Genomic DNA, 55,880 nt, shown 5'->3' on the forward strand with positions numbered 1-55,880 from the left:
GCCCAGGTGCTCAGTCAGCTCAGCGTCCAAAGCTCGCTCGACCAGCAGCTTGGTCAGTTGCTTGAGCAGGCCGTTCTCGCCGATGAGGTCTTCAGGCTTCTTGTAGTTAGCCAGCAGGCCAGACAGCAGTTCTTCGGGTACGTCGTGTTTCTTGGTGCTCATTGTGCTTACGGACAGGCCGGCTTGCGCCGGCGGTGGATTGTCCGTTTACACAAAATTCTGCACACCCTCTGCCCCGGGGATCACCGGAAGGCAGATAAATCTGAATGGTTTGCGGGCGAAGCATTATTTGCCCCAGCTGTCCTTCAACCCCACCGCCAAGTTAAACACCGGCTTCTCTGCTTTGTGGTCCACCCGGTCCGCCACAAAGTACCCATGCCGTTCAAACTGAAACTTATCGTCCGGCTTGGCATTGGCCAATGAAGGCTCCACGATGGCCGTCACCACCTTCAGGCTGTTCGGGTTCAGGCTGTCCAGGAAGTTTTTGCCGCCTGCGTCGGGGTGGGCGTCGCTGAACAGGCGGTCGTACATGCGCACTTCGGCGTTCACGCCGTCGGCCACGCCTACCCAGGTGATGGCGGCCTTGACCTTGACGCTGTCGGCGCCGGGGGTGCCGCTCTTGGTGTCGGGCACCACGGTGGCCAGCACTTCGGTGATGTTGCCGTCAGCGTCCTTGGTGCAGCCGGTGCATTCGATGACGTAGCCGCCCTTCAGGCGCACCTTGTTGCCGGGGAAGAGGCGCTTGTAGCCCTTGGGCGGCACTTCGGCGAAGTCTTCGCGCTCGATCCACACTTCCTTGCCGATGGTGAAGTGGCGGATGGGCGATTCGGTGCCTTCGGGTGGGTGGGGCAGGGCGGGCAGTTGGCAGGGCTCCAGGTGGCCGGGGCCCATCACTTCGTCCCAGTTGGTCAGCACGAGCTTGACGGGGTCGAGCACTGCCATGCCGCGGTGGGCTTTGGCTTCCAGGTCTTCGCGCAGGCAGCCTTCCAGGGTGCCGTAGTCGATCCAGCTGTCGGACTTGGTGACGCCAATGCGCTCAGCAAACATCTGGATGGCGGCGGGCGTGTAGCCGCGGCGGCGCAGGCCGACGATAGTGGGCATGCGGGGGTCGTCCCAGCCGTTGACCTTGCCTTCGTTGACCAGTTGCGCCAGCTTGCGCTTGCTGGTGATGACGTAGGTGAGGTTCAGGCGCGCAAATTCGTACTGCTTGGGCGCGGGGGCGGCGAGCAGGCCGCCTTCGCACAGGCGGTCCATCAGCCAGTCGTAGAAGGGGCGCTGGTCTTCAAATTCGAGGGTGCAGATGGAGTGGGTGATTTGCTCCAGCGCATCTTCAATGGGGTGCGCGAAGGTGTACATGGGGTAGATGCACCAGGCATCGCCCGTGTTGTGGTGGGTGGCGCGGCGAATGCGGTAGATGGCCGGGTCGCGCATGTTGATGTTGGGCGAGGCCATGTCGATCTTGGCGCGCAGCACGGCGGCGCCGTCGGCCAGCTTGCCGTCGCGCATTTCGCGAAAGCGCGCCAGGTTTTCGGCCGGGGTGCGGCTGCGGTACGGGCTGTCCACACCAGGTTTGCCGAAGTCGCCTCGGTTGGCGCGCATTTCTTCGGGGGTTTGCTCGTCAACGTAGGCGTGGCCGGCTTCGATCAGGTACTCCGCCGCGCGGTACATGAAATCGAAGTAGTTGCTGGCGTAGTACAGATGGCTTTCGTTTTTGTCGCCAAAGTGGCTGTCCCAGCCAAAGCCGAGCCATTGCACGGCGTCGAGGATGGAATCGACGTATTCCTTTTCCTCTTTTTCGGGGTTGGTGTCGTCAAAGCGCATGTGGCACACGCCGGCATAGTCGCGAGCCAGGCCGAAGTTCAGGCAGATGCTTTTGGCGTGGCCCACGTGCAGGTAGCCGTTGGGCTCGGGCGGGAAGCGGGTGCGGATTTTGGCTGGGTCGGGCTCGCCTGCCGCATGGTGGGCTGCGTCACCCGGGCCGCCCCCCCAGCGGCGGCTGGCGTAGGTGCCTGCGGCAAGATCGGACTCGATGATCTGGCGCAGGAAGTTGCTGGGGCGGATGGCGTCTTTGGCGTTTTCGATGGGGGTGGTGGAGCTCATGCAGCAATTTTAGGCCGGGGGCTGCGTACGTCCGGAAACAAGCGTAAAGCCGTTTTCTGACATCCTTTCGGGCATGTCGCGCGTTATGCGTGGTGTGGGCGTGGCACCCAGCCTTCTGGGGCCCACGCTTTTACCCTTTGCAAGGAGACTTTCATGACACGTACCCGTTCTCTGTTCGCCATGGCCGCTGCCGCGGGCGTGGCTTTGGCTGCTCTGGGCGGTGCACCTGTTGCGCATGCCCGTGGCGATGTGACTTGGAGCGTCGGAGTCGGCGTGCCAGGTGTGGTCGTTGGTGCGACCAATGGTTACCCAGCCTACGTGGCGCCCCCCCCGGTGTATTACGCACCGCCGCCCCGTGTGGTGTACACGCCGCCCCCGCCGGTGTACTACACGCCGCCGCCCCCGCCAGTGGTCTACGGGCCAGGCTACGGTTATTACAACCGCGGCCATCGCCACCATCACCACCACGGTCATGGCCATGGCCATGGTCACGGTGGTGGGCGCCACCGGGATTGATGGGGCTTCCCGGAGCTAGTGAGCGTCTTGTAAAGAGCGGTGCTGGACCAGAGCTGCGGTTAGCGCAGCACCAGCACCGGAATGTGCGAGTGCGTGAGCACGTGCTGCGTTTCGCTGCCCAGCAGCAGGCGTTTCAGGCCTTTGCGTCCGTGCGAGGCCATGACGATCAGGTCGCACTTGTGCTTCTTGGCCGCAGCGATGATGGCCTCGGCCACCAGGTCTGATTTGGCGAGTACAGCCTTGACTTCCACGCCCTCGCCTTCGCCCATGTCGCGGACCTTGTCCACCAGTGTCTGGGCGGCATCGCTCCACTGTTTTTCAACCCGCTCGATGTCGGCGCTGTCGATGGGCAGGCCGCCCTCGAAGTAGTTGCGCGGGTAGCGGGGGATTACTTTCAAGGCCACCACTTTGGCGCTGCTGAGCCGGGCCAGCGCCAAGCCACTGGCCACGGCTTTGTCGGACAGGGGCGAGCCATCGGTGGCGATCAGAATGCGCTTGTACATGGTGTGCTCCTTGTGTGCGATGGGGGAAGCGGTGGCTAAAACCAACGGCTAACTTTCCCATAGCTTAAGCGCGAGTGAATTGGTCGTCTTAATACACATCAATTTTGGGAACAGAATGTCACGGGAGCTACACTCCGCGCATGTCCCAAGTCAAAGCCGATCCGCCCGCAGCAATGCCGGTGGGAGACTCCTCTGCGCCAGTGTCGTCCGCGGCGTTGCTGGACGATCCGCAGGAGTGGGGCTCGTTTGGGCGTCCGGCGGGTGAAGTGCCTCAGGACCCTGCTCAGGCAACTGTCTGGGATTCGCAGGTGGTGCTTGAGGGAATGCACTGCGCTGCCTGCGCCCTCACTATTGAAGAAACCTTGCGCGCCGTGCCAGGTGTGGAGCGTGTCGAGGTTAGCGCTGCCACGCGCCGTGCGCGCGTAGTCTGGCGCCCCTCCCAGGTGCGGCCATCGCAGTGGATGGCGGCGGTGCAGAAGGCCGGTTACCAAGCTTTACCCGCCATGGATGCCCACGCGCGTGATCGGCGCGTGGCTGAGAACCGCAAAATGCTGTGGCGCTGGCTGGTAGCGGGCTTTTGCATGATGCAAGTCATGATGTATGCGTGGCCTGCATATGTGGCGCAGCCGGGCGATCTTTCTTTGGAAATGGAGACCTTGCTGCGCTGGGCCTCCTGGGTGATCTCGCTGCCGGTGGTGTTGTTCGCCTGTGGGCCATTCTTTACCAGTGCGCTACGCGATATCCGCTTGCGCCGCGTCAGCATGGATTTGCCCGTAGCGCTGGGCATGCTCATCACCTTTGCCGTCAGCACGGCAGGTACTTTCGAGCCAGCCGGGCTTTTTGGCCACGAGGTGTTCTTCGACTCGTTGACCATGTTCGTCTTTTTCCTGCTCACGGGGCGTTGGCTTGAGTTGCGTTTGCGCGACCGTACGGCGGGTGCGCTGGAGTCGGTGATGAACCGCCTGCCCGATAGCGTGGAACGGTTGGTGGCTGACGGCCGGTTCGAGCGCGTGGCTGTGCGCCGTCTGGTCGTTGGTGACGTGGTGCGCGTTTTGCCTGGCGAAGCTTTCCCTGCCGATGGCTGCATTACACGCGGCAGTACCCAAGTCGACGAAGCCCTGCTAACGGGTGAGTCGACACCGGTGGCAAGGGCCGAGGGCGCCAGCGTGACGGCGGGCAGCTACAACCTGCAGGCAGCCGTCGAGGTGCTCGTGCAGGGGGTGGGGGAGGGAACACGCTTTGCGCAAATCGTGGCGCTGATGGAAAGCGCTTCGCTGCAGAAACCCCGCTTGGCCCAACTGGCTGATCGCATCGCGCGGCCATTCCTGGTGGGGGTGCTGGTGGCTGCAGGCTTGGCGGCCGTCTGGTGGTGGCCTACCGATCCGGGCCACGCACTCATGGTGGCGGTCGCTGTGCTGATCGTCACCTGCCCATGTGCCTTGTCGTTGGCAACGCCGGTGGCCATGCTTACTGCTGCGGGCACACTGGCCCGTCATGGTGTGTTGGTGCGCAACCTGCAGGGCCTTGAGGCCTTGGCTGCGGTGGATACCCTGGTTTTTGATAAAACCGGCACGCTCACCCGCGATGGCATGGCGCTGCAGGCCGTGCATCCTGCGCAAGGTTTGGCGGCGCAGCAGGCTTTGGCCTGGGCTGCGGCGTTGGCTAGCCATTCCATTCACCCTGTCTCGCGTGCTGTGACTGCAGCCTGGGACGCCTTAGGGGTGGAGAAGCCTGTGGTGACAGCAGAAGCCGTTCAGGAACTGTCCGGAAGGGGGCTGGAGGGCCTGGTCAAAGACGCTTCCGGTACGCTGCGCAAGTTGCGGTTGGGTTCGCCTCAGTACACGGATGCAGAGTTGTCTGGAGACAGTGTGCAGCAGCAGGTGGTGCTGGCCGAAGAGCGTGTGGATGGTTGGCATACGCTGGCGCACTTTGATTTGCACGAGGACGTGCGCCCTGAAGCTGCCGCCGTAGTGCGCCAGCTGCAGCAAGACGGTGTCCAGGTTTTGCTCTTGTCTGGAGACCGTTCCTTGGCGGTGCAGCGCGTAGCGCAGCAGGTAGGCATCGTCGAGGCCCACGGTGGCTGTACGCCGGGAGATAAGCTGGCGCGCATGCAGGCGGCCCAGGCCCAGGGGCGGCATGTGGCGATGGTGGGTGATGGCCTGAATGACGGTCCTGTGTTGGCTGGCGCCCATGTTTCCTTCGCCTTTGGGCGTGCGGTTCCGTTGGCGCAAGCACGCTCTGATTTTGTTGTGCTCGGCGATCAACTGGCTTTGGTGCCGCAGACCTTGCTGCTGGCGCGTCGTACCTTGCGCATCGTGCGGCAAAACCTGTGGTGGGCTGCCTGCTACAACGCCCTCAGTGTTCCGCTGGCCGTGGTGGGGTGGATGCCGGCTTGGCTGGCGGGGCTGGGCATGGCGGCCAGTTCTCTGTTGGTCGTTCTCAATGCTGCGCGCTTGTCGCGGCGCCTGCCTGAAATCAATGTGTCGCCTGTGGGGGGCGCGTCAGCGGCCCCTGCTCAACCTGTCTGGGAGATGGCCTGATGGACATCCTGTATCTGTTGGTTCCCCTGTCCGTGGTGCTGGTGCTTTTGATCCTCTTGGCCCTGTGGTGGGCCGTTTACCGAGGGCAATTCGAAGGCGTCGAGCAAGAGGGGGAGCGCATTTTGCGAGACGGTTGACGTGCGTCAACCCGGTCTTGCCCTGGCTCAATAACATTTTTGCTGCAATCAAAGAGGTACCAGATGGATTCACCAAGTACAAATGTAGCTGCGCATTACAACGACACGGTAGTGCGCCAGTTTTCTATCATGGCCGTGGTATGGGGGGTGGTTGGCATGCTGGTGGGCGTATTTATCGCCGCACAGCTTGCATGGCCCGAGCTCAACTTCGGCATTCCATGGCTAAGTTATGGCCGACTGCGTCCGTTGCACACGAATGCGGTGATCTTTGCCTTCGGCGGTAGCGCGCTGTTTGCCACGAGCTACTACGTGGTTCAGCGTACCTGCCAGACGCGCCTGTTCGCAGGCCCCCTGGCGGCCTTTACGTTCTGGGGCTGGCAGCTCGTCATTGTGGCGGCCGCCGTCAGCCTTCCGCTGGGCTACACCACCGGCAAAGAGTACGCAGAACTCGAGTGGCCCATTGATATCCTGATCGCGCTGGTCTGGGTGTCGTACGCCATCGTGTTCTTCGGCACGGTGGGCACCCGCAAGGTGAAGCACATCTATGTGGCTAACTGGTTCTATGGCGGCTTCATCTTGGCGGTGGCTTTGCTGCACATCGTCAACAGCGCAGCCATCCCGGTGAGCTTCATGAAGAGCTACTCGGCATACGCTGGTGTGCAGGACGCCATGGTGCAGTGGTGGTATGGCCACAACGCTGTGGGCTTCTTCCTGACCGCAGGCTTCCTGGGCATGATGTACTACTTCATCCCCAAGCAGGCTGGTCGCCCGGTGTACTCGTACCGTCTGTCGATCGTGCACTTCTGGGCGCTGATTTTCACGTACATGTGGGCCGGTCCTCACCACCTGCACTACACCGCATTGCCTGACTGGACCCAGTCGGTGGGCATGGTCTTCTCGCTGATCCTGCTGGCACCCAGCTGGGGTGGCATGATCAACGGCATCATGACCCTGTCGGGTGCATGGCACAAGCTGCGTGACGACCCCATCCTGCGCTTCCTGATCGTGTCCCTGTCGTTCTACGGCATGTCTACGTTCGAAGGCCCGATGATGTCCATCAAGACGGTGAACGCACTGAGCCACTACACCGACTGGACCGTCGGTCACGTGCACTCCGGTGCCCTGGGCTGGGTGGGTCTGATCACCATGGGTTCGCTGTACTACCTCGTACCGCGTCTGTTCGGCCGCGAGAAGATGCACTCCATCAAGGCTATCGAGCTGCACTTCTGGCTGGCGACGATCGGTATCGTGCTCTACATCGCCGCGATGTGGATTGCCGGTGTGATGCAAGGCCTGATGTGGCGCGCCATCAACCCCGATGGCACCTTGACCTACACCTTCGTTGAGAGCGTGAAGGCAACTTATCCCTTCTACGTAATCCGTGCGCTGGGTGGCCTGTTGTTCCTGGGCGGCATGTGCATCATGGCCTGGAACGTCTGGATGACTGCCATTTCTGGCCGTTCGGTCAAGGTCGCCATCCCGGCAGTGAATCCGGCCCACGCCTGAACCCGAGGAGCATTACATGTCCCAAAATAACAACACTGCGACCGGCTTTAGCCATGAGAAGGTGGAAACCAGCAACTTTCTCATGATCGTTTTGATCGTGCTGGTGGTGGCTGTCGGCGGTTTGGCCGAGATCGTGCCGCTGTTCTTCCAGAAGTCCACCACCGAGCCCGTCCAGGGACTGAAACCCTACACGGCGCTTCAGCTCGCTGGCCGTGACGTGTATCTGCGCGAGGGCTGCTACAACTGCCACTCGCAGATGATTCGTCCCTTCCGTGCCGAGACTCTGCGCTATGGCCACTACTCGGTTGCGGGGGAGTTCGTTTATGACCACCCGTTCCAGTGGGGCTCGAAGCGTACCGGTCCTGATCTGCACCGTGTTGGCGGCAAGTACAGCGATGAATGGCATCGTATCCACCTGATCAATCCGCGTGATGTGGTGCCTGAGTCCAACATGCCTGCTTACCCCTGGCTGGAGAAGGCCACGGTGGATGCCGCCGGAATGGCTCCGCGCATGAGTGCGCTGCGCACCGTGGGTGTGCCCTATACCGACGAGCAGATCGCCGCCGCAGCCGAAGAGGTCAAGGGCAAGACGGAACTCGAAGCCCTGATTGCCTACCTCCAGAGCATGGGCCGTGCGCTCAAGTAACAGGAGCGGCCATGGACATCACCACCATGCGCATCACGGTCACCCTCGTCTCGTTTGCCTGCTTCGTGGGCATCTGGGTGTGGGCGTACTCGCGCCGCAACAAGGCACGTTTTGACGAAGCCGCGCAACTGCCTTTCGAGCAGGACTGAGTTCAACCGGAATGAGAACACCCCATGAGTGACTTCACTAGCAATTTCTGGTCGATTTATGTGACCGCGCTGACCCTTCTTGGCATCTTTGGTTGTCTGCTGCTGCTGTGGATCACAGCGCGCAAGAAAGTCGAGTCGACCGCCGACAACACCACAGGCCACGTCTGGGATGGCGACTTGATGGAAATGAACAACCCCATGCCCCGTTGGTGGATGTGGCTGTTTGTCATTACCTCCATTTTCGGCCTGGGCTACTTGGCGATTTACCCTGGATTGGGTAACTATGGCGGCCAGCTCGGCTGGTCTCAGCGTGCCCAGTACGACACCGAGGTCAACAAGGCCAACAAGGAACTCGAGCCGATGTATGCGCGCTTTGCGAGCATGAAGCCAGAGGATATGGCAGGCGATGCCCAGGCTATGGCCATCGGTGAGCGCTTGTTCATGAACAACTGCGCACAGTGCCATGGCTCTGATGCGCGTGGCAGCAAGGGCTTCCCGAACCTGAGTGATGGCGATTGGCTGCATGGCGGTACGCCCGACAAGATCCATGAAACCATCACCAAGGGCCGTGTCGGTGTCATGCCTCCCATGGCTGCTGCGGTAGGTTCTCCCGAGGATGTTCGCAACTTGGCCCAGTATGTGCTGAGCTTGTCTGGCAGCCCGCATGACTCGCTGCGTGCCTCGCTTGGCAAAGAGAAGTTCGGCGCTTGCGCGGCCTGTCATGGCATGGACGGCAAGGGCAATCAAGCCTTGGGTGCCCCTAACCTGACCGATGACATTTGGCTGCATGGCTGGGGTGAAAACGCTATCATCGCAATGATCAACAACGGCAAAACCAACGAAATGCCGGCGCAGGAAGGTAAGTTAACCGATGCGCAGATCAATGTCCTGACGGCCTACGTTTGGGGCCTGTCAAACAAACCGGGCGCAGCCCGGTAAACAAAAAGGCGGCACCCAGGTGCCGCCTTTTTGTTTCGCCCGACGATTTCTTCTGAGTTCATGACAAAGCCTTCCGGGAAGCATCGCAAAGTTATTCCCATAGCCCCCGCGGCCCCCAACAAGGAGGGAATGGCTGCTTCTTTTTATGAGGCACAGAAAAAGGTCTATCCGCGCTCCATCAGCGGCGTGTTTGCACGCTGGCGGTGGATCTTGGTGTTCCTGACGCAGCTGGTGTTCTATGGCCTGCCATGGCTTCAGTGGGGACAGCGGCAGTCGGTGTTATTCGATCTGGATGCAAAGCGCTTCTATCTTTTTGGTCTGGTTCTTTATCCGCAGGATTTCATCTACCTGACGGGTCTGCTGATCATTTCAGCGCTGGCGCTTTTCTTGTTCACAGCGGTGGCCGGGCGCTTGTGGTGTGGTTTCTCATGCCCACAGACGGTCTACACAGAGATATTCATGTGGATCGAGCACAAGGTCGAGGGCGACCGCAGTGCCCGCATGCGCCTTGACAATGGCGGCTGGACGTTCGAAAAAGTCCGCAAAAAGTCACTGAAGCAATTTCTTTGGGTAGCGGTTTCGTTGTGGACGGGTTTTACCTTCGTAGGCTACTTTGTCCCGATTCGTCAGCTTGCCGGGGAGCTTCTGGCGTTACAAGGTTCCTGGCAGATTTTTTGGGTGTTGTTCTACGGATTTGCCACGTACGGCAATGCTGGTTTCCTGCGGGAGCAGGTGTGCAAGTACATGTGCCCCTATGCGCGCTTCCAGAGTGCGATGTTCGACAAAGACACGCTGGTAGTGAGCTATGACCCTGTTCGCGGGGAGCCTCGCGCGCCACGCAACAAGAGTGTTGATCACAAGGCGCAAGGCTTGGGCGATTGCATTGACTGCTCTCTGTGTGTGCAGGTGTGTCCTACGGGCATCGACATTCGCCATGGCCTGCAATACGACTGCATAGGCTGCGGCTTGTGTGTCGATGCATGTAATACCGTGATGGACAAGATGAAGTACCCTCGTGGCTTGATACGCTACACCACGCAGAACGGAGTCGCGCAAGGGTGGACGAGTCGCCAGATGCTACGGCGTGTGCTGCGGCCCAGGGTGTTGATCTATTCCACGGTGCTGCTGGGCATCAGCGTAGCCATGGTCTTTAGTCTCATGGCACGCACTCCGCTGAAAGTGGATGTGGTGCGTGACCGTGCAGCGCTCTCGCGTATCGTTGCAGGTGGGCGGTTGGAGAATGTCTACCGTCTACAGATCATGAACGCGACCGAAACGTCTCAGCGCTATCGCATCAGTGCGCAGGGCCTCGATAGCCTCGAGGTGGTGTCGGAATCGGAGATCGTGATCGAGCCTGCGCAGTCGCGCTGGGTCGCTGTGCGCTTGCAGATTCCTTATGGCACTGCTCCGGCAGGCTCGCATACGGTGCATTTCGATATTGAATCGATGGGCGAGAAGCCTGCACATGTTCAGGAAAAAGCGGTGTTCCTTGTGCCTCGTTGAGGCGAGGGATGCCCTGGATTGCAAAGGAGCTTATGCATATGACTACAACAGCCTCTTCCGGTAAAACTCCCCAGGCGCAGCCATGGTGGAAGTTTGGCCATGTATGGATGCTCATTGCCGGGCCTGCCATTGTGGTGGTTGCAGGGTTTGTAACCCTGTGGCTTGCCATGAGCCGCCCCGACCCCGTGGTGGCCGAGGACTACTATCGCCGCGGAGTCGAAATTAATAAGACCCTGGCCCAACCAGAGCAGAGCCTTGCTCCAGCCATTGCTGGGCGCAACCATGCGGCCACTCCGGCAGAAGATCAGCCTCGTTCGCGTTGAGGGAAGGGGCTCTCTCCGGTGCTTACCGGAGAGCCATCACTGGCAGGGTTGCTGGTTGTTCACCAGGCGCCGGAGGGCGTCGGTATTGAGAATCTTCACGTGCCGTTGCTTGACTTCCACGGTTCCATCCTCGACGAATTTAGAGAACGTGCGGCTTACGGTTTCAAGCTTCAGCCCGAGGTAGCTGCCGATCTCCTCGCGAGTCATGCGCAGTACCAGTTCGGACTGGGAGAATCCACGGGCGTGCAGCCGCTGGACGAGGTTCAGCAGGAATGCCGCCAAGCGCTCCTCCGCGCGCATGCTCCCAAGCAGTAGCATCACGCCGTGCTCGCGCACGATTTCGCGGCTCATGATCCGGTGCACGTGGTTTTGCAGCGCGGTGACCTCGCGTGACAGCTCCTCAATTCGGTCGAAGGGCATGACGCAGACTTCCGCGTCTTCCAGAGCCACTGCGTCACAGGTATGGTGGTCGTTAACGATGCCATCCAAACCAATGATTTCTCCCGCCATCTGAAATCCCGTCACCTGATCGCGTCCATCCTCGGTGGCGACGCAGGTTTTGAAAAAACCTGTACGGATTGCGTAGAGCGAGGCGAATGCTTCACCGTTACGGAACAATGTGCCGCCTCGTTTGATTTTGCGCCGTGTCGCGACGATGTCATCAATGCGCTGCAACTGTTGGTCGTTCAAGCCCATGGGCATGCACAACTCTCGCAGATTGCAATTGGAACAGGCAACTTTGATGGTGGATTGAAAATTCATGTCGACAAAGACCAATTTTTGGCCTTGGGCGTAATCGTTTCAGCGTAAGCCCAGGATTGTCGGCCGCCAGAAAATGACTGACGTGCGTCAAATTGTCCCAGGGGACGTTGAAGGTTTAAATTGATTGAGGTCAAGATGTTGCGCCTGAGGGTACGGCATATTACCCTCGCACGCAAGGAATCCCGCTATGACCGCTGTCACCCCCGAGTTGCTGCGTCGTTTCGACGTATCCGGGCCTCGTTATACCTCATATCCCACCGCAGACAGGTTCGTTGAGGCCTTTGGCCAGGACGAGTACACCCTGGCGCTGCAGCAGCGCAAGTTGGGTACGTCGGCCAAGGCATTGCCCTTGTCGCTGTATGTGCATATCCCGTTTTGCGAATCGTTGTGCTACTACTGCGCGTGCAACAAAATCATCACCAAGCACCATGACCGTGCGGAGGTTTATCTTCGCTATCTGGCTCGGGAGATCGATTTGCACACAGCCCACTGCGGCCATGGGCAGGTGGTGAGTCAGTTGCACTTTGGCGGCGGCACGCCCACGTTTCTTTCCGATGAGGGCCTGCGGGAACTGATGGGAATGCTGCGCCGCAGCTTCTCTCTGGCACCAGGTGGCGAGTACTCGATCGAGGTCGACCCGCGCACCGTCACGGTCGAGCGCCTCGGGCTGTTGGCGGAGCTGGGCTTCAATCGCCTGAGTTTTGGCGTACAGGATTTCGATCCGGAAGTGCAGAAGGCCGTGCACCGTATTCAGCCCGCTGAACAGGTGTTTGATCTGGTTGCTGCAGCACGTCGACTGGGTTTTGAGTCGGTCAATGTCGATTTGATTTATGGTCTGCCGCGCCAGACGCCCGAGTCTTTCGATCGCACGCTGGCCCAGGTGGCAGAGCTGCGGCCGGATCGCATAGCGTTGTATGCATACGCCCACCTGCCAGAGCGCTTCAAGGCCCAGCGGCGCATCATCACGGCGGAGTTGCCTGGTGCATCGGCGAAAGTGAGCATGCTCGCACGCTCCCTGGATGCCTTCATGAATGCGGGCTACGTCTATGTGGGCATGGATCACTTCGCCTTGCCGGAAGATGCGCTTGCCGTCGCCAAACGGCAGGGGCGCCTGCATCGCAACTTCCAGGGCTACAGCACGCAGCCCGACTGCGACCTGATTGGATTGGGCGTCTCCGCGATTGGCCGTGTTGGCGCGACCTACAGCCAAAATGCGAAGACCCTGGAGGAGTACTACGACTTCATCGACCAAGGGCGTTTGCCTGTCGTGCGGGGGCTGGCGTTGTCGCGTGACGATCTGGTGCGGCGCACCGTCATCATGGCACTCATGTGCCAAGGGGAAGTCCTGTTTGAGCCGGTGGATCAGGCCTGGCTGATCGACTTTCGCACGTATTTTGCTGCCGAGTTGGAGCAGTTGCGTGAGATGCAAGGCCAGGGCCTGGTGCGTGTCAACGACGATGGCATCGAGGTCACGGCCCTGGGCTGGTTCTTCGTGCGGGGGGTCGCCATGGTGTTTGATCGCTACCTTCAGGCCGACCGCAATCGCGCACGTTTCTCGCGGATCATCTGAAGTCTGTGGACACGGCGTTTGTTTGGACGGCCCTGCTCATGGGGCTTACGGGTGGGCCCCATTGCCTCGCCATGTGCGCGGCGCCATGCCATGCCGTGGTTTCTGGCGGAAGCTCCTCCAAAGACGCCGTAGTCGCTGAGCAGGTGGTTCAGTGGCATGGGCGCAGTCGTGATGCCTTTAGCGGGCGGATGGTCTGGTTCCACGCAGGGCGGCTTCTCGGCTACGCCTTGGCCGGGGCGTTGGCTGCTTTTGCCATGGAGGGACTGGCTTGGGCGACGCAACAGGCGTGGTCACTGCGCCCGATCTGGACACTGACGCATGTGGCCATGCTGGCCTGGGGGCTTTTGATGATGCTGCAGGCGCGCCAGCCAGCCTGGGTGGAGCGGGCAGGCAGGGCCGTATGGCGAAGGGCGCAACCACTGGTGGCCATGCCTGGCGGCGTGCTCGCGGTTGGTGTCGGCTGGGCCCTTATGCCGTGCGGCCTGCTTTACTCGGCACTGCTCGTTGCCGCGTTGAGCAATGGCCCGGTGCAGGGCGCCTTGTCGATGCTGGGCTTTGCCGTGGGCAGTGGCCTGTGGCTCGTGGCGGGGCCATTGCTGTGGGGGCAGTTGCGTGCACGCCTGAACCGCTGGCGCGGAAGCTGGGGTACGCGCATTGCAGGTTTTTTGCTTTTTGGTATTGCTGCGTGGGCGTTGTGGATGGATTTGGTTTACAAGCCTTCGTTGTGGTGTCGTTGAGAACCCCGTACAAAACTGATGTTGCAAGCTCACACACTTGCAAGCAGTTTGCCTTTTGCACCGAGGGAAGTAGAGATAATCTGGCGAACTATTTCCAGCCGTCCGGAAGGCGACCCCAGGCGCGCATCCAGTGAGCCACTCTGTTCTTATCGATATCAGCCAACTGCGTATTGGCATGTACATCCAGCTGGACGTAGGCTGGATGCACCATCCTTTTCCCGTCAGCAGTTTTCGGGTGGCTTCGCTGGAACAAATCGAGGCGCTGCGCGCCTTGAATCTGGCCCAGGTTCGGTACTTTCCCTCCAAGAGCGATCCCGTAGTTGCCGAAGGTGCTGGCGAGCCCGATTTGGCGCACGAGTCTGCCGTGGTGGCAGACGCCAGTGTTCAGGCGCTCCGCCAGACGTTTGAGTTGCAGTGCCAAGAGCTGCAAACTTGTGAGCGTAGCTTTGGTGAGGCCACGCGCAGCTACCAGCAGATTAGCCAAGCCGTCGCCCAGCAGCCCGACCTGGCGCGCGACTTGACGGCCGCGCTTATAGGCAGTTGCGTGGATGAGCTATTCAGCCACGGAGATTCCGTGATCCGCCTGTTGTCCGAGGATGTCGGCGTGCGCAGTGCGCAGCATCCGGTGAATGTGATGGTGCTGTGCCTGCTGCTGGGGCGGGCGCTGGCGTTGCCGAACCAGGCGCTGCGTGAATTGGGCACTGCGGCACTCCTGCATGACCTGGGCAAGCAAGCGCTGCCATTGCATGTCAGTGAGCCTTATGCCCACCTGTCCGCAGGCGATCTGCAGCGCTATCGCAGCCACGTGGGCGAGTCCGTGGCGTTGGCGGAGCGCATGCGGCTGCCGGTGTCGGTGGTCACCGCCATTGCCCAGCACCACGAGCGAACCGATGGCTCCGGGTTCCCGTTAAGCCTGTTGGGCGAAGACCTTGGCCAGCACGGGCAAATACTTGCCTTGGTCAACCATTACGACCGCCTGTGCAACCCATCGCATGGGGGCGAGGCCCTCACGCCGCATGAAGCGCTGTCGGTCATGTTTGCACAGTGCCAGTCCAAGTTCGATCCCGTGCTGCTGGGGGCCTTTATTCGCATGATGGGGGTGTACCCCCCTGGATCCGTGGTGCAGCTCGTGAATGATGGGTACGCCATCGTCGTGTCCGTGAACTCCTCGCGCCCGCTGCGACCACGGATCGTGTTGCACGATCCGCAGGTGCCCAAGGAGCAAGCGCTGGTCTTGGATTTGGAGCGCGCCCCCGAGTTGGCGATTCGCCGCAGCCTGCGCCCGGCGCAGCTGCCACGCGATGTGCTGGACTATTTGTCGCCGCGCAAGCGGGTGTGCTATTTCTTTGAGCGCGCTGTAGGCCTGGGCGCCACCGAGGTGGGTGCCTGATGTTGCCCCTCAGCGCCTCCGCCTGGCAGACGGCCCTGGATGCGTTGTTTGAGGCGGTATGGCTGGTGCATGAACCCTCGCTGACGATAACGCTGGTCAACCGCGCGGCCTGCAAGCTCACGGGGCTGCCGTCCGACGCAATGCTGGGCCAATCGATGCAGCACATGGCTGCAACGCCGCAGGACCAGGCACTGTGGAGCACGGAAACCGCTACGGCACGCGATGGCTTTCAGTCCTTTACGCAGGTTTTGCGCAGCGACGGCAAGCTCGTGCCGGTGGAGCAGCGTGTGCTGCGCATCGCGCTTCCCGAGGGGCCGGCGCTGATGGTGACCATGCTCGACCGCAGCGAACAGCAGGCCAGCGAGCGGGAGCTGGAAACCCTGCTCTCAGAGCTGCGCGCCACGCTGGATTCCGCTGCGGACGGCCTGCTGGTGTGTGGCATGGATGGTGGTGTGCGCGCTTTCAACCAGCGCCTGGCCGCGCTGTGGAGCATGCCGAGCGAACTGCTCGTGCACCGTGACGATGCTGCGGTACAGCAACATATGGCAGAGCAGGTGATGGACGCCGCACTGTACCGCGAGCAGCTCGAGGCGATTGCCCGCGATCCCATGCATGAGAGCACAGACATCCTGACCTTGCGCTCCGGCTTGGTTGTGGAGCGTCGCTGCGTGCCGCAGCTTAGCCGTGGCTTGCCTATAGGCAGGGTATTCTCCTTTCGCGACATCACACGCCAGGCCGAGATTCAGGCGGGACTGCGCTTGGCCGCACGGGTTTTTGAGTCGAGCCTGGATGCCATCTTTATTGCCGATGGCCAGCACCGCCTCATGCGCATGAACCCCGGGTGCGAGCGCTTGGTGGGGAGGGGGGGCGTAGCCCTCAGCGGCCAGCCCGCAGCCGCCTTGTTTGATGCCGGTGCCGGCACGGATGTCATGGCCCAAGTGCTCGCCGGCTGGGAGCGCGAGGGCTTCTGGGAGGGCGAACTGCGCCTGCCGCGCGCCGCGGGGGAGGCCTGTGCAGTGCACTTGTCGTGGGTTGCCTTGCGCGACGACGGTGGGGCCATCGTGCAGAGCATTGGCTTCATGCGCGACCTTACGGCACAGCATGCGGCGCAAAAGCGCATCGAGGAACTGGCCTACAGCGACGCGCTCACAGGTTTGCCCAACCGCCTGATGCTGGCCCAGCGCGTCGAGCATGCGATTGACGAGGCGCGGCGCACGGGGGGCGGCTTTGCCATCCTGTTCTTGGATTTGGATCGGTTCAAGATCATCAATGATTCGCTGGGCCACCCGTTCGGTGACCGCGTGCTGCGGCTGGTGGCGCAGCGCTTGCAGGCATGCCTGCGTCAGGCGGACATGCTGTCACGCCTGGGCGGGGATGAATTCGTCGTCTACCTGGATGGCGGCGACGCCGCCGTGGCCGAAGGCGTAGCGCAGCGCATGATCGATGACTTGGGGCGCCCCTTTGCGCTCGATGGCATGGGGTTGTCCATCCAGTGCAGCATCGGCATGGCCCTGTTCCCGCAGGATGGCGACACACTTGATGACTTGATCAAGCAGGCGGACACGGCGATGTACCGTGTCAAGGAGCGGGGGCGCGGTGCCTACGGCTTCTACCAGCCGCAGATGAACGCGGGCCTGCTGTCGCACATGCAGCTGGAACATGCCATGCGCCAGGCGTTGCCGCATGGGCGCATGGCGGTGCATTACCAGCCCTTGGTGTGTATCGACACGGGCTGCATCGTCGGGGCAGAGGCGCTGCTGCGCTGGAATGACCCGGAGTTCGGGGCCGTATCGCCCACGGTCTTCATCCCCTTGGCTGAGGAGTCAGGCTATATCGTCACGCTAGGCGCCTGGGTGCTGGAGCAATCGGTGCGCGAGGCGGTGCAGTGGATGCGTGCGGGTCGCCCGGTGCGCCTGTCCGTCAACGTTTCTGCGCTGGAGTTTCGCCAGCCCGACTTTGTCGAGCGCCTGATGCGCCTGCTCGAGGCCGAGGGGCTGCCGCCTGCCTGGCTGGAGCTGGAAATCACCGAGACTATCTTGCTGCAGGATGCGCAGGAGATGGCCCAGCGGCTTGGCGCCCTGGCCGCTCTGGGCGTGGGGTTGGTGCTGGACGACTTCGGCACCGGCTACTCCAGCCTGGCCTATCTGAAGAAGCTGCCGATCCACAAACTCAAGATCGACCAGTCCTTCGTGCGCGGGCTGCCCGATGACGAGGGCGACCGGGCCATTGTCAGCGCCATCGTTAGCATGGGGCAGGCCCTGGGTATTGACGTCATCGCCGAGGGCGTGGAAACCGAGGCGCAGCGTGCTGCGCTCATCGGCATGCATTGCCAGCAGTACCAGGGCTATCTGTGTGCGCCGGCGCTGGAGGCTGGGGCGTTCCGTGCGTTCTTGGCGCAGCGGCAGGTCAAGGCGCTGCCCTTACTGCCGAGATAACTCTCTTTTTGATAGCTGCTAGCGCTTTCCTGCTAAGGCTTAGAGCCTATTTTTGCTAAAAGTACAGGATCAGGCTGCGGTCCAGCCCTTCCAAAGCATGTAGAGCGCCAGGCACATTAGCAGGCCGGCGAATACACGCTTGAGCTGCTGCACCGGCAGCGCGTGGGCGGCGCGTGCGCCCAGCGGCGCGGTGAGTACGCTGCAGGCAGCAATGGCCGCGAGGCCGGGCAGCCACACATACCCTAGCGATGCAGGGGGCAGGCCCGACACCGATTGTCCGCCGAGCACGTAGCCGATGACGTTGGCCAGCGCAATCGGAAAACCCAACGCCGCGCTGGTTGCCACGGCGGTGTGGATGGGCACGTTGCACCACGTCATAAATGGCACGCTGACGAAGCCGCCGCCGGCACCCACCAGCCCGGAGAGAAAGCCGATAACGCCCCCTGCCGCCGCTTGGCCGGCCGTGCCAGGCATCTGGCGCGCTGGCGCTGGCTTGCTGCCCTTGTACATCTGGAAGGCCGAGAAGCCCACGAACAGGCCAAAGAACAGCGCCAGAAAGCGGCCCTTGAGCAAGGCGAACACCCCCAGGCTGGCCAGCAGTCCGCCCAGTGCGATACCAGGCGCCAGGCGCAGCACCAGATCCCAGCGCACGGCGCCACGCTTGTGGTGCGCGCGCACACTGGAAATAGAGGTGAACATGATCGTCGCCATTGAGGTGGCGATCGCCATCTTCACGGCCAGATCCGGTGCCACCATGCGCTGGCCGAGGAAGTACGTGAGGAAAGGCACCAGCAGCATGCCGCCGCCGATGCCCAGCAGGCCAGCCAGGAAGCCAGTGCAAAGCCCGAGCGCCGCCAGTTGCGCAAGCAGGAGTGGGTCGATCATGGGAGGAGGATGTGCGTGCAGCCGCGCATTTGGGGCGGGCTGGAAAGAAAGGTGTCCGTGAATGCCACCGAGCCGGCATCCTGAACCGGGGGTTCAGGTGGGCGAGGGCAGCCAGGCGTTGGGTTCATCTGACGCGAGATGATCACGCTCACCAGGCAATGTACCAAGCCCGTGCTCAGAGAGCATTGGTTCAAGGAAATATAAAGCCCGGCAGCACCACGGACGACTCCATTGTAGGCCCAGATGGGGTCGCCCGAATGGGTCAAAAGAGCTGTCCGTCGGCCCCCAGGGCCTGGTCCAGACGCTGCGCCAGGGCTTGGGCGCGTTCCATGTCGTGTGCAGGGGCGTCTTCGCTGTCGCTGGGCGGCTGCGTGGCAGCTGCCAGGGCGCTTTCCCGGTCGGCGATCTCGAAGGCCATGTTCAAGGCTGCCAGCACGGCGATGCGCTCGCGCGCGCGCACCTTGCCCGCGTCGCGGATGCGGGTCATTGCCGTGTCCACGCGTTCCACGGCCTCCAGCAGGCGCGACTCGTGCCCTTCAGGGCAGGCCAGTAGATAGCTTTGCTGCAGGATCTGGACTTCGATCTGCTTCATTCCGGCTCCTTGTGCGGCGTGTTCTCTGGCAGGCGCTCCAGCAGTGCATCGACCCGGGCACGCGCGGCGTTGAGGCGCGACTTGAGTGCGTCACGCTCCTGTGCCAGGGTCGCCACCTGCTCGGACAGCAGAGCATTGGTGCGCCGCAGTTCGGCGTGGCGCAGCAGCAGGCGTTCGACGCGCTCGGCGATCAGATCGAAGGGGGACGGTGAGGCCATAGAACGAACGATTGTAGGCCTGCGCTGTGTGTAATTGCACGTAAAATCGCGCCCGTTGGTGCTCGCGGCGTGGTTCACAGGCCGCAGTTCAACGGGAAGCAGGGAGGAGACCCACCACGGGCTCTCTGTGCCTGCGCTGCCCCCGCAACGGTCAGCGGACGAGTCGCATCACGATTCCCTCTCCAGTACATAGCCACTGCGCGCCTTGAACAAGCGTTGCGGGAAGGCGCTGGAGTGTGTTCCGCCAGCCCGGATACCGGCCAACATGGAGGCTGCCTGCGCCTGGTTTCCAGTGTGTGCGCGGCTGTATCACCCAACGCTGGCGGGGAGGCCGGCACGGGTAACCCTGCTGACTCTGATTCCCTATGATGAATTCGTCCTTCCGCGCTGGCGCACTGCGTCCTGCCGCGCTGGCCCTGGCCGCCATGGCCGCCTGTACCGCCCAGGCCCAGGAGGGCTCCGCCCCCGCACTGAAAGAGGTCGTGGTCACGGCCACGCGCACCGCGCAGCCGTTGACCGACGTCGTGGCCGACGTGTCCGTCGTAGACCGTGAAACCATCGAGCAAAGCGGTGCCACCGGGCTGGGTGACGTGCTGGCGCGGTTGCCGGGCATCGAAATGGCCCGCTCCGGCGGCCTGGGCGGCGCGACCAGCATGTATGTGCGCGGCGCCGAGACGCGCTTCACCGCCGTCTACATCGACGGCGTGCGCGTCGATTCACAGGCCGGCTCGGGTGGCACCACCTGGGAGGCGATCCCGCTGGAGCAGGTCGAGCGCATCGAAGTGCTGCGCGGCCCCGCCGCAGCCATCTACGGCTCCGACGCCGTGGCCGGCGTGATCCAGATCTTCACCAAGAAGGGCGAGCCCGGCGTGGCCCCCTACGTGGGCGTGGGCGCCGGCACGCACGGCACCTACCGCGCCGAGGCCGGGGTGAGCGGCGCCAGCGGCGCGGTGGACTACGCCCTGGGCATTGCGCGCGAGACCAGCAAGGGCTTCAACGCCAAGAAGGACGGCAACCCCGACCGCGACAACCGCCACGCCACCTCCGCCAGCGGCCGCTTGGGCTGGCAGCTCAATACGGCGCACCGCCTGGAGGGCAACTTCCTCTACAACGACACCGACGGCGGCTACGACGTGAGCAAGACCGCTGACGACCGCAGCCTGCACCGCCTGCAGACGCTGGGCCTGAACTGGCAGGCGCAGTGGAGCGAGAGCTACAAGACGCGCCTGTCCGTCACCGATTCGCGCGACCGCTACGAGACCAAGCCCTCGGTCTACTTCACCGACACCCGCCAGCGCGGCTACCTGTTCTTCAACGAACTGCGCCTAAGCGCGCACCAGCAGCTGACGGCGGCGCTGGAGCGGCGCGAGGACGAGCTGACCAACGAGAGCGTCAGCAGCGGCACGCGCAACCGCTCGCAGAACGCGCTGGCGCTGGGCTGGGGCCTGCGCCTGGGCGCGCACACGCTGCAGCTCAACGCGCGCCATGACGACGACAGCGAGTTCGGCGGCAAGTCCACCGGCAGCGCGGCCTACGGCTTCGCCTTTGCGCCGAACTGGCGCGCCACCGCCTCGGCGGGCACGGCCTTCAAGGCGCCCACGCTGTACCAGCGTTTCAGCCTGTACGGCGACGACACGCTGCGCCCCGAAACCAGCCGCAACGTGGAGCTGGGCGTGAAATGGGCCGAAGGCGCGAACCACTTCTCGGCCACGCTGTACCGCAACAACATCAGCAACCTGATCGACTGGCAGGGCAATACCGGCACTTGTCCCGGCAACTCCGGCCCCTATCCGGGCTGCTACGCCAACGTGGGCAAGGCGCGCTACGAGGGCCTGACGCTGGCCGGCGCCTACCGCCTGGGCAGCGTGAACCTGCGCGGCTCGCTCGACCTGCAGAACCCCAAGAACCTCGATACCGGCAAGCAACTGGGCCGCCGTGCCAAGCAACACGCCGTGCTGGGTGCCGATACACGCCTGGCCGGCTGGACGCTGGGGGCCGAGGCGCAAGTCTCCGGCCGGCGCTACGACACCAACGCCAACACCACCGAACTGGGCGGCTACACCCTGCTCAACCTCTACGCCAGCACCCGCCTGGCGCGCGACTACCAGGTCGTCGTGCGTCTGGACAACCTGGCCGACAAGAACTACGAGCTGGCACGCAACTACGCCACGGCCGGCCGCACCTTGTTCGTCGGCCTGAAGTGGGCGCCCGCGCGGTGACAGCATGAGCCACGGAACACGCTGCCCGGCGCTGGTTGTCTCCGCTGTTGCCTCGGGGCAGGGCAAGACGTCCGTCACGGCCGCGCTGGCGCGCCTGCACGTGCGTCAGGGGCGGCGCGTGCGTGTGTTCAAGTGCGGGCCTGACTACCTCGACCCGTACTGGCACCAGCTCGCTAGCGGCGCGCCGGTGGAGCAGCTCGACCTATGGATGACGGGCCCCGCCGACTGCGCCGCACGCCTGCATGTCGCCGCGCGCGAGGCTGATCTGATCCTGGTCGAAGGCGTCATGGGCCTGTTTGACGGCGAGGACTGCGTGGCCGACCTGGCCCAGCGCTTCGGCATGCCTGTGCTCGCGGTGGTCGATGCTGGCGCCATGGGCGGCACGCTGGGCGCCATCGTGCACGGCCTGCGCCACTACCGCGAGGGTCTGCCCTGGGCCGGTGTGCTGGCCAACCGCGTGGCGGGCGAGCGCCATGCCGATATGCTGCGCGCCGGCCTGCGCGACGATGCCGACTGGCTCGGCGCGCTGCCGCGCCTGGCGCCGGGCGACGATGCGCGTGCGCCGCTGCTGCCCGAGCGCCACCTCGGCCTCGTGGCCGCACATGAGTTGCCCGACGCGCTGCAGCGCCTGGATGCGGCAGCCGATGCGCTGGCCGCCACGCCGCTGGGCCGCATGGATGTGCAAGCCCTGCAGCGCTTCGCGGTCGATTTCCCTGCGCCGCCGCCGCTTGCGAGCGTGCCACCGCTGCTGGCAGGGCGCACCGTGGCCGTGGCGCGTGACGCGGCCTTCTGCTTCATCTACCCCGGCAACGTGCAGACACTGCAGCAACTGGGGGCGCGCGTGGTGTTCTTCTCGCCACTGCGCGATGCTGCGCTGCCCGCCTGTGATGCCGTTTGGCTGCCCGGCGGTTACCCCGAGCTGCATGCCGAGGCGCTGGCCGCCAACGGCGCATTCCAGGCCAGCCTGCGCGCCCATGTGCAGGCCGGTAAGCCGCTGTGGGCGGAGTGCGGCGGCATGATGGCGCTGTGCGAGGCCATCACGCTGCACGACGGCCGCACCGTGCCCCTGTGGGGCCTGCTGCCCGGCCGCGTGGCGATGCAGCGGCGCCTGGCCGCGCTGGGGCCGCAGCAGCTGGCGCTGCCGCAGGGCTGCCTGCGCGGCCACACCTTTCACTACTCCGTCTGCGACAGCACGGCACCGGTCGAGGCGCGCACCGCGCGCCCGGGGCAGGACGCCGCGCCGGGCGCGGGCGAGGCCGTGTACCGCGTGGGCAGTTTGCGGGCGAGCTATTTCCACGCCTGGTTTGCCTCCAGCCCGCTGGCGACGGCCGCGTTGTTCGGCGCGGAGGGCGCATGAGCATGCCCCAGTCCATCGCGCGCAGCGAGCTGATCCTTGGCGGGCAAAAGAGTGGCAAGTCGCGCCGCGCCGAACTGCTGGCGCGCCAGTGGCTGGCGCAGGCGCCCGCGCACCGCGCGCTGCTCATCGCTACCGGCCAGGCCTGGGACGACGAGATGCGCGAGCGCATTGCGCGCCACCAGCGCGAGCGCGCCACGCGCGTGCCCGGCTTGGCCACGTTGGAGGAGCCGTGCGACCTTGCCGGCGCGCTTGCGCGCCACAGTGCGCCCGATACCCTGGTCGTGGTGGATTGCCTGACGCTGTGGCTCACCCACTGGCTGATGCCCGCCGCGGAGGCGCTGAGTCATGGGCCAAATCGGCCTCCAGGGCACGACTGGCAAGCGCAAGCAGCTCTTTTTTTTGAAGCAATTCGGCAGACCCCCGGGCCCGTTGTACTGGTGGGCAACGAAATCGGCCTGGGGGTCATTCCGATGGGGCGCGAGGTACGCGCCTTCGTCGATGCACTGGGCACACTGAACCAGCAGGCGGCCCAGGCCTGCGAGCGCGTTACCCTCATGGCCGCCGGATTGCCGCTTTTCCTGAAGAACCCATGAAACCCACACCCATCCGCCGCATTCTCTGGGTGCTCGCCATCCTGCTCGTGCTGGCCCTGCTCATGGCCGGGCTGGCGCGCGCCGAGCCCGTGCACATCACCGATGGCCGGGGGCGCGTGGTCACCATCGCCACGCCGCCGCAGCGCATCGTCAGCCTGATGCCGTCGCTGACCGAGAGTGTGTGCGCCCTGGGCGAGTGCCAACGCCTGGTGGGCGTGGATCGCTTCTCCAATTGGCCTGAGGCGGTGAAGAAGCTGCCGCAAATGGGCGGCTACATTGATCCGAACATCGAGGCGGTGGTGGCGCTCAAGCCGGATCTGGTGCTGGTCGCCAGCAGCATGCGCGCCAGCGAGCGGCTGGAGGCCCTGGGCCTGACCGTGCTGGCGCTGGAGTCCAAGACCCACGCCGAAGTGCGTCGCGTGCTCGTCGACGTGGCGCGCGCATTGCACCTGCCCGCGCCCCAGGCCGCCGCCGACCGGCTTTGGCGCGAGATTGACGCCGGCGTGCAGGCGGCCGTGCAGTCGCTGCCGCCCCAGGCGCGCGGCGCGCGCGTTTACTTCGAGGTGAGCCGCGGGCCGTACGCGGCGGGCACGGCATCCTTTATTGGTGAGACGCTGGCCAGGCTGGGCGCGGTGAACGTGGTCGCAGCCGAGCTGGGGCCCTTTCCGCGCCTCAATCCTGAATACGTGGTGCGCGCCAACCCCAGCGTCATCATGGTGGGCAACCGCAGCATGCAGCCCATGGTGATGTACCCCGGCTGGCAGGGCATCGAGGCCGTGCGCCGCCAGCGCGTGTGCGTGTTCGGGCCCGGCGAATCCGACGTGGTGGTGCGCCCCGGCCCGCGCATGGCGGAGGCGGCGCGCATCATGGCCCGCTGCCTGGCCGACAAGGCTGCATGAGCATGCCCACCCACCACCCCCGCGCCCTGTGGTGTGCCCTGTGGCTGCTGCTGGCCAGCGCTGTGCTGCTGCTTGCTGGCGTGGGCGTGGGCAGTACCGGTTTCGAGAGCGTGCTGCGCATGGCGGATGAGCCGGTGGCGCGCCAAATCATCTGGGACATCCGCCTGCCGCGCACGCTGGGCGCATGGCTTGCGGGCGCGCTGCTGGGCCTGGCGGGTGCCGTGGCGCAGGGGCTGTTTCGCAACCCGCTGGCCGACCCGTACCTGCTGGGCAGCGCTTCGGGTGCTGCGCTGGGCGGCGCGGTGGCGATGGCGTTGTTCGGCAGCTCACCGCTGGCCACACAGTGGCTGACGCGCGTGGGCGTCACGGGCATGGCCTTCCTGGGCGCGGCCGGGGCGGTGGGGCTCACCCTGCTGCTGGCCAAGGGCGTGCAGCACACGCTGCGCCTGCTGCTGGCGGGGGTGATCGTGGGCGTGGTGCTTGGCGCGCTGCGTGACCTGGTCGAACTGGCTTCGCCCGACATCCTGCAGTCCATGCAGTCGTTCACGCTGGGCACCACCAGTTTCGTTGGCTGGATGGCCTGCGCGCTCATGGCCGGGGCGTGGGGTGTGTGTTCGCTGCTGGCCTGGGTGCTGGCGCGGGCGCTCGACGGCCTGACGCTGGGCGAGGCCACCGCCGCCAGCCTGGGCCTGCCGCTCGCGCCGATGCGCGTGGGGCTGGTCGCGGCCCTGGCGCTGGCTACGGGCACGGCGGTGGCGCAGACGGGGCTGATCGCCTTCGTGGGCCTGGCCGCGCCGCACCTGGTGCGCTCCATCGTGCGCGTGACGCACGAGCGGCATATCGTGCTGTCGAGCCTGATGGGGGCCGTGCTGCTGCTGGCCGCCGACATCCTCGCCCGCTGGGTGCTGGCGCCGCAGGAGCTGCCCGTGGGCGTGCTCACCGCGGCGCTGGGCGGCACCTATCTGCTGTGGCTCATGCACCGGCGCACGGCGCAAGGCGGTGTGCTATGAAATCAATAGCTGTTTGCGCATGCCAGATAAGCGCCAGCATCGGAAATCGCTTGATATTGCAGGGCATCAACCTGCAATTGCCCGCCGGGCGCTGGACCAGCATCGTCGGCCCCAACGGTGCCGGCAAATCCACCTTGCTCAAGGTGCTGGCGGGCCTGCTGCCGGGCACGGCGGTGCAGGGTGAGGTGCAGCTGCTGGGCCGCCCGCTGGCGCAGATCCCCGCGCGCGAACGCGCCCGCCAGCTCGCCTGGCTGGGCCAGAACGAAGGCTCGGCCGATGACTTGACCAGTTATGACGTGGCCATGCTCGGCCGCCTGCCGCACCAGGCCTGGCTGGCCCCGCCCGGCGCGGCCGACCACGCGGCGGTGGAGCAGGCACTGCGCACCACCCAGGCCTGGGACTGGCGCCACCGCCCGCTGTCGCAACTGTCGGGTGGCGAGCGCCAGCGCGTGCTGCTGGCCCGCGCCCTGGCCGTGCAGGCGCAGGTGCTGCTGATGGACGAACCGCTGGCCAACCTCGACCCCCCCCACCAGACCGACTGGCTGCACACCATGCGCACGTTGGTCGATGCGGGGGGCACGGTGGTCAGCGTGCTGCACGAAGTGTCGCTGGCGCTGCAGGCCGACGACATGGTGGTGATGGCGGGCGGGCGCGTTCTGCACCAAGGGCCCTGCGACGCGCCCGCGACCCACGCCGCGCTGGAAGAGGTGTTTGACCACCGCATCCAGGTTCGGCATCTCGACGGCATGTGGATGGCGCTGCCATCCCTGCCGAACAAGAAAAGCCAGTGAACTGAGGGAGTGAAAGCATGAACATTGAATCGGGTTTTGCGCAGGTCGCGCAGTCGTTGCTGTGGCCCGTGCTGGTGCTGGTCGGGCTGGCGTTTGTCTACGCGCTGTGGACGGGCGGCGCAACGCTGATGGAGGCGTGGCAGCGCTGGCGCCAGCCGCAATACCGCTCGCTGCGCGTGGCGCCGGGTTTGTCGATGGAAGAGCTGGAGCTGCAGCTGGTGCGCCAGGTGGAGCCCGTGCGTCTGCTCAGCCGCCTGTCGCCCATGCTGGGGCTGATCGCCACCATGATCCCCTTGGGGCCTGCGCTGCAGAGCGTGGCAGCGGGGAACGGGCAGCAGGCGCTGGCCGTGTTCAGCGGCGCGTTTGCGGGGGTGGTGCTGGCGCTGGCCGCTGCGTCGGTGGGCCTGGTGGTGTATTCGGTGCGCCGCCGCTGGCTACTGGCCGAGCTGCTGGTGGTGCGAAAAGAGCGCGGGGTGGCGCAGTGACGCTCAAGCACCTGAGCGTCCTGGCCGAGGACGATGACGACCCGATGCTGTCCGCCGTGAATCTGGTGGACGTGTTTCTGGTGCTGGTGGTGGCCCTTCTCACGGCCGTGGCCGTGCAGAGCCAGACCAGCGCCAACGAGAGTGTGACCATCATCCGCAATGCAGGCCAGCCCGACATGGAAGTGGTCGTGCGCGAGCAGGGCAAGGAAGTGCGCTTCAAGGGCGCGGGCAGCGCAGCGCAAGGGCAGGGCGTGCGCGCAGGCGTGGCCTACAAGCTGGAAGACGGCAACATCGTCTACATCCCTGAAACGGGCGCTGCTCCCGCCAGCGTTTCGGCCAGTGGCGCGGGTGGCGCCGCCACGCCGGCACCCGCCAAGCCATGACGGCGCTGATCGTGCGCGCGGCACTGTGGTGCGTGCTGCTGGCTGCGCCGCTGGTGCATGCCGTCCAGGCTGAAAAGACCCAGGCAGCGGGCAACGCCGATAAGACAGCGCCCGTGCTGCTGTGGCTCACCTCCGATATCACCACGGCCCCACGCACGGCCATGGTGCAGCGCCTGGCCGCCGAGGCGGGTCTGGGCTTTGCGCACATCGATTACCCGCTGGCTGGCCCGGCGGTGCTGGACGCGACCCAGGCCCAGAAGCTGGAGCGCGCGCTGGCGGGCGCTGCGCTGGTGTGGGTGGATGCACCGCATGCCAGCGTGGAGGCGCGCTTGCGCCGCATGGTCGGCGCGCAGCTCGATGCCCGCGCCGCACGCGCCCCGGGTCGCGTGGTCTGGGTGCCTACGGGTACGCCGGCTGTGGACCTGTCCGCGCTGGAGGCTCCCGCTCGCATGGTGGCTTACCTGCAGGCGGGCGGCCCGCGCAACCTGAAGAACGCCGTCGCCCTGGCGCGTGCCACCGTGGCGGGTGCTGCCATGCCCGCCTTGCCCGCGCCCGACATCCTGCCCCCCCGGGGCATTTACCACCCCGACGCGCCCCGCCTGCAGCCCAACGCTGCAGCGCTGGAGGCCTGGCGCCAGGGCCAGCCCACGCTGCGCGGTCTGCCTGCCGTGGCCGTGCTGGTGCACCGCCACCACTTCATCGACGGCAGCACGGAGTGGCTCGATGCCTGGTTGCGCACCTTCGGCCAGCAGGGCCTGTTCGCCTATGCTGCCTTTGGCCAGCAGGTCACGGCGCAGACGCTGGCAGAGGTGCTGGAGTTGCCCGCTGAAGGAGGCTCTGGCCCCGGTCGGCTGCATGCCTCTGCACTGGTGCTGCACCAGCTGGTGCCCCAGGCCGCTGCGCTGCAGCCGCTGCTGGCCCGCTGGGGCGTGCCGCTGCTCGCCACGCAGCCCTACCGCGCGGGTGATGCCGCTGCGTGGGAAGCCAGCGACACGGGCCTGTCGCTGTCCGATGTGCCGTTTTACCTGGCGCAGCCCGAGGCGGCGGGTGCCATCGACCCGGTCCTGGTCGCTGCCCACGGCGCCGAGGGGCAGGACTTTCGCCTCATCGAGCGCCAGGCCCAGGCTGTGGCCGCGAAGGCGCGGCGCCTGATTGCGCTGCAGACCAAACCCGCCGCCGACAAGCGCCTGGTGGCCATGGTCTACAACTACCCGCCGGGTGGCACCAACTTCGGCGCATCGTTCCTCAACGTGCCGCGCAGCCTGGAGCAGGTCTCTGGCGGGCTGGCGCAGGCGGGCTACCGCACACAGCAGGTGCCTGAGCAGGGCTGGATCGATGGCCTCAAGCCGCTGCTGGCCGCCTATTACCCCGGCGCCGATGTACGCGCGCTGCTACAAAACGGACAGGCCGCCGCGCTTCCGCTGGCGCGCTATGAGCAGCATCTGGCCACGCTGCCCAAGGCCGTGCGCGAGCGCATGAACGCGCACTGGGGCACGCCCGAAAAGAGCCGCTACGTGGTCGAGTGGCAGGGCGAAAAAGTGTTCGCCATCCCGCGCCTGCAGGTGGGCAAACTCTCGGTATTGCCCCAACCCCCGCGCGAGGAAACCCTGCGACTGGGCCAGAACCCGTTCATGCACAAGAGCAAGGCGCCGCTGTCGCACCATTACCTGGCGGTGTACCTGTGGGCGCAGCTGGAGGCCGACGCACTGATCCACTTTGGCACCCACGGCACGCAGGAATGGGCGGGCGGTAAGGCGCGTGCGCTGGATGTGCACGACGATGCGCTGTTGCCCCTGGGCGACCTGCCCGTGGTCTACCCGTACATCGTGGACAACCTGGGCGAGGCCCTCACGGCCAAGCGCCGGGGCCGCGCCGTGCTGGTGAGCCACCGCACGCCCGTGTTCGCCCCGGCAGGCTTCGAGGCGCGCATGGCCCACATGCACGAGGTGATGCACGAGTGGGAAACCGTGGACGAAGGCCCCACACGCCGCGCGCTCGAAAAGCAACTGGTGGCGCAGTTTGTAGAACACCACCTGCACCGCGACCTGGGCTGGAGCGCCGAGCGCATCGCGGCCGACTTCCACGGCTTTTTGGAAATCCTGCACCCCTACCTGGACCAGCTCGCGCAAAGTTCGCAGCCCAAGGGCCTGGCCGTTTTCGGCCGCGTGCCCGCGCCCGAGCAGCGGCGCGAGACCATCCTGCAGGCGCTGCGCAAGCCGCTGATCGAGGCGCTGGGCGAAGACATCGACGAAGCCTTCCTGATCAAGCACGACGCGGTGTTGGCCGCACGCCCCGCGCGCTGGCTGGAAGTGGCGCTGACCGACGCGCAGGCCGCCAGCGTGCTGGACCTGCGCCCCGTGCTGCCTGATGCGCCGCCCGCACAGGACGGCCTGGTGCGCGCCGAAGACCATGTGCCCAACCGCGCCGCGCGCCAACCCATCGACACGCCCGCGCTGCTGCAACTGGCACAGCGCGCGCAAGAGCTGGAGCGCCTGCTGGCCACCGAGGGCGAGATGCCCGGTCTGCTGGCCGCGCTGGAGGGCCGCTACCTGCCCGCAGCCTACGGCGGCGACCCCATCCGCAACCCCGACAGCCTGCCCACGGGCCGCAACCTCACGGGGCTGGACCCGAGCCGCCTGCCCACGCGCCAGGCCTATGCCGTGGCGCAGACGCTGTTCAACGACTGGTTCAAGGACTACCAGGCGCGCCATGGCGGCCAGGCGCCAGAGCGTATGGCGCTGTCGCTGTGGGCGGGTGAAACATTGCGCCACCAGGGCATCATGGAAGCGCAGGCGTTGGTGGCGCTGGGCATGCGCCCGGTGTGGGATGACTCGGGCCGCCCGGTGCGCGTCGAGACCATTGACGCCGAAGAGCTCAAGCGCCCGCGCGTCGATGTGCTCATGAGCATCACCGGCTCGTACCGCGACCAGTTCCCAGCGCTGATGGCGCTGCTGGACCGCGCGGTGTCCCAGGCCGCGACGGCCGAGCCGGGCAACGTGATTGCGCGCAACACCGAGCAGATCGGCCAGGAGCTGCGCAAGCAAGGTGTGCCACGCGCACAGGCCGAGCAACTGGCGCGCGTGCGCGCGTTCGGCAATGCGGTGGGCGACTATGGCACCGGCCTGTCGGACGCGGTGCAAAGCGACGGCCTGCAAACCAACGATGCGCGCCTGGGCCAGATGTTCCTCGAACGCATGAGCCAGCCTTATCTGGAGGGCGAACCGGTGACCGGCGTGGCGGGCGGTGTGGCGGCCCAGGCATTCGGTGCCCACCTGCGCCGCACCGATGCCGCCATCCTGTCGCGCAGCTCGCACCTGTATGCCATGGTCAGCTCGGACGACCCGTTCCAGTACCTGGGCGGCCTGTCGGCGGCCGCCCGCGTGGCGGGGCGAGCGCAGGGGCTGGAGCTGCATGTGGCCCAGCTGCAGGATGCAGGCGAGCCCACTACCGAGACCGCGCAGCGCGCCATTGCGCTGGAGATGCAGTCGCGCTACCTGCACCCTGGCTGGCTCCAGGCGCAGAAGGCCGAGGGCTATGCGGGCACGCTGCAGGTGCTCAAGGCCGTGCAGTTCGCGTGGGGCTGGCAGGCCGTCGCGCCCGACACGGTGCGCAGCGACCATTGGCAGAGCTTTTATGACGTGCTGGTGCGCGACAAGCACCAGCTGGGCCTGCCCCAGTGGCTCAAAGAGCATCCACAGGCCTATGCCCAGTCGCTGGAACGCCTGGTGCAGGCCCAGCGCCAGGGCTATTGGCAGGCCGATGCCGATGCGCAAAAGCAGATCGCGCAGCTGTACCAGGATCTGACACGCGCCGCGCCGCTGGCGGCCGAGCTGCCCAGCGTGCGCCGCTGGGTGGAGCGAGCGGCTCGTGGTGAGTCCGTAAAGCTGACCCCGCCTGCAGGCATGGCCATTGCCGCGCCGCAGTCGCCAGCCCTGGCAGCGCCACAGCCCGTGCCCGCCGCCGCTGACCTGCCCGCGCCGCCCGCACAGGCAGAAGCACCACCCTCTGCGCCCGCCGTGCCTGCCATGGGCGTGTTGCTGGAGCGCCAGCCCGAGCAGGCAGCTTCCGACAGCGCCACAGAGCCCAGCCCCGTGGAGCGCATAGCGGGCATCGTGGCCCTGCTGGTCATGGCGCTGGTGGCGATGGCGGGCGCCGCTTGGCAGGCGCGCCGTCCGTCCTCGCTGTCTTCCCCATCGCAACCGGCCGGCGTGTGATGCCCGGCCTCTCTGAAAGAATCGACACCATGCAGATCGAAACCCCGCCCACCGAGAAACGCTACGAAAAGCCCGAGGGCGAACGCCGGGGCCTCATCATCGTCAACACGGGTGACGGCAAGGGCAAGAGCACGGCCGCCTTTGGCCTGGCGTTCCGTGCCACGGGGCGCGGCAAGGCCGTGAAGGTCTTCCAGTTCATGAAGGTGCCCAGTGCGCGCTTCGGCGAGCACCGCCTGGCCGAGCAGGTGGGCCTGCCCGTCGAGGGCCTGGGCGATGGCTTCAGCTGGAAGAGCAAGGACCTGGAGCACTCGGCCCAGCTCGCGCGCGACGGCTGGGCCAAGGCGCGCGCGGCCATCCTCTCGGGCGAGTACTTTCTGGTGGTGCTCGACGAGGTCACCTACCCGCTGATCTATGGCTGGCTGCCGCTGCCCGATGTGCTGGAAACCCTGGCAGCGCGCCCCAGGGATGTCCATGTCTGTCTTACGGGCCGCCGTTGTCCGGAAGAAATCATGGCCATTGCCGATACGGTGACGGAAATGCGCCTCGTCAAACACGCCTTCCAGGCCGGCATACCCGCGCAGCGCGGCATCGAGGATTGAGTTTGCTTCTTTTTTGATAGCTTCTAGCGCTTGATGGGAAAGCGCTGGTGCCGTTTTTTCCTTGAAATGGGGCGCGTCCTTGGCTTTGCTGCACTGTCATCTGCCGACTCCGCTGGGAGACATGCTCGCAGTTGCCTCGACCAACGGCCTGTGCCTGCTGGAGTTCATCGGCCAGCAAGGCATCGAGCGGGAGCTGCGCCAGGTGGAGGCGGCGCGCGGTGGGCCGTCGTGCGCGGGCGTGAATGCCGTGCTGGCGCAGACAGGCACCGAGCTGGCGCAGTATTTCGCAGGCCGACGCGAGTGCTTTGGCATAGCGCTCGATTTGGTGGGAACCCCGTTCCAGCAGCAGGCTTGGCGGGCGCTGTGCGCCATCCCCTACGGCCAGACGCGCAGCTACGCCGAACAGGCCCGGGCCATCCACCGCCCCTCCGCATGCCGCGCCGTGGCTGCGGCGAACGGGTGCAACAAGGTCTCCATCATCGTGCCGTGCCACCGCGTGATCGGTAGCGACGGCGGCTTGACCGGGTTTGGTGGTGGCCTGCTGCGTAAGCAGGCGCTGCTGGCCTTGGAGCAGGGCGGTGCGCAGCAGGGCCTGCTGCCCTGGTGATGCAAGGCGCGGCCGACGGCTACGGCGCAGAGGGTGCGTCTACAGGTGGAAGTCGCCCGCGGCCTCTGGCTGGTACAGCACTTTCCCAATCCGGATATGGCAGGTTCGGTGTGGAATTCGCCAGTTGAAGGCGTCGCCCTCCTTGTAGCCCAGAATCGCCGTGCCGATATCCGAGTACACCGACAGTTTGCCTGCGCGGTCATCCGCATCTTCTGGATAAACCAGCGAAACCTCTACTTCCTCATCGTCCACCTGCAGCAAGGCCTTGGAGTTCATCGTGACGACGTCCTCGGCGACCTGGCGCGGATCAACCACGACGGCGCGCTCGATCTCATGCTCCAGCTGAAAAATATCGGAGCTTTGTTCGAACTGGATCAGGCTTTTCAGCCGAGCCTTGTCGATTTCCGTGATGTAGATGGCGGAGGTGTCTGGCGCCGGGCTTTCGCGCAAGAGCCGGAGGTAGCGTTCCGAGGCCATGGCCAACGAATGCATCGCCGGCGTTTCACTTTCCAGCAGGAAGCCGCTGCGCAGGAAGGCCTTCAGTGATCGCGCGTTGTCGGGGTGGATTTTCGCGATGAGCTTGTCGGCACGCATGTCCAAGAAGGCGAGCTTCATGCCTTCGCGGATCGCGCTGGCGCCGAGCTTGCGGCCCCAGTTCTCGCGGTCGCCGATGACCAGAACCATTTCGCAGTCCGGCCCCTTCTTGACGAGACGCACGAACCCTACAGGCTCGTCGTGTCGGTCATAGGCCATGAAAAACCTGCCGCCCTGGTTGAACAGATGGGTCAGGATCGGCAACTGAACCCGACCGATGACCTGCTCAATGAATCGTGAGACGTGGCGCGAATCGCTCAGGTAGCGCGTAACGTCTTCGTCCTCCAACCAATCCATCAGAGTAAGCGCGTTGGCCCGGGTGATCTCCGGGCACAGGGAAATGAAAGGCTTGTTCATCTTCACCCCATTGGGTTTCAAGTATGAAAGCCTTTCATGGCCTGGGCCATGACGGTTCTTTCGGCGAATCCATCATTTTAAGGCCTGGGGCATAGACAGTACAACCCTCCCGGCATGCCCAAGCCTTGGCGAGCGCCACCTGCGGTGGCGCACCGTGGTTGTTCTCCGCGTGGCCTGCGGCTGTTTGCGCGCAGGGCTGGTGAAGAAGAATGCTTATCCCGTAAGGCGGAATAATTCGGGCATAATGCTCCGTTTTTGGTACTCCGCACCACAACATAAGGAGTAAAGGAAGCAATAACTTAGTGCCTTGGCGCAAGTTCGGCTTCCTGGCTGAAATATCAAAGGGAAGCTCCATGCTTCCCTTTTTCTTGGGCACGGTTGCAACTTTGCAGCTGCTGGCTCGAGGGGCATTGCACCACTGTGCTGCCCGGGTTACCCTGCGAAGCACCCGTGCGGTGCCGCACAGGCCCCGATGGTGAAATTGGTAGACACTGCGGACTACTCGGCGCTTCTCCAAAAGTGGACATATCCACTTCCTTATCAATCAATCACTTAGTAACATGGTTGTGTCCACCTAATTCTTTGAATTTATGGACACTATTCGGGTAAGTCGAGCATGATGTGTCCATGACATGTTGGTGCAGACCAGTTCGGTGCGCGTGGCCAGAGGGCCTTCAATAGCGCATGCAACCAGACAGCATTGCGAGGGCACGGGCTCTATGGCATGAATACCTGTTGTCGGTGGGACTTACGGTGCGTGTGTGGTGTTGATTTTGCGTAAGCACCTTTCCGAACTGATGCCAAGGAGCAGGTATTCAACTGGGTTGGTGCTAGTCGAAATCAAGATTCTCCAGTCGCCGTCGAACGACCTCATTCCTGCATCAAATAGCGCATCGAAGTTCGCTGTCAACAACAAGCCATTAAATGGGTCCAGGCGCTCCTGGGGAGTTGACGCTGCCTACGGCTTCACATGAGAGGCTTTCAGCGCCGCTTCAACGGTGCAGCCAGTGATGGAACAGGACTTTCATCGCTTGAGCAAATCTCGCCGGAAGTCTGGCTGTCCAATACGTACTTCCCTCACAGATTTTTGACTCGTCTTTCGTGGAGTCTGTTGCTCAAAGTCTGATGCGACGTCGCTCGCGGACTGAAATCCGTAGAGGTCGTATGCCTCGCAGATTTCCAAGAACGCACGGCATCCTGCTCCCGAGGTTATGTAAAGCTTCCAGGCTTGGTCTCTTACTCGCGGTTCCTTGGAGGCGAGAAGTCAATTTCATCGGCTGGCACCAAATCGGTTGTTTGTTTCACCTTCATGACAAAGTCATGGACCTCCTTTTCCAACGCCTGCGCAAGTCTAAAAACTGCGTCCAGTGATGGACAAGCCTTACCCGCCTCAAGGCTTCTGATGTACCTGGAAGTCAGTCCAGAGCGAAGAGCTAGGTCGGCTTGTGTGAGGCCAGCATCGTGCCTAGCCTGCCTAAGCACCATTGCAAAGGCATCTTGAAGTCGCATGTTGGTAAGGAATCAGTTGCCAACATCTTGTGCGAATGTTGCCTATAAAATAGGAATTAAACTTCCTCATCTTTGGTGCGCATTCTTTGCTGCTACCGCCCTACAAGATGGGCTGAGTCCTTACTGCCTCCCCCTGTCGCTCGGATGAACAGCGGTGTTTTTAACTCGTTTGGTTAGTCCTGCATGTCCACAAAGACACCCTTCAATCGAACTAGAAAGCAGACCTTTCCATCTGGTCTAGCCAGGACAAGCCCAAGGTTTTTTTGGACTGAACGGGGAATGAGGCTGTTCGTGAATACGCAGCCACGAAAGCACGCTTGGGGTTCGAACGACAGCGATGTACGCCCAGTCCTCGACAACATCGCCGCAGCTGCCCATGCATGCAACATCCATCCAGCGTCATGGGTAAGTGACTGCTTTTCTTCGCCTGAAGATGCTCAGCGTTTCTTGCTGTACCTCGGGAAATTTAAGGGCCATCTGAACTCGTACTGGTTTTACGCGCTGCTCAGCATTCTTGAAATCGATGAACAGGACGTTTACACGGCGGAGTTGTTGGCGCGACAACTCACCCTACATGCTGTCGAGTCTGGGCAGATAGACAGCAAGGGGCTTATGTGTCAGACATCAAACTCTGTTGTGGAAGCTGGTACCCAGGCTTTATGCCTCGATTTCCACGGAGTCGAGAACAACCTGATTGAAGGGGCCGATTTGGAAAGGGCTACCAACACCTGCGTTGGCGCAAAGCCTGACGAGTTTGCGTGGGTCAGGGCGTGGCTGGATTAAAAAATTATCGGATGTGAAGGTCGATGCCATCGAGGCTGACCATTGAAAGCCTCACTCAGACCTGGCTGCCCATGAGGAGCCAAACGGCAACCTGTGCTTGTACAGTGCGGGCCCCGTTCTGATTTGTCGACCTCCACAACGGCCAATGGGCGGGGAGCGACACCGGTCGAAGCTTGGTCTTCTGGCGTTGGAAGGTTACTCTCATCAACCATGGCGGAACTCGTGCTCGCGGTGATGCGCCAAGTACCCCAGATGGGCAGTCTTCAGCCCCTGAATCGACCAGCCGGGGGCGATGCCAAGTTGGACACGCGCGGCCGCGCTCAGTTGCTTTGAAACCAACATGCCGCCTCGGTCAGAAAACGAAATCCACCCACCGTCAAAGAGGGCGTCCAAGTGAGGTGCCAGCAACAAGCCATTGAACACGTCCAACCTTTCGTTGTCAGACGCGCACCTGGCCCAGGGCTTGATGTGTGATGCCCTCAACAGCGACGGCACGGCCAAGCCCGTGACGCAGCAAAGGCCCTGCCAGTAGTCGAGCAAAGCGCTCCTAAACAGGTCCTGGCCGACACGCTGCACCACCAGGCGCTCGGCCTCGGTCGTTTTGGGTAGGGTCAGCGTTTTGGCCCTGAACTGGTCTGCCACCCGGTTCGGCATGGTGCGGGCGGTGGCAGCAGCTTGCTGCAGGGCTTGGTAGAGCTGCTCGATGCCTTCAATCAGCAGTTCTCCAACCTCAGAACCTGTGGTCAGCAAGCTCGGCAACGATGCATTCAACTGATAGCCGAAGGGCTCTGCTACCCGCACCCACACAATTTCGGGGAAGGTCGCCGAGCGAAGCTCCAGTTGCCCATGTTCGTTCAACACGGCCTCGCGTTCGAAGCCGCAGTCGGCTGCAGCTTTCTCGATGCGTATGCGTTCAAGCGGAGTCACGACGCTACATTGGCCATCGACTTGAAGCGGTTCACCAGCAGATGCACTTGGGTGGATGGATTGGGATGCTCGGCATGTTCGGCCGGGTTTGCTGCCAGCTGCTTTGCATGCTTCAGTGCTGGCTCCAGTTTGGGTCCCAACACATTGAATACGCCAGCCATGCCTTTGTCGTACTTCTCAAACCCGGGCTTTTTCTTCAGGTCTGAAACTACGACAGTGCCCACCGATTTCTTACCTTTGCATGCATACGGTTTGTCAGTGTAGCCAAAGTGCAGCAGCAGCCAAAACTCAAAGCATGGCACCGACACAACGCCACTTAACGGCTGGCCCGACGCCTTCAGTGCTTTGAGCCGAGCGACCGCATCACCAAAGCGCTCATGCGCATCGCGGTCGAACACGCAAAACACCTCGTCAAAAGCGTCTCCTTCTCGTTGGGCAAGAGCAAAGAGCTCCTCTGCCCGCGCCACGATTCGGTCGGGAGAAGAACCATCGTTCTTGCCAATCTTGACCTGATTGCTCAACCCCCACGCCACGACCAGGTCACTGAAGTAGATGGGCTCGGTTTTCTCGCCCTCACACACCAGCAGTATCCGAGGTGCGGGCTGTCGAAGCGGTCTCGCAGCACGCTCAGCCTTGGGGTTGCGCGGCTTGCGGCTCCCAAACAAGTCTTTAGCTGCCATAAAAGTCCAGCTCTTGCAGATTGGGAATGCCGCCGTAACGGCCGTTGAGATAGCCGCGTTCAACAGCTTCGTTCTCGCGGGGGCTGAAATCTGACAGCGGGTACAGCCGCGCTTCACGCGCGTCGTTTTTCTCGACAAACCACACCTGGTCGCGGCGAAGCAGCTTTTGGCTCAGCAACGTGGTGTCATGCGTGGTGAAGAGCAACTGCGCCTGGCTATCGGCATGAAGCAACAAAGAGACCAAATGCCGTACCACCAGCGGGTGAAGGCTGGAGTCCAACTCATCGACCACCAACACCCGGCTGTGCTTTATCACATCTAACCATGGCCCGGCGAAGGCAAACAATGCTCTGGTGCCGTCGGACTCCTCTTCTTCTTCAAACTCTACAATTTCGCCAGTGTTGCCATCGCGCCGTTGAAACTTCAGACTGGTAAGTTCTTTGCCCTTGAGGCTCGCGGTCAACTCTTGACGCATCGCTTCGGACATATTCGGCGGCAGCATGTCGGAGTTGAACGGTCGGTGCTCCAGCCGTATACCGTCGATAGAGAGGTCGGCCGCATTCAAGAAGCCCAGCACTTCTGCTTGAGCCAGGGGGTCCTGGCACTTCTTCACGGTGAAATCGCTGCGAAGGGCATCTGGCCTGGGCACCACCCTCAGGCGCTTGCTGAACCACTCAAAAACAGGCTTGAGTTGTTCGTTGTTGCTTTGCATGCAGCGTGACAGGAACAAAGCATTCGACCGGGTTTCAGAGGCCCACACATGGCGCTGCCGACCACCGAGAAACTTGTCTGAAAAGTCATAAGCATCTACCTGAGCAGTAGCATCAAACACCCTGTGGAACCACTTCTGCGGCCGCCCCTGCGGATAGGCATACAGCCACTCCTCGGTAAAGCGCAATGTGTTGCAACGCAAGCCATACTCGTAGCGCACGCCAGCTTCGATGAACTGCACAGAAAACTCGGAGTCCGCCGCTCGCGAAGCAGCCGTGAGCTTGAAGGGCACTACTGGAATCAAATCCCCCTGCTGTGACTCGCGGGCAGAGTTGACCACCTGGCCTTTAACAAACGCCAAAGCCTGCACCAAGGTGCTTTTGCCGGCCGCATTGGGCCCATAGAGCGCGGCGGCACGCAACAGGCGCATCTCCTTTTTGACGCCAAGGGCTGGGAAGGTGTTGCGGTCTTCCCACTCCTTCAGCGCAGGGGACGCCACCATGCTCCACGATTGTGGCTCGTGGATGCTGCGAAAGTTGGAGACGGTGAACTCAACGAGCATAGTTTTGTTTTCAACTTGATTTTTGCATCTTATATGCAAAAAATCATCAAAGAACAAAAATCAGAAGGATTTTGGGTAATCAAAGGCTTGTACCGACCTTGTGGTTGCGCTGGACTGGGTGTACTCGTTGTTCACACCCAATGCACTCAGGTAGATGCGCGCTACCAAGGACTTCAAACCCAAGACCATTGCTCCATGGTCTGCGGGATGGGCGAACCCAAGAGGCTGGCCGCCATACAGCGCCTCATGGGCAAGTGCATTACGCCGGATGGCAAGTTCACACGTCCCTTGAGCGTCTTGATTTTTGGACGGACTGACCCAGTCAGGGGGCTCCACCCCAAAGTGCTCACACAAGCACGCGGCCCGTTTGGCATGGGTTCGCTCCGGTGTGAAGGAGTCCTGCGTCAGGCATACGAGCCGGTAGCAAGCGTCCAGCGCCTTGTACTGGGCATCAAACCGCTCAAATTCATGTTCATACAACTGTGCGAAGGTATGCCAATGCAAAGCGCCAAAGGCCAGTTTCAGTACCTCCTTGTTGCTGCTGTGCCGTTCGCAAAATGTCAGAGCCTGGTCCAAGGCCCACTCTGTGGACGTCTTGTTGACCACAAAGTCGCATAACTGCCGACTGACCGGCGCTTTATAAAAATGCTGCCAGCCTTCTCGCTGCAGCCGTTGGCCATGCAAAAAACCGAACAGTGCGATAAAAAAATCACTGTGTGCTGGGTCAGCGTTGGGACGAGGCGTCAGGATGTGCGATGACGGCATCGAAAAGGAAGCGGGTACCCAAGCCTTCTTTGCCGCGGCGCCCTGAGCATCTACTGCCTTGATAGGCGGATAGACCCATCCCTTGTAGACACCAGCTGATTGCTCAAAACAGCTGGCAATCTCTTCAAAGTTGGGCACGGGTCTTATGGTTCCATAGCGCCAAGAGACAGTCAGCGGCTGGTTCAGAAAACCGAAGCGGATGGAAACAATGGTCATAGCGCCGCACCCGCCATCCCATCCCACGCCGCCAGCACCAGCCTTTGCGTGCGGTACTCACCAAACTCGCGCAGTTCGCTGTTTTTGAGCACGCGGAAGGTTTCGCTGGGGTAGTCCGCGCCCATGACGTCGGCGGGGTCGAGGATGTAGCGCAGCTCGTTGCGGTCTAGGCCGTAGAGGCGGGCGTAGTAGGCGTCGAGTTCGGCGCGCAGTTGGACGCGGCGCTCGGGGTTCCAGGGGAAGGGAGGCAGCGGGATGCCGTGCTGCTCGGGCGGGCGCGGGTCGGCGCTTGGCAGGGCGGCCAGCAGGTCGTCGGCCCAGGCTTGCATGTCGTGGGCGGTGTGGGTGAGTTCCAGCACGCGCGGGACGATATAGGCCAAGTCGGCGGGGGTATAGCGCTCGGGGGGTAGGACGGGGAGCTGCTTGTAGATGAAGTAATTGAGGTGGGTTCCGCCCACTTTGTGCCGAGCCACAAAGTCGAAAGTCAAACACACCAAGTTGCCCAACAGGGCCGCTTGATTGGCAGCGTTGGTTGCAGGGGCGAACAGCATCAATGGCATGTTGTTCCCCACCCCCACCCTCGGCACCACCGAAGCAATCACGGTGCGTTCGTTGGTAGCGTTGGTAATGTCACGCCACCCCATCAACCACCTCGGGCTGCGGCGGTCCATCCAGGCGTTCAGCCATTCCAGCGCCATGCTGGTGGTGCCGGGTGTTTGCAGGGCTTGCAGCTGGGCCAGTTCGTCGCTGCTCAGGCCCAGGCCTTGGTGGGGGTCGTCTTGCAGCGCCCATTTCTGGAACAGGGGCAGGGCTTTTTTGCCGCTGGCGCCATCGGCCTTGAGGGCGTCGGCCAGCAGGGGGTGGTGGCTGGCCAGCAGACGCTCGGTGGTTTCGGTAGCGCGCAATACCGTGGTATTGCTCCAGCGTGCAGCGTCGGTTTTCACTCCTTTATTGATAGCTGCTTGCGCTTGCTGGCCGGGCGCTAGAGGCCGATTTTGCTCATATTCTGCAAACAGGCTGCCAGTATCAGGGGCTGGGCTGGGCGCCGGATGGCTGGCGTGCAGGCGGTCGGCCTCGGTGCGGAACAGGGCGCCGGCCACCCAGCTGGCCAGGGCCAGCGTGAGGGCGGTGTGGCGCTCTTGCAGCACTGTGGCTTCGGCGCTGCCGCTGCCGTTGTGCTGGGCGGCGTCGGTGGCCTGTTGCCAGGCCAGCCAGGCGTTGGCCACGCGGCTGGGCACGCGGGCAATGCGGGCCAGCACTTCGCGTTCATCCACCCAATATCGGGTTGCTACTTGGTACGAGGGGTCAGTTTTCTCGCTGGGCGTGACATCCCGCGCTGACCAATCGTCGTTGCTTGTTGCTGGGTCGGGAGTGAATGTGGCCCAACGGTGGTCGAATTGGTGAATCAGCTTGGCTTCGTACAGTGGCAGCCGACGATGTTCGCTGCCTTGCGCCGGCCCGTTCATGAACAGGTCACTGGCACTGGTCATGTTGAACAAGCCTTGGGAAAAGCTGATGCCCCAAGGGTTGATTTCTGGGGCTACTTCCCGCGCGTCTTTGCCTTCACCATCCATCTCAGCTTCACGAATAAGCACGGGGGCGGCGCTATAGAGCTTTTTGGTCAGCTCGGCGTCGCGCTGGCTGCGGAACACCGGACAGGTGCGGGTGTTGGGGTTGATGAGGCGGAAATCGTCAGGGGTCAGGGTGAAGCGGCGTGCTGGGTCTTGAAGATAAGTAGCCTGCCTTGCGAAATGCACAAACTCTGCTGCCTTGAATCCTGAATCCCGGCCACCGGTGACAACCAAGCAAAATTTCATTGCATGGTGAACTTCCGGAAAGACAAACTCTTCGTTTTCAAAGGAGTAAAGAGCCGCCAATCGCCTTTGCTGAGTGACGGCTTCAAAGTAAAGCTTAGTCGAGTCGTCGGTGGCAATGCCGGTCGGCACGATAAAGCCGGCGCGGCCCTGCGGGGCAGTGAGTTGGAACAGGCTTTCGGCAAACAGCGCATAGGTGTTGAGTTTCCCAAACGCCGTCAGCTGAAAACGACCAGACCCTCGATAAAACAAATTGGTAGCCTCGTAGCCTCGTTTCGCTGTTTGGTACTCGTCCCACAGCCAAGGTTGCTCTGTTGCCAATCCTGTAATGGCCTTTTTGCGCTTGTCGCCAGACAGTTTTGCAATCGACGGCGCACGGGCTGCGAAGAATTCTTCTTCCCCCAGTTGCGACACCTCCCACGGCGGGTTGCCCAGCATGACGGCAAAACCACCTTTGGCGGCTACCTGCGGAAAGGCCAGCCACCAATGGAACACGCTGTGGGCGCGGCACAGGTCGTGCGCGGCCTGCGCCAGTTCGGGCTGGGGCGGCTGGTGGGGGTTGGGGTGCAGCAGGCTCCACAGGTAACCCGAGAGCGGAATCTGCCCCTGCCCTTGCGGCACTTTGGGCGCCAGAAAGGCGGCCACATAGGTATCGGCCAGCTTGGCCAGGGTGCTTTGCCCGGCCTGCTGGCTGGCCTGCGCCCAGGCGCTGCGCTTGGCGGCAATGCCGTCCAGGGTGTCGTCGGCCAGGCGTTCTACGGCGCTGGCGTCTTGCACCAGGGTGGTGGCGGCAAACAGGTCGTTGGCCACCACCTGCTTCCAGCTTTTGAGCTCGGCCTTGTTCTGCTTTTTCAGGGCGGCGGCGGTGGCTTTGTCGTCGCCAATGAGCACGGCGTAGGCTTCGTCGGGGATGCCGTTTTCCAGAATCTTGGGGTCGAGCACGCCCAAGAGCGCATCGCCCACCTGCAGGTGGTGGTCGATAAAGGTCAGGGGGCGGTCGGGGGTGTAGGCCTCCAGCCACAGCGCGGTTTTGGCCAGGGCAATGGCCATGGGGTTTTTGTCCACGCCATAGATGCAGTGGCCCACCACATCGCGCAGGGCGTGGCGGTAGTCGGAGGGCGTGGGGGCGCCACCCACGGCGGCAGCGCGCAGCTTGGCCACTTCATCGGCCAGACGGCGGGCGGCGGCCAGCAGAAAGTGCCCGCTGCCACAAGCCGGGTCGCACACGGTCAGTTCCAGCAGGGCGTTGACCGGATTGCTTGGGTTGGCTTGCACGGTTTGAGCAATCACCGGCTCCAGCGCGCTTTGGATGAGTTCTTGCACCAGGCTGTCGGGCGTGTAGTAGCTGCCGGTGAGCTTGCGGGCGTTGCCTTTGTTCGATGCCTCGTCCTCATCGCCCACAAAGGCCAGGCGGGCGGCGTGGGGCTGGCTCAGGTGCTGGTAGTCGGGCACCAGCTCCAGCAGGCTTTCATAAACGCTGCCTAGCTCTTCGGCGCCCATGTCGCGGTAGTTCACGCGGGTGAGGCCGGTGGACTGGCGGAAGTAGCCCAGCTGGAACACGGCGGCCAGCAAGTGGCGGTTGTCTATCTGGCACTGGTTCAGCAGCGGGCATTGCTCTTGGGCAAACAGGCCGCCCAGGGCGGGCAAGCCCAGTGCGGCTTGGCCGGTGGCCAGGCCGCTGAAGGTGATGCTCAGGGCTTGCCACAGGTCGCTGTGGGTGTCGTGGCTGCTGCGGCGCACGGCGCGTTCGCGCAGCCAGGTCAGGCTGTAGCCCTGCCAGTAGCGTTGCTGCTGTTCTTCAGTGGCGTCGGGCGTGAAGATGAGCGAGCGGCCCGTGCTGGGGTCGGTGCGGTCTTCCACGGTGGCCAGGAAGATGAAGCGATAGACCAGGCTGAGCAGTTCTTCAAAAAACGCCTGTTTGGTGGCGCTGCTGCGCTCTGGATTTTGTAGCTGTTCGCGCAGGCTGGTATTGGCCTGGTGGCTTAAAAAGCCTGTACCCAGGCTGCGCAGGGCGTGCTCCACCTGAAAGCGCAGGTTCATGCGCACGGTTTCGCCGCTTTTCTGGCCTGCGTTGCGCCAGCGCTCCCAGGGGCAGTCGGTGGGCTCGGTGTGGGTGCCGTCTGGCTGGGCTTTGCCAAAACGCGAGGCATGGGCCAGCAGCCAGAAGGCGGTGAAGTCGGCGTACAGCTCTTCGGTGAAGATGGCTTCGAGGTCCACCTCGATGTAGGCAGGCCGGGTCAGGCTGGGGTTGTCGCGCAGGATGCGCAGCTTCAAGCCATTGCTGACGATGGCCCACAGGGATTGGTCAGACGCATTCAGTGCCTCTTGGGCCAGCATGTAGGGGCTGCGGCGGCGGGTGCGGCCCGTTTCGGGGTTGGTATCGCCAAAGCGCTCGGCGGCCTGGTCCAGGGGTTGGTCAAATCCGGCAAGCACCACGGGTAGGCGGCCGCCCAGAGCGGCGTGACCGATGTTGTAGGTGTGGTGGCTGTTGCCGCTGGCAGGCACGCTGCTTTGTGCTGTCAGGTCGGTGTAGCCCAGCACCTGGCGCAGCAAAGGCAGCAGCAGGGTTTGCACCGTGACGCTGTGCGGATTGGCGTCTTGCCGCAGGCGTTGTTGTGCAAAGTCTTGCCAAAGGTTTTGCGCAATCTTGAAGTACCGCGCGATTTCATCGCGGAGCTTGAGGCCCTTGGGGATGTCGTAGTGCCCCTCGGTCTGCTCGGTGGCTTCGGGCGCGGCCAGGGTGGTCAGGCGGGTGAGTTCTTCGGCCGGGATAAGGCCACCCTCGATGCGCAGGGCGGTGTAGGCGAGTTGCTGGGTGGTTTTGCGGGCCATGGTCAAACCTCCACAGCAGCTGGGACCAGCACGTAGACACCCATCACATCCACCGGCAGGCTGGCCGTGACCTGGTAGCTGCCACGGGCTTCGGCGGCTTCACGCACGCGGCGGTGGTCGGCCAGCAGGCTTTGGGCACGAGCTTGCGCAATGGCCTCCAGCGCGGTTTGCCAAGTCGGCAGGCTGTCCAGGGCTTGCTGGATATGGCGGTCTCGAATCACGGGAGGCATGTTGCGGCTGGCCTGTGCGCCCAAGAGTTCGCGGGCTTGTGGCAAGGGAATTTCAGTCAAGGGCTCGGCACCAGCGATGCTGACGGCCACGGTTTCTTCGCAGAGCATTAGGCGGGTGTTGTTGTCCCGGGTGATGCTGAGTTGGTGGCGCAGGCGCAGCAGCAGCACGGTGGTTTTCAGGGCGACGTTGCCCACAAAGGCAGCGCCAGCACGGGCCACGCCGTCAGCGTCTTCATTCTGGCTGTCCAGGGCCTGTTCGAGCAGGGTGTCTGCCAGAGCCACCACCAGCGGGTGGGTGCGTTGGATGAAGGTGGAGCCTTGGGCGGCGGGTTGCTGAAAGTCAATGCGCAAGGTGCCAGTCAGGCCCTCAGCGGCCAGGCGCTCTTTCAACGTCTGAGGCAAGGCGTCCAGTGGTGCTTTGAAGTGGTTTTTGTAAGGTTCGAGGCCCGCTCCCAGCTTGGCCATGGCCCGGCTCACAAAGCGCTGCACGTCGTCTTCGTTACCGAGTGCAGCGGCGGATTTGCGCCACTCGGGAAGCACGTCATCGGGCTTGAGGCGGCGCTGGGCGAAGATAGAGCGGTTTTTGGCGGCCTTTTCGCGGGCACTTTGCCAGGCGGTTTCAATCTGCTGGGCAGGCTCACCGAAGTCGAAGCCGATTTGGGCTTGTTTGCCCAGTGCGTTGTGCTTGCGCAGCAGCACGGCGTTGAGCAGCGCCTGGGTGAGCTTGCCTTCGTCGTCAGGCATGGGCACCAGCACGCCCAGCTCTTTACGGATGCTTTCGGCCTTGCGCAGAATCACCTGCAGCACGGCACCGTCTACAGGATTGTCCTCGCCGTAGAGCATGGTGCTGCGCACTTTTTTGGCCTGCTGGCCGAAGCGGTCCACCCGGCCTTCACGCTGCTCGTGGCGGGTAGGGTTCCAGCTCAGGTCGTAATGGACCACGGCGGTGAACAAGCCTTGCAGGTTGATACCTTCAGACAGGCAGTCAGTGGCCACCAGGATGCGTTGCTCGGTATCACCCAGCTCGGCCACAGCGGCTTCGCGCTCACCAGGAGTGAGCTCGCCGGTAACGGCCTTGATGGTGGCTTTCTTGAACTTACCGCGCAGGTACTCAGCCAGGTAATGAGCGGTAGCGATATAGCGGCAGAACACCACGGGCTTGAAGCCTTCTTCCACCAGGGCTTGCAGGTGGGTGGTCAGCTTGGCCAGCTTGGGGTCGTTGGCGGCGCCAGCGAGGTTTTCAGCCGCGGCGATGAGCTCTTGCAGGTGTGCGGTGTCTTCAGTCTGGGCTGCGGGCTCGATGTCGTCGGTGGACAGTGCGTCGTCCAATCCATCCATGACGCGCTCGCTGGCCTGGGCTTCCAGCTCTTCGAGCGAGAGTTCCGCGCCCTCTTCTCCTTCACCCTGCCCTCCATTGAGGCGGGTGCGCAGCGCGTTCACAGCAGCGGCCGGCGACGAAGAAATGCAGCGCAGCAAGGCCAGTGCGGCCCACCAGTTCATGCGCTGTTCTCGTTGGCCCTTCCCTTCGGAACTCACCACCAACTCGCGGGCGTAGTCCAGCACGTCGTTGAACAGCTGCCCCCAGCCCCCGGTCAGCTTGTAGGTGATTTCCGCCGTCTCGCGGTCGGGGAACATGCTGGCGTCTTGCCACTCGGCAATGTCAGGGCGACGGCGCTGGACGAAGTGGCGCGAGAGGTCCTCACGCAGGTCGGTACGGGCGCCGACGGGCAGGTCTTTGAGCTGGGTGAAGTCTTTGCGCAGCAGGCCCAGCAGGTTGAAGAAGGCGTCTTCATCACCGCTGTGTGGGGTGGCCGTGAGCAGCACCATGTGGCGCTGGGGATTTTCTGCCAAGCCCTTCAGGAGTTGGAAGCGTTGCTGGCGGCCTTGACCGCCCTGGGTGCAGGTGTGGGCTTCGTCCACGATGACGAATTCGGGGCAAAAGCGCTGGAAGGCTTCGCGCCGGCGTTCAGACTTGATGTAGTCCAGGCTGACGACGGTGAACGGATGGGCGTCAAACACCGAGGTGCCGGGCGGCAGGTCGCGCTCCAACCGCGTGGCACTGGAACTGCGCACCACCACCGCCTGGATGTGGAAGCGGTCTTCAAGTTCGCGCTGCCACTGCTCGCAGAGGTGCGGCGGGCACAACACGGCCATGCGGTGGATTTCGCCACGGTCGAGCATCTCGCGAGCAATCAATGCGCCTTCGATGGTTTTGCCGATACCTACGTCATCTGCAATCAGCAGCCGAACAGTGGGCTGCTTCATGGCCATGAGCAGCGGCACCAACTGGTAGGCACGGGGCTCTACGGCAATGTTCCCAAAGCTGCGGAACGGGCCCGCCCCGCTGCGCAGCTTGAGCTGCAGGGCGTCCATCAGCAGCTGGCTGGCAGAGTGATTGCGCGCCTGTGCCACCACAGGCCAGGGGAAGGTGGCTGGGCCGACGGGCTGAAGCTCCAGCGGCAGGTAAATCAGTGACTCGTCCTTCTCGCCGCCACCCAGAGGGCGCAGGCGCAAGGTGTCGGTAGTGGATTCGGGCAGCACTATCCATTCGCGGCCACGGGCAGAAACAAGGCTGCCGGGATAAAAGTTGACTTGCAATTGACTAGCCTTCACTCATTCGGGTCTCAACCCGGTTTGCAGCTTCAAAAATGGCGTACAGACTGACTTGCCGAAAGTCCACCTTCTTTATAAGTTCGGAGAGGTACTCCATGGATGCAACATCCAACCCCCGCCTGGAAGCCGCAAGGTAAGCCACCGCCTCTGCTTCGGTCTCGTGCACTTCGTAAGGCAAAGAGGAGCGGTCAGGCCATCGACCCTTTGGGTCTGGGCCACAGTGGCCACAAAAGATGTGACCCAATTCGTGAGCCAAAGTAGCAAAACGAGTGGGTATGGTGTGGTTTTGGTTGAGCTGCACCAACCACTCGGTTTGGGCAACGTCGGGCACCAGTGACGGTTTCGCTTGGAGGTTTCGTGCGTTTCCGGCGAGCAGCGCTCCAAAGTTACGCTCCTCAATGCGGATGGCGTTTTTTTCGCGGTGGTGTTTGAGCAGGTGCCCCCACTCCACCTCATGCATCTCACCACGGGCAACAAACGGATTGGCATCCTCCCCGGGCAAGGGAAATCCGTCTGTGTCTGCTACTTCATAGAGAAAGGAGACCGGCCCGAAAGGGCGAAGTACCACTATGGGTATCGCACCTGGTCGAACGTGGCGCTGGATTGAGTTCCACTTTTTCTCGGTCGCGACCGCTGCAGCGCCTGGCCTCTGAACGCGAACCAGCATCGCGTTGTAGACCGACAGATTGCTCATGCGACGTGCAAACTCGATGTAGGAAGTGAATGCAGTGTTGCCCTCGTGTTTGACAGCATCCTGAAACAAGCCATCAATAGCAGCAGCACATTCGGCAAACGACTGAAGCCTTCGTCGACTAGAGGATGAGATTTCAGCGAAAAGGTCTGCTTGCTTCCCCTTCACCGCCCAGCTCCAAACAGGTCAGCATTGGCCTTAAAGATGGCCGGCCATTGGTCTTGTTCTTTGGGGAAACGCACGACGATAAGTCCCAGGTTTTCCAGCTTGCGGTTGGCCTCTGTGTCCTTGACCTTTTGACTATCGGTGTCGTGATGGGGGCCGTCGATGAATACAGCCAGACTGTAGTCGTCGTAGAAAAAGTCTGCGTTCACGCCTACGGCGGTCAAGGTGTGCTGAGCACGGTCGGGCTTGAGATAGCCGTGTTCTTCCACATGGGCGAGCCAAGCCTTCTCCAGAGAACTGGCTGACATGCGCTCCAGCTCCGCGCTGTGCTGCTCAGGTGCGCGGCCTTGCGAACCACGGACTGAGGTGGATTTGGTCAATCGGCAAAGGATGTCGAGCAGCTGGCCGCCTGCCTTCTTGTCTTGCCGGTCGATAAGGGGATGGTCTGGCTGGTTGTAGTAAGAGAGCAGGCATCGGTAGCAGCCAGCCTCGCACAGCGTCTGGCCATGCTCATCCTGCTCCTGGGTGAGCTCTGACTTCTTCCAGGTCGTGCTTTCAACGGGCTTGTGGAAGTGCATGATGCTCAGTGCTTCTGCCGCAACCGTGCGCAGGGCCTGGGGCTCGGTGGCAATGCGGGTGAGCACACCTGCGCCACCTTCAGCAGCCTCAAAGAACAGGATGGACTGGCGGTTGCTACGGCCGGGCAATGGTTCTGCCACGAGTTCGCTTTCTTCCAGCTGGTACACCGCCTCAATACCACGCTTCAAGGCGTATTGCAGCGTGGTCATGGTCGTCTCTTCCAGCACCCCCAAACGGTGGTGCGGCATCACGACCAGGATGTTGCGGCGGTCTTCCACGAATGGAACGATGCGCTGTGGGGGTGTCTTGTCTGGCGGCGCTTCTTCACCTTCGCCCTCTCCCGCTTCGTTTTCACCGCCGACCCAATGACCTGTGACGGGGTTAATCATGAAGCCCAGCACTTTCTTGTCTTTGCGTCGCTTCCAGCCGTAGTTCATACGCCAAATGGTGGCGGTCGGACCGTACTGGAGTTCCAACAAGGGGCCCTGCTCATCAGAGACGATGGACGTGACCATCTGCAACTTGCCGTCGGCCTGAGCGAACTGCAGGGTGGTCTGCATCTCGTAGCCTTGACGCGTGCGCTCCTCTTCGTTGGCGGTGATGCGCTCTGCCCGTTTGGTGGAGACGTTTTCAATGCGATACAGGTTTTTGACCTCCTCGGCGCCATCCAGAGAGGCACCACAGGATACACAGCGGTCTGCATCGCGCTGGGTGCGGAAGTGGCCGTAGCCACACATGGGGCACAGGCGCGCAACTTCGGTGGGCAGTTTGGCACCGTCGGCCACCTGGTCTTGGCCACCGATGGTGAGCAGGGCTTTGGTCACCCGGTACTGACTGCCTTCGTGATAGATGAGGCTGTACGGGCCAAATTCGCTCAAGGCCAGGAATCGAGGGCGCGACAGGAAGCTTTCCCGCCCGATGTTTCCTCGGCGGGCTGGGATGTACGCCATCAGCGGCAGTCGCGGGAAGTTGTAGCCAGGCAGGAAGCCCTGGCTGGCCAAGTAGCGGTAGGTGTAGAAATCGCTGTTGAAGGCGCTGTCGCCAGCTAACAGCAGGTCTCGCTGCTTGCGCGCCTCGTTGTGGCGTTGCTGGGCCTCTCGGCGTTCGCGTTCGCTGGCGGCGGGGTTGTTTTCTTTCTTGTAATTGAGCTCGATGGCCTGGGCCGTGGCCTGGTAGAGGTCGCGCCAGCGGTTCAAAGCGCTGTCAAATTCTTTGAACGCCCTTTGGAACACAGATTCTGGCCAAGTTGGCGTGAACCAGGGAGCCCGCTCGGGCGTGAGCTCGTCTTTGAGCATGCCCAGCACTGCCAGGCCACGCTCATGCGCTTTGCGTTGGGCGGCTGGCTTGGAGAGCTCGTCAGCCAAGTCGGTGATGAGCGGTAAGTCCTGCGGCTTCTCCATATCGAGCAGGTCACGAATGCTGTTGCCCAGCTTTTTGCCCGTCTCGGCCAACCAAATGGCCTGCAGGTGGCTTTGCACCAGTTCGCGGTTGGCCAGGTCCAGCGTTGGTGCATTGACCTGACCGTGCACCATGCGCACCGGGTCGCGGAAGTAGTACTGGTCGTGTGGGGACTGACTGGCGCAGTACGTGATGACCAATGCCGGTTGCCCCGCCCGGCCTGCCCGGCCACTGCGCTGGGCGTAATTGGCTGGCGTGGGCGGCACGTTGCGCATGTACACGGTGTTAAGCGAGGAGATGTCGACGCCCAGCTCCATGGTGGGGGAGCAGAACAGCACGGGGAGCCATTCCAAGTCGTGGCTGTGCTTGTCACGCCATTCGTCCCGGTCTTTGTCGGTGAAACGGAAACGGGCTTCACGCTCCATGCGGTCGTCTTGCTCGACCTGTGCTGTGTGTTCGCGGGCCTCGAAATCGAACAGACGGTGTGCCGGTTCACTCAACAGTTTGGCAATGTTGCGGTACAGGTTGCGGAAAAACGCGTTTTCGTGGGCCTGACTGGTTGCGCTGCCATTGCCCACATGCCAGAGCATGGCGCTGCCGTTGAGCTGCCAGCCGGTCAACCCGAAGTCGGTTTCTTCCTTTCGGACGAGGCCATAGCTTTCTGCAGCCTTGAGCAATGCCGAGACGACATCGCCGTAGGTGGCATCCTTGATTTCTTTGTAGTACGGATTACCGCCACCCCAGGTGCTGCCTTTCTTGAGCTCTTTGCCGAGCCTTGAACGGCTGGAGCCGATGACCAGATACTCCTCCAGCTTTTGCCGCTTGATGCGCGCGTTGTTTTCGTCCTTAGGACGGCTGGTAACGAACCACTTAGCGGGCACGGGGCGCTCATCTTCCGTGAAGCCCCAGGGCTCGCACAGGTTGGCAAAGCTCACCGTGCGAAGCTGGTCCAGTTCCGTACGGTCCAGGTAGCGGGAGGCTACGCACAAGCCTTCACGCATAAAACCGAAAAGCAAGCGAAGCACATGCGCCCGTTCGGCAGGTTTTGCTGCGCGCAAAACCTGGGGCGCCTCACTCCACTCTTGCTCATCGGCAGCTAGGTCATCGATGTCTTGGTACTGGATGTGCATCAACCCCAGCTGTTCCAAGTTGGGGTTGTTGAAGCGCCACCCCCGACGCAGGTCGTAGAAGGCACGATACCCCAGGATGGACCGCATGGCGTCTTGCACTTGACGGCGGCTGTTGCCTTTGACGTCAGGCCGCTGCATGTACTCAGCGCGGACCGCATAGTCGTCGCGATGGAAGCCTAGAGCCTCAAACACCCCATTGGCGATGTCTTTTTCAGACAGTGCTTGTTGGGGGGCGCTCTCCAGAGCCGAGAACAAAGCTGCGCGGGTCAACAAGACTTGAAGGAAGTCGTTGAAGTGCCCAGCCTGTAATGCCGCGTCTTGGCGGTTGTCCGAGAAGCCCAGTACCTTTTTGGCTTCTGGGGAAAGCTCCTGGTCTTGCTCGTACAGGTAGCGCAGGGAAGCCAAGGTCAGCATGGTGGTCGCTGAACTCCGGCCCTCGCCAGACAGTGAGGTCAACCTCAGGGAGTCCTTGCCATTGCTGGTGTGGGTCACGCCGCAAGACAGACAAAAACGGAAGCCTCCAGGGATAAACCATGCGGACAAGCCGCCGTCGTGGGTCACAACGCCATCTGAGCGCACCTTGACGGCCTGGGGAACGAACTTCTTTTGAGCTGGCTTGACTCGCCATTCACCGTCAGCCCGCTCTTCAACCCATGTTTCTGGATAGCTTTCTGGGTCAGCTTCATCCCAGACACCAGATACATCAGGCATCAGGTAGCCGGCCTTGACGCCGTCGTCTTCGTGCTCGCGCTCTTCAATGCTGCGCACCGAGAAAGTCCGCCCCTCTACCGCGTCCTGGTCCCACACGGGGATGTACTCATGTCCACAATCCCGGCAAAAGTGGACGTTGTAGAGGTTCCGGCTTCTGTCGCCAGAGACGAATTGCTGACCATCCAGCGTGACCGCGCGTTGCCCAGGCGCCTCCAGGGTGGTGAAAACCTTGCCACCGCCAGAGATGAATTGGTGCAGCTTGAAAGCGAACAGCGACTTGCCTGAAGAGTCGGGAACGTTGTAGGCCCGCAGAAGGAAGCGCTGCAAATAGTCGCTGCAATCTGCTTTTTCCAGCCCAGAAGCGTCTGCCAGCAACTGGGCAGCATGGTCCAGGGTTTTGGGCTTGGCCCGACGAGGTTTACCGCTTTCGTACGTCAAACCCAGCGTCAGCTCCACCCAAATTGACACTGGGTGCTGCGCCATAGCGGGGAAATCAAGGTCTTGGGGAACGCCTGCTTGAATTACCGCCGCTAGGCGGGGTGTGACTGTTTCTAGTGTTTCAGTCTCCGGTGTGGTGCGCTTGAGGGTTTCGGTGATGATGTTGGTCACAGGAATCTTGGTGCCGAACAAGCGACTGGCTACCTCTGCGACTTTGGCATTGCGCTCCACCTCGGTACCGTCGGTGGCCATGGTGGCCGACGTTCCTATGCAGACCAACTTGTCAGCCAAAGCCTCACGAACCCGACGCACGAGCAGTGCCACATCAGCTCCCTGGCGGCCGCGGTAGGTGTGCAACTCGTCCAATACCAAAAATTTCAGCCCTTTTGCGTTGGCGATGACTTGCTGGTCAATTGCGTTTTGCCGGGTGAGCAGCAACTCCAGCATCATGAAGTTGGTCAGCAAGATGTCCGGAGGGTTAGCCTTCATGGCCTCCCGCTCTTCAGTGCTTTCCTGCCCCGTGAAGCGGCCAAATGTGACGGGGCGCGTTCCTGGGTCAGCGCCCAGAAATTTCTTGAGTTCCTCGAGCTGACTGTTTGCCAGGGCGTTCATCGGGTAGACCACGATGGCTCTGGTCCGGGGGGTCTTGTCCACTTGCCGGGCTTTGAGGCAATGGTCAATGATGGGGATGAAATACGAGAGAGACTTGCCTGAGCCAGTGCCTGTGGTCAGCACGTAGCTTTCGCCAGCAGAAGCGAGGCTGATGGCCTCCACTTGATGCTTGTACAGGGGCAATGAATGACCAGCTGAAGCTGCGCTCTTGCCGAAACGGAAAATCTGGGCGCATGTTTGGCTCAGTTGACCTGCCTCACACAAGGACTCTACAGAGCCGCCCGGTTGGAAGTTGGGGTTAACCTGAACCAGAGGTTCAGGCCAGTACTTTTGGGAAGCGTACTCACCATCTACGAAAGCACGGATGTCATTGGCCTTAATCCGGGTGAAGCTACGAGTGAACTCGGCGTACTCGTTGACAAGGTTTTGCCGAAAATCAAAGACGTTCAATCGTTTTCTCCCTTTATTTCGCCGTTCGCAGTGACATGCGGTGACTTGTACAGCACCTCTAAACTACTGCACTATAAATGCGCAATTTGGCTACGCTAAGTAGCACTATCAGGGGGTATTCTTCGAAACGACGGACAGCCGTCCTTGTTTGAGTTGCCGGTTCTCCTCGCGGAGGTGATACACCTCGTCGAGCAGGCACACTTCTCGTTCTAAGGCGCTGTCGAGACGTTGTTGCACCAATGCAAGCTGCTGTCGCAACTGCGGGGTGGGGTCAGTTGCCGCTTTGACTTGCTTCTGTTCCGCTGCGGCTTGCTCGATGGCTGCAATGAGCGCCGCGTAGCCCGGCCGGGACTTCTTGATGCTGCCCTTACCTGAGCCCGCCTCTTTGGCAACCGCATCGTTGTTGATGGGCTCTTTGCGGCTCTTCAGCCGTTCCAAGGCCTCGAAATACTTGTCGACTTGACTTTTGGCCGCCATTACAGGACCACCTTTTGAAGACGCTCGCGTGCCTTGAGTAGCACCTTGAGGTGACTGGCTTCAAGTCTATGCTCAACGCTGCCTGTTTCGTCGCTTGCCAGGGTGGCCACGGCCACTTCCTGATGCTTGATGACGTGCTCGAGTCGCTTGCCGTAAACCACTAAGTTCACGCAGTTGCTCTCCAGGCAATCGTAGGGGATTGGCTCCAGAGGGTCGGTTTTGCAGTCTTCTGTCGATACGCATCCGCCCAGAGGGGTCTCACGGTAGGCAAGCTTGTTCTCCTCGAAAAGGCGCAGGGTGTCCTGCCGGCTACGCGACTCCACCGTGTTGGCCATGCGTTGTGCGCCTCGCCCGAGCAGGTCCTCGTCTGAGAACAATACCCCGAAGGCGTAGGCAAAGTAGCTGCTCTCCGCCTTGGCGGCTTTCCAGTCATGAGAGAAGTGTGTCTTGTCGAACACCAGGTTCACGGCTTTTGAGAACCCATCGGCATAGTAGGAGGCCATCTCTTGGGTGATGTGCTGTAGCTGCGCCTTAAGCGCTGGCAAACTCACAATTCCAGAGCGGTGCGCATAGACGGCCAGGCTGCGACGCAGCTGGTGGAACGCCAAGGGCCACCGTGCCCCAACAACGATGTCGTCACGGGCCCAGCCACGAGCTAGCTCTAGCTGGTCAAGTTCTTCCATGTCTGAGGGCTCAATGAACGGGCAGAGTGAACCGCCCCGGGTATCGAGGAGGCCGGTTGGTTTAAGTTGACACCTTTGTCGAGGTGTCGCTGGCGGCGAGTTGCCTCCAGTAGTTTGCTTCAGCTTCTGCCGGAGGGATGCCCCCAATCGGCGTGAGCAGTCGGACGTGGTTGAACCAGTGCACCCATTGCAGGGTGGCCAGTTCCACGGATTCCCTGGTCTTCCAAGGTCCCCGGCGGTGAATCAACTCGGCCTTGTACAGACCGTTGATGGTCTCGGCCAGCGCGTTGTCATAGCTGTCGCCCCTGCTGCCCACCGAGGGCTGTATGCCCGCCTGGTCCAAGCGTTCGGTGTAGCGGATGCTGACGTACTGACTGCCCCTGTCGGAATGGTGCGTCAAGACATGGGCCGCTGGCTGGCGTTCGTACAGAGCCTGCTCCAGGGCATCGAGCACGAAGTCCGTCTGCATGCTGCGACTGACGCGCCAGCCCACGATGCGCCGAGCGTACACATCCACCACAAAGGCCACATACAACCAGCCTTGCCAGGTGGAGACATAGGTGAAGTCCGACACCCATAGCTCGTTGGGACGGCTGGCATGGAAGTGCCGGTTGACGTGGTCCAGCGGGCACGGGGCCGAGGTATCCGGCGTGGTGGTGCGCACCGCCCTGCCACGGCGTGCCCCTTGCAAGCCCATGGCACGCATCAGACGCTCGACCGTGCAGCGCGCCACCACGATGCCCTCGCGGTTCATCTGCAGCCAGACCTTATCGGCCCCGTAGACCTGCCAGTTGGCATGCCACACACGCTGGATGTCTGCCATAAGGACTTCATCACGCTGGACTCTCGCGCTGCGCAGGTGCGGGTTACGTTGCCGGGCTGCGTGGCGCCAGTAACACGACGGGGCCATCTGCAGCACCCGGCAGATGGGCTCGACCCCGTAGTCGTCACGGTGGCGGTCGATGTAGTTCTTCAAGACTTCAATCGGCGGTCGAGCTCCGCCTGCGCGAAAAACGCGCTGGCCGTCTTCAGGATGTCGTTGGCCCGGCGCAATTCTTTGACCTCACGCTCCAGTTCCTTGATGCGCAGGGCGTGTGCAGTGGTGGTGCCGGGGCGCTGGCCGCTGTCGACATCGGCCTTCTTGACCCAGTCGTTCAAGGTCTGTGGCACGCAGCCAATCTTGGCGGCAATCGATTCAATCGCTGCCCACAGCGACGGGTAGTCGGCTCGGTGCTCCTGCACCATGCGCACGGCGCGCTCGCGCACTTCCGGGGAGAACTTCGGTGACTTGTTCATAGCTCCATCTTCTCAAGTGTTGGAGCCTCCTCAAAACCCGGGGCGGTTC

At 62.7% G+C, this 55,880-nt stretch carries 45 protein-coding genes, 1 pseudogene, 1 riboswitch and 1 other annotated feature; of the genes and pseudogenes, 25 read left to right on the forward strand and 21 right to left on the reverse strand.

The window, feature by feature from the left end; translation table 11 throughout:
* Together BN2503_RS20035 and BN2503_RS10980 are read right to left on the reverse strand one after the other, a co-directional pair.
* Positions 1–162 (reverse strand): annotated as a pseudogene (locus BN2503_RS20035) (IS256 family transposase); the annotation flags it as partial.
* A gap of 123 nt (positions 163–285) precedes the next feature.
* Positions 286–2,100 carry a glutamine--tRNA ligase/YqeY domain fusion protein gene (locus BN2503_RS10980; protein WP_054256706.1) on the reverse strand — a complete coding sequence of 605 codons (1,815 nt, stop codon included), beginning with the start codon at positions 2,098–2,100 and terminating at the stop codon, positions 286–288.
* 153 nt (positions 2,101–2,253) lie between these two features.
* Here BN2503_RS10980 and BN2503_RS19380 point away from each other — a divergent pair, with 153 nt between their 5' ends.
* On the forward strand, positions 2,254–2,616 hold the full coding sequence (locus BN2503_RS19380) for a hypothetical protein (RefSeq protein ID WP_074930320.1): 363 nt from the start codon (positions 2,254–2,256) through the stop codon (positions 2,614–2,616).
* A 59-nt stretch (positions 2,617–2,675) separates the two neighbouring features.
* On the opposite strand, the gene BN2503_RS10985 is transcribed toward BN2503_RS19380, so the two are convergent.
* Positions 2,676–3,119, reverse strand: a complete 444-nt coding sequence (locus tag BN2503_RS10985; protein ID WP_054256707.1) for a universal stress protein — start codon at positions 3,117–3,119, stop codon at positions 2,676–2,678.
* A gap of 140 nt (positions 3,120–3,259) precedes the next feature.
* Between BN2503_RS10985 and BN2503_RS10990 the strand changes: the two genes are divergently transcribed.
* From BN2503_RS10990 to BN2503_RS19385, 8 genes are all read left to right on the forward strand, one after another.
* A complete protein-coding gene (locus tag BN2503_RS10990; RefSeq protein ID WP_054256708.1) occupies positions 3,260–5,659 on the forward strand; it encodes a heavy metal translocating P-type ATPase in 2,400 nt (799 codons plus the stop codon).
* A complete protein-coding gene (ccoS, locus tag BN2503_RS10995) occupies positions 5,659–5,796 on the forward strand; it encodes a cbb3-type cytochrome oxidase assembly protein CcoS (RefSeq protein ID WP_054256709.1) in 138 nt (45 codons plus the stop codon). Before BN2503_RS10990 ends, ccoS begins: the two co-directional genes overlap by 1 nt.
* A gap of 63 nt (positions 5,797–5,859) precedes the next feature.
* On the forward strand, positions 5,860–7,302 hold the full coding sequence (gene ccoN / locus BN2503_RS11000; RefSeq protein ID WP_054256710.1) for a cytochrome-c oxidase, cbb3-type subunit I: 1,443 nt from the start codon (positions 5,860–5,862) through the stop codon (positions 7,300–7,302).
* 16 nt (positions 7,303–7,318) lie between these two features.
* Positions 7,319–7,948: a cytochrome-c oxidase, cbb3-type subunit II gene (gene ccoO / locus BN2503_RS11005; protein WP_054256711.1), complete on the forward strand. Its 630-nt coding sequence runs from the start codon at positions 7,319–7,321 to the stop codon at positions 7,946–7,948.
* A gap of 11 nt (positions 7,949–7,959) precedes the next feature.
* Positions 7,960–8,097: a cbb3-type cytochrome oxidase subunit 3 gene (locus tag BN2503_RS11010; protein ID WP_054256712.1), complete on the forward strand. Its 138-nt coding sequence runs from the start codon at positions 7,960–7,962 to the stop codon at positions 8,095–8,097.
* Between the two features lie 24 nt (positions 8,098–8,121).
* On the forward strand, positions 8,122–9,036 hold the full coding sequence (ccoP, locus tag BN2503_RS11015; RefSeq protein WP_054256713.1) for a cytochrome-c oxidase, cbb3-type subunit III: 915 nt from the start codon (positions 8,122–8,124) through the stop codon (positions 9,034–9,036).
* 60 nt (positions 9,037–9,096) lie between these two features.
* The gene (gene ccoG, locus BN2503_RS11020) at positions 9,097–10,539 is read left to right on the forward strand and encodes a cytochrome c oxidase accessory protein CcoG (RefSeq protein ID WP_054256714.1); all 1,443 of its coding nucleotides are present in this window, start codon (positions 9,097–9,099) and stop codon (positions 10,537–10,539) included.
* A 38-nt stretch (positions 10,540–10,577) separates the two neighbouring features.
* Positions 10,578–10,862, forward strand: a complete 285-nt coding sequence (locus BN2503_RS19385; protein WP_074930324.1) for a FixH family protein — start codon at positions 10,578–10,580, stop codon at positions 10,860–10,862.
* A gap of 36 nt (positions 10,863–10,898) precedes the next feature.
* Here the strand turns inward: BN2503_RS19385 and fnr are convergent, their stop codons facing one another.
* The gene (gene fnr, locus BN2503_RS11025) at positions 10,899–11,624 is read right to left on the reverse strand and encodes a fumarate/nitrate reduction transcriptional regulator Fnr (RefSeq protein WP_054256715.1); all 726 of its coding nucleotides are present in this window, start codon (positions 11,622–11,624) and stop codon (positions 10,899–10,901) included.
* 187 nt (positions 11,625–11,811) lie between these two features.
* Between fnr and hemN the strand changes: the two genes are divergently transcribed.
* From hemN to BN2503_RS11045, 4 genes are all read left to right on the forward strand, one after another.
* Positions 11,812–13,194, forward strand: a complete 1,383-nt coding sequence (gene hemN, locus BN2503_RS11030; protein WP_054256716.1) for an oxygen-independent coproporphyrinogen III oxidase — start codon at positions 11,812–11,814, stop codon at positions 13,192–13,194.
* Positions 13,195–13,199: 5 nt separating this feature from the next.
* Positions 13,200–13,931 (forward strand): sulfite exporter TauE/SafE family protein, encoded by a 732-nt coding sequence (locus BN2503_RS11035; protein ID WP_139235457.1) that lies wholly within the window; start codon positions 13,200–13,202, stop codon positions 13,929–13,931.
* A 130-nt stretch (positions 13,932–14,061) separates the two neighbouring features.
* On the forward strand, positions 14,062–15,321 hold the full coding sequence (locus BN2503_RS11040) for a cyclic di-GMP phosphodiesterase (protein ID WP_074930318.1): 1,260 nt from the start codon (positions 14,062–14,064) through the stop codon (positions 15,319–15,321).
* Complete coding sequence (locus BN2503_RS11045) at positions 15,321–17,756, forward strand: sensor domain-containing protein (RefSeq protein ID WP_054256718.1); 2,436 nt, start codon at positions 15,321–15,323, stop codon at positions 17,754–17,756. Before BN2503_RS11040 ends, BN2503_RS11045 begins: the two co-directional genes overlap by 1 nt.
* Before the next feature lie 69 nt (positions 17,757–17,825).
* Here BN2503_RS11045 and BN2503_RS11050 read toward each other — a convergent pair whose 3' ends face one another.
* The 3 genes from BN2503_RS11050 to BN2503_RS11060 form a co-directional block, all read right to left on the reverse strand.
* A complete protein-coding gene (locus BN2503_RS11050; RefSeq protein WP_054256719.1) occupies positions 17,826–18,641 on the reverse strand; it encodes a sulfite exporter TauE/SafE family protein in 816 nt (271 codons plus the stop codon).
* A 262-nt stretch (positions 18,642–18,903) separates the two neighbouring features.
* Positions 18,904–19,233 (reverse strand): cell division protein ZapA, encoded by a 330-nt coding sequence (locus BN2503_RS11055; RefSeq protein ID WP_054256720.1) that lies wholly within the window; start codon positions 19,231–19,233, stop codon positions 18,904–18,906.
* Entirely contained in the window at positions 19,230–19,451 is a 222-nt protein-coding gene (locus tag BN2503_RS11060; protein ID WP_054256721.1) for a hypothetical protein, read from the reverse strand. The genes BN2503_RS11055 and BN2503_RS11060 overlap by 4 nt, the downstream gene beginning before the upstream one ends.
* A 41-nt stretch (positions 19,452–19,492) precedes the next feature.
* Positions 19,493–19,730, forward strand: a riboswitch (cobalamin riboswitch).
* A gap of 86 nt (positions 19,731–19,816) precedes the next feature.
* Between BN2503_RS11060 and BN2503_RS11065 the strand changes: the two genes are divergently transcribed.
* From BN2503_RS11065 to BN2503_RS11115, 11 genes are all read left to right on the forward strand, one after another.
* Complete coding sequence (locus BN2503_RS11065) at positions 19,817–21,670, forward strand: TonB-dependent receptor domain-containing protein (RefSeq protein ID WP_054256722.1); 1,854 nt, start codon at positions 19,817–19,819, stop codon at positions 21,668–21,670.
* 4 nt (positions 21,671–21,674) lie between these two features.
* On the forward strand, positions 21,675–23,027 hold the full coding sequence (locus tag BN2503_RS11070; protein WP_054256723.1) for a cobyrinic acid a,c-diamide synthase CobB: 1,353 nt from the start codon (positions 21,675–21,677) through the stop codon (positions 23,025–23,027).
* A gap of 2 nt (positions 23,028–23,029) precedes the next feature.
* Positions 23,030–23,620, forward strand: coding sequence for a bifunctional adenosylcobinamide kinase/adenosylcobinamide-phosphate guanylyltransferase (locus BN2503_RS11075; RefSeq protein WP_233495055.1), 591 nt, complete (start codon positions 23,030–23,032; stop codon positions 23,618–23,620).
* Positions 23,617–24,519 (forward strand): ABC transporter substrate-binding protein, encoded by a 903-nt coding sequence (locus tag BN2503_RS11080; RefSeq protein ID WP_054256725.1) that lies wholly within the window; start codon positions 23,617–23,619, stop codon positions 24,517–24,519. The genes BN2503_RS11075 and BN2503_RS11080 overlap by 4 nt, the downstream gene beginning before the upstream one ends.
* A 2-nt stretch (positions 24,520–24,521) precedes the next feature.
* Positions 24,522–25,529, forward strand: coding sequence for a FecCD family ABC transporter permease (locus BN2503_RS11085; protein ID WP_434799880.1), 1,008 nt, complete (start codon positions 24,522–24,524; stop codon positions 25,527–25,529).
* Positions 25,526–26,320, forward strand: coding sequence for an ABC transporter ATP-binding protein (locus tag BN2503_RS11090; protein ID WP_054256727.1), 795 nt, complete (start codon positions 25,526–25,528; stop codon positions 26,318–26,320). The genes BN2503_RS11085 and BN2503_RS11090 overlap by 4 nt, the downstream gene beginning before the upstream one ends.
* A 17-nt stretch (positions 26,321–26,337) precedes the next feature.
* The gene (locus BN2503_RS11095) at positions 26,338–26,805 is read left to right on the forward strand and encodes a hypothetical protein (RefSeq protein ID WP_054256728.1); all 468 of its coding nucleotides are present in this window, start codon (positions 26,338–26,340) and stop codon (positions 26,803–26,805) included.
* The gene (locus tag BN2503_RS11100; RefSeq protein ID WP_054256729.1) at positions 26,802–27,188 is read left to right on the forward strand and encodes a DUF2149 domain-containing protein; all 387 of its coding nucleotides are present in this window, start codon (positions 26,802–26,804) and stop codon (positions 27,186–27,188) included. Before BN2503_RS11095 ends, BN2503_RS11100 begins: the two co-directional genes overlap by 4 nt.
* Positions 27,185–31,402, forward strand: coding sequence for a cobaltochelatase subunit CobN (cobN, locus tag BN2503_RS11105; protein ID WP_054256730.1), 4,218 nt, complete (start codon positions 27,185–27,187; stop codon positions 31,400–31,402). The genes BN2503_RS11100 and cobN overlap by 4 nt, the downstream gene beginning before the upstream one ends.
* A 29-nt stretch (positions 31,403–31,431) precedes the next feature.
* Positions 31,432–32,001 (forward strand): cob(I)yrinic acid a,c-diamide adenosyltransferase, encoded by a 570-nt coding sequence (gene cobO / locus BN2503_RS11110; protein WP_054256748.1) that lies wholly within the window; start codon positions 31,432–31,434, stop codon positions 31,999–32,001.
* 85 nt (positions 32,002–32,086) lie between these two features.
* The gene (locus BN2503_RS11115) at positions 32,087–32,608 is read left to right on the forward strand and encodes a methylated-DNA--[protein]-cysteine S-methyltransferase (protein ID WP_434799881.1); all 522 of its coding nucleotides are present in this window, start codon (positions 32,087–32,089) and stop codon (positions 32,606–32,608) included.
* A gap of 39 nt (positions 32,609–32,647) precedes the next feature.
* Here the strand turns inward: BN2503_RS11115 and BN2503_RS11120 are convergent, their stop codons facing one another.
* From BN2503_RS11120 to BN2503_RS21345, 3 genes are all read right to left on the reverse strand, one after another.
* Positions 32,648–33,559 carry a bifunctional GNAT family N-acetyltransferase/nucleoside diphosphate kinase regulator gene (locus tag BN2503_RS11120; protein WP_054256732.1) on the reverse strand — a complete coding sequence of 304 codons (912 nt, stop codon included), beginning with the start codon at positions 33,557–33,559 and terminating at the stop codon, positions 32,648–32,650.
* 748 nt (positions 33,560–34,307) lie between these two features.
* A complete protein-coding gene (locus BN2503_RS21340) occupies positions 34,308–34,493 on the reverse strand; it encodes an HNH endonuclease (protein WP_411914295.1) in 186 nt (61 codons plus the stop codon).
* A 302-nt stretch (positions 34,494–34,795) separates the two neighbouring features.
* Positions 34,796–35,068 (reverse strand): helix-turn-helix transcriptional regulator, encoded by a 273-nt coding sequence (locus BN2503_RS21345; RefSeq protein ID WP_074930316.1) that lies wholly within the window; start codon positions 35,066–35,068, stop codon positions 34,796–34,798.
* Between the two features lie 291 nt (positions 35,069–35,359).
* Here BN2503_RS21345 and BN2503_RS11130 point away from each other — a divergent pair, with 291 nt between their 5' ends.
* A complete protein-coding gene (locus tag BN2503_RS11130; RefSeq protein ID WP_139235455.1) occupies positions 35,360–35,851 on the forward strand; it encodes a hypothetical protein in 492 nt (163 codons plus the stop codon).
* Positions 35,852–36,055: 204 nt separating this feature from the next.
* Here the strand turns inward: BN2503_RS11130 and BN2503_RS11135 are convergent, their stop codons facing one another.
* From BN2503_RS11135 to BN2503_RS11185, 11 genes are all read right to left on the reverse strand, one after another.
* On the reverse strand, positions 36,056–36,778 hold the full coding sequence (locus BN2503_RS11135; RefSeq protein ID WP_054256735.1) for an HNH endonuclease: 723 nt from the start codon (positions 36,776–36,778) through the stop codon (positions 36,056–36,058).
* Positions 36,775–37,458 (reverse strand): RloB family protein, encoded by a 684-nt coding sequence (locus BN2503_RS11140; RefSeq protein ID WP_082366564.1) that lies wholly within the window; start codon positions 37,456–37,458, stop codon positions 36,775–36,777. Before BN2503_RS11140 ends, BN2503_RS11135 begins: the two co-directional genes overlap by 4 nt.
* Entirely contained in the window at positions 37,448–38,731 is a 1,284-nt protein-coding gene (locus BN2503_RS11145; RefSeq protein WP_054256737.1) for an AAA family ATPase, read from the reverse strand. The genes BN2503_RS11140 and BN2503_RS11145 overlap by 11 nt, the downstream gene beginning before the upstream one ends.
* Before the next feature lie 60 nt (positions 38,732–38,791).
* Positions 38,792–39,712, reverse strand: coding sequence for a hypothetical protein (locus BN2503_RS20040; protein ID WP_139235454.1), 921 nt, complete (start codon positions 39,710–39,712; stop codon positions 38,792–38,794).
* The gene (locus BN2503_RS11155; protein WP_054256739.1) at positions 39,709–44,358 is read right to left on the reverse strand and encodes an Eco57I restriction-modification methylase domain-containing protein; all 4,650 of its coding nucleotides are present in this window, start codon (positions 44,356–44,358) and stop codon (positions 39,709–39,711) included. The genes BN2503_RS20040 and BN2503_RS11155 overlap by 4 nt, the downstream gene beginning before the upstream one ends.
* Positions 44,359–44,360: 2 nt before the next feature.
* Positions 44,361–47,186 carry a DUF8741 domain-containing protein gene (locus tag BN2503_RS11160; protein ID WP_054256740.1) on the reverse strand — a complete coding sequence of 942 codons (2,826 nt, stop codon included), beginning with the start codon at positions 47,184–47,186 and terminating at the stop codon, positions 44,361–44,363.
* 4 nt (positions 47,187–47,190) lie between these two features.
* A complete protein-coding gene (locus BN2503_RS20045) occupies positions 47,191–48,060 on the reverse strand; it encodes an ImmA/IrrE family metallo-endopeptidase (protein ID WP_139235453.1) in 870 nt (289 codons plus the stop codon).
* Positions 48,057–53,375 carry a DEAD/DEAH box helicase gene (locus BN2503_RS11170; protein WP_054256742.1) on the reverse strand — a complete coding sequence of 1,773 codons (5,319 nt, stop codon included), beginning with the start codon at positions 53,373–53,375 and terminating at the stop codon, positions 48,057–48,059. Before BN2503_RS11170 ends, BN2503_RS20045 begins: the two co-directional genes overlap by 4 nt.
* 108 nt (positions 53,376–53,483) lie before the next feature.
* On the reverse strand, positions 53,484–53,852 hold the full coding sequence (locus tag BN2503_RS11175; protein ID WP_054256743.1) for a chaperone modulator CbpM: 369 nt from the start codon (positions 53,850–53,852) through the stop codon (positions 53,484–53,486).
* Positions 53,852–54,535 (reverse strand): hypothetical protein, encoded by a 684-nt coding sequence (locus tag BN2503_RS11180; protein WP_054256744.1) that lies wholly within the window; start codon positions 54,533–54,535, stop codon positions 53,852–53,854. Before BN2503_RS11180 ends, BN2503_RS11175 begins: the two co-directional genes overlap by 1 nt.
* A 61-nt stretch (positions 54,536–54,596) precedes the next feature.
* A protein-coding gene (locus BN2503_RS11185) for an IS3 family transposase (protein WP_148639748.1) occupies positions 54,597–55,831 on the reverse strand; the annotation gives its coding sequence in 2 pieces (ribosomal slippage) (positions 54,597–55,543 and positions 55,543–55,831; 1,236 coding nt in all).
* Positions 55,437–55,553 (reverse strand) — a sequence feature (AL1L pseudoknot). (Overlaps the previous gene by 117 nt.)
* Positions 55,832–55,880: the final 49 nt, after the last annotated feature.

It is taken from the genome of Paenacidovorax caeni, from assembly GCF_001298675.1.
GTDB classification, from domain to species: domain Bacteria; phylum Pseudomonadota; class Gammaproteobacteria; order Burkholderiales; family Burkholderiaceae_C; genus Paenacidovorax; species Paenacidovorax caeni.

Bases quoted from the DNA above. Each gene is read 5' to 3' on its own strand.
- BN2503_RS10980 (WP_054256706.1), bottom strand. From the start codon at position 2,100: ATGAGCTCCACCACCCCCATCGAAAACGCCAAAGACGCCATCCGCCCC.
- BN2503_RS11065 (WP_054256722.1), top strand. From the start codon at position 19,817: ATGATGAATTCGTCCTTCCGCGCTGGCGCACTGCGTCCTGCCGCGCTG.
- BN2503_RS10985 (WP_054256707.1), bottom strand. From the start codon at position 3,119: ATGTACAAGCGCATTCTGATCGCCACCGATGGCTCGCCCCTGTCCGAC.
- BN2503_RS11055 (WP_054256720.1), bottom strand. From the start codon at position 19,233: ATGAAGCAGATCGAAGTCCAGATCCTGCAGCAAAGCTATCTACTGGCC.
- fnr (WP_054256715.1), bottom strand. From the start codon at position 11,624: ATGAATTTTCAATCCACCATCAAAGTTGCCTGTTCCAATTGCAATCTG.
- ccoN (WP_054256710.1), top strand. From the start codon at position 5,860: ATGGATTCACCAAGTACAAATGTAGCTGCGCATTACAACGACACGGTA.
- BN2503_RS11050 (WP_054256719.1), bottom strand. From the start codon at position 18,641: ATGATCGACCCACTCCTGCTTGCGCAACTGGCGGCGCTCGGGCTTTGC.
- BN2503_RS11075 (WP_233495055.1), top strand. From the start codon at position 23,030: ATGCCCCAGTCCATCGCGCGCAGCGAGCTGATCCTTGGCGGGCAAAAG.
- BN2503_RS10990 (WP_054256708.1), top strand. From the start codon at position 3,260: ATGTCCCAAGTCAAAGCCGATCCGCCCGCAGCAATGCCGGTGGGAGAC.
- hemN (WP_054256716.1), top strand. From the start codon at position 11,812: ATGACCGCTGTCACCCCCGAGTTGCTGCGTCGTTTCGACGTATCCGGG.
- BN2503_RS11080 (WP_054256725.1), top strand. From the start codon at position 23,617: ATGAAACCCACACCCATCCGCCGCATTCTCTGGGTGCTCGCCATCCTG.
- BN2503_RS20040 (WP_139235454.1), bottom strand. From the start codon at position 39,712: ATGACCATTGTTTCCATCCGCTTCGGTTTTCTGAACCAGCCGCTGACT.
- BN2503_RS11175 (WP_054256743.1), bottom strand. From the start codon at position 53,852: ATGGCGGCCAAAAGTCAAGTCGACAAGTATTTCGAGGCCTTGGAACGG.
- cobO (WP_054256748.1), top strand. From the start codon at position 31,432: ATGCAGATCGAAACCCCGCCCACCGAGAAACGCTACGAAAAGCCCGAG.
- BN2503_RS19385 (WP_074930324.1), top strand. From the start codon at position 10,578: ATGACTACAACAGCCTCTTCCGGTAAAACTCCCCAGGCGCAGCCATGG.
- BN2503_RS11090 (WP_054256727.1), top strand. From the start codon at position 25,526: ATGAAATCAATAGCTGTTTGCGCATGCCAGATAAGCGCCAGCATCGGA.
- BN2503_RS11180 (WP_054256744.1), bottom strand. From the start codon at position 54,535: ATGGAAGAACTTGACCAGCTAGAGCTAGCTCGTGGCTGGGCCCGTGAC.
- BN2503_RS11095 (WP_054256728.1), top strand. From the start codon at position 26,338: ATGAACATTGAATCGGGTTTTGCGCAGGTCGCGCAGTCGTTGCTGTGG.
- ccoO (WP_054256711.1), top strand. From the start codon at position 7,319: ATGTCCCAAAATAACAACACTGCGACCGGCTTTAGCCATGAGAAGGTG.
- BN2503_RS11140 (WP_082366564.1), bottom strand. From the start codon at position 37,458: ATGGCAGCTAAAGACTTGTTTGGGAGCCGCAAGCCGCGCAACCCCAAG.
- BN2503_RS11155 (WP_054256739.1), bottom strand. From the start codon at position 44,358: ATGGCCCGCAAAACCACCCAGCAACTCGCCTACACCGCCCTGCGCATC.
- BN2503_RS11085 (WP_434799880.1), top strand. From the start codon at position 24,522: ATGCCCACCCACCACCCCCGCGCCCTGTGGTGTGCCCTGTGGCTGCTG.
- ccoG (WP_054256714.1), top strand. From the start codon at position 9,097: ATGACAAAGCCTTCCGGGAAGCATCGCAAAGTTATTCCCATAGCCCCC.
- cobN (WP_054256730.1), top strand. From the start codon at position 27,185: ATGACGGCGCTGATCGTGCGCGCGGCACTGTGGTGCGTGCTGCTGGCT.
- BN2503_RS11060 (WP_054256721.1), bottom strand. From the start codon at position 19,451: ATGGCCTCACCGTCCCCCTTCGATCTGATCGCCGAGCGCGTCGAACGC.
- BN2503_RS11120 (WP_054256732.1), bottom strand. From the start codon at position 33,559: ATGAACAAGCCTTTCATTTCCCTGTGCCCGGAGATCACCCGGGCCAAC.
- BN2503_RS11145 (WP_054256737.1), bottom strand. From the start codon at position 38,731: ATGCTCGTTGAGTTCACCGTCTCCAACTTTCGCAGCATCCACGAGCCA.
- BN2503_RS11070 (WP_054256723.1), top strand. From the start codon at position 21,675: ATGAGCCACGGAACACGCTGCCCGGCGCTGGTTGTCTCCGCTGTTGCC.
- BN2503_RS11045 (WP_054256718.1), top strand. From the start codon at position 15,321: ATGTTGCCCCTCAGCGCCTCCGCCTGGCAGACGGCCCTGGATGCGTTG.
- ccoP (WP_054256713.1), top strand. From the start codon at position 8,122: ATGAGTGACTTCACTAGCAATTTCTGGTCGATTTATGTGACCGCGCTG.
- BN2503_RS11010 (WP_054256712.1), top strand. From the start codon at position 7,960: ATGGACATCACCACCATGCGCATCACGGTCACCCTCGTCTCGTTTGCC.
- ccoS (WP_054256709.1), top strand. From the start codon at position 5,659: ATGGACATCCTGTATCTGTTGGTTCCCCTGTCCGTGGTGCTGGTGCTT.
- BN2503_RS21345 (WP_074930316.1), bottom strand. From the start codon at position 35,068: ATGCGACTTCAAGATGCCTTTGCAATGGTGCTTAGGCAGGCTAGGCAC.
- BN2503_RS19380 (WP_074930320.1), top strand. From the start codon at position 2,254: ATGACACGTACCCGTTCTCTGTTCGCCATGGCCGCTGCCGCGGGCGTG.